A 57,671-nucleotide genomic window follows, 5' to 3' on the forward strand; every position below is an offset into this window, starting at 1 on the left:
GTAATAAATAAAGTGAAAACATTGTTTATTATTTAGAATTATTCTAATGTGGATAAGAAATATTTTAATAATAACTTTTTAATTCATCTGTAAAATAATATGCATGCATAGTAAAATATCGAAATAAATTCTTATTTTCGTCGGTACGAGTAAATGTAAAACACAAAAAACTATATAAAATGAAAATATTAGTTTGCATCAGCCACGTGCCTGATACTACTTCAAAAATCAACTTCACTAATGGAGATACTGAATTTGATACAAATGGAGTTCAATTTGTAATCAATCCTAATGACGAGTATGCTTTAACGCGTGCTATATGGTTTAAAGAAAAACAAGGAGCAACAGTAACTGTTGTAAATGTTGGAGGAGCTGATACAGAGCCAACTCTACGTAAAGCATTAGCAATCGGAGCGGATGAAGCTATTCGTGTAAATGCTAACCCAACTGATGGAATGTTTGTAGCAAAACAGTTAGCAGAAGTAGTGAAAAATGGAGGATACGATTTAGTATTGGCTGGTAAAGAATCATTAGATTATAATGGAGGAATGGTTCCTGGAATGCTTGCTGCATTTTTAGGTTATGATTTTATCAATTCTTGTGAAGGATTAGAAGTTGAAGGAACTTTTGTGAAAGCAATTCGTCAAATTGATGGTGGTAAAGAAACAATTTCTGGAAAATTACCAATGGTTATAGGAGGTCAAAAAGGATTAGTAGAGGAAAAAGATTTACGTATTCCAAATATGCGTGGAATTATGTCTGCTAGAGCAAAAGCGTTAACTGTGCTAGAACCAGTTGGAGCTGATGTTACAACTAAAGCTGTGAAATTTGAAAAACCTGCACCTAAATCTGCATGTAAAATGATTTCACCAGATAACTTAGATGAATTAGTTAATTTACTTCACAACGAAGCAAAAGTAATCTAAGCTATTAATTTAATTTTTAACCTTAAAAAAAGAAAAGTATGTCAGTTTTAATATATGCTGAGTCAGCAGAAGGAAAATTTAAAAAAGTAGCATTAGAATTAGCTTCTTATGCTAAAAAAGTAGCAGAATCTCTTGGAACAACTGTTACTGCTGTAACTATTAATATTGGAGATGTTAGTGAGTTAGGTTCTTATGGTGTAGATAAAGTACTTAAAGTAACGAATGATAAACTAAACGTATTTAATGCTAAAGCTTATGCAGATGTTGTAAAGCAAGCTGCAAAGAAAGAAGGAAGTAAAGTGGTAATTCTTTCATCTACTACAGATAGTTTATATATGGCTCCAATAGTAGCTGTAGGATTAGATGCTGGATTTGCTTCAAATGTTGTTGCATTGCCTGAAAGTACATCACCTTTCGTAGTGAGAAGAAATGCTTTCTCTAATAAAGCATTTAATAATACAGAGTTAACTTCTGATGTTAAAGTAATTGCAGTAGCTAAAAACTCATTTGGATTAGTAGAAACTTCAGGAACAGCAACTGTTGAAGATTTCGCACCAACATTAAACGATGCTGATTTCTCATTAAAAGTAGAGAACGTAGAAAAAGTTTCTGGTAAAGTAACTATTGCTGATGCTGATATCGTAGTATCAGGAGGTAGAGGAATGAAAGGACCTGAAAATTGGGGAATGTTAGAGGAATTAGCTGATGTATTAGGAGCAGCTCTAGCATGTTCAAAACCAGTTTCTGACTTAGGATGGAGATCTCATGAAGAACACGTAGGTCAAACTGGTAAACCAGTTTCATCTAACTTGTATATCGCTGTAGGTATTTCTGGAGCAATCCAACATATAGCTGGTGTAAACGCATCTAAAGTAAAAGTGGCTATTAATACTGATCCAGAAGCTCCATTTTTTAAAGTTGCTGACTATGGTATCGTAGGAGATGCATTTACTGTATTGCCTCAATTAGTTGCTAAATTAAAAGAATTTAAAGCTAAAAACGCTTAATAATAACAAGCATTTTTTAAAAGCTTATTGATAAACAAAGCAATTAAGACAAAGAATTTATATCTTTGTTTTAGTTGCTTTTTTGTTTATAAACGGAAATTATGAGTTTGATAAAACTAATGGTTAAAGGGATATCGTATAGCCATACACAAAATGGTGCGTATGCCCTAATTTTAGATGAAGTTGATGGTGAGCGAAAACTACCTATTGTAATAGGTGCCTTTGAGGCCCAATCTATTGCTATTGCTATAGAAGAAGAAATACGTCCACCACGTCCACTTACACACGATTTGTTTAAATCATTTGCAGATCGTTATGATATTAAAATAAAACAGGTAATTATTCATAAATTAGTAGATGGAGTCTTTTTCTCTAGTCTAGTGTGCGAAAGAATGGGAGTAGAAGAAATTTTAGACGCTAGAACATCTGATGCTATTGCGTTAGCTATTCGATTCGATGCTCCAATATTTGTATATAAAGATATAATGAATATAGCAGGTATTACTCTAAATTCTAGTATGTTAGAGGATTTAGAGGAGGATGTTGAAGAAGATGAGAGTGACGATAACGAGGATATTATGTCTCAAGTAGAGCAGTTGTTAGGTGATGATTATGAAAGTCCTGGAGAAGATTACTTAGATTATGATATCGAAGAATTAAATACAATGCTTGATGATGCTATTGCCAAAGAAGATTATGAGAAGGCAGCTAAGTTGAGAGATGAATTAAATAAAAGACAATAAGGTTATCAATACCCCAAACAACACAACATGAAACAATATTTAGACCTAGTTAGAGAAGTATTAGATAATGGTATACAAAAAGGAGATCGTACAGGTACAGGAACCAAAAGTATTTTTGGGTATCAAATGCGATTCGATTTAAGCAAGGGCTTCCCATTAGTAACAACTAAAAAAGTTCACTTAAAGTCAATTATTTATGAGCTTTTGTGGTTTTTAAAAGGTGATACAAATATTGCATATTTAAAAGAAAATGGCGTTCGTATTTGGGATGAGTGGGCAGATGAAAATGGAGACTTAGGACCGGTATATGGATATCAATGGAGAAATTGGAATGGAGAGGGAATAGATCAAATAAAAGAAGTAATCGATACATTAAAGAATAATCCTAATAGTAGACGAATAATGGTCTCTGCATGGAATCCAAGCGTGTTGCCTGATACTACTGTTTCGTTTGCTGAAAATGTAGCTAATGGTAAAGCTGCTTTACCACCCTGTCATTCTTTTTTCCAATTTTATGTTGCAGAAGGGAAATTGTCTTGTCAATTGTATCAAAGAAGTGCAGATGTGTTTCTAGGCGTTCCTTTTAATATTGCTTCTTATGCCTTATTTACAATGATGGTTGCTCAAGTTTGTGATTTAGAATTAGGGGATTTTATTCATACGTTTGGTGATGTTCACATATATAACAATCATATTGAACAAGTTAATTTACAATTAGAAAGAGAACCTCGTGCATTACCAAAAATGATTTTGAACAAAGAGGTGAAAGATATTTTTGATTTTGATTTTGAGGATTTTGTATTAGAGAATTATGATCCTCATCCACCTATTAAAGGGAAAGTGTCAGTATAAAATTGCTAAAAAATGAAATGCTATGGAAAAAGAAAAAAGTTACGAGCAGTATAATTACGCTAGACAGCGAGTACAACAAAAGAAGATGTTGTTTTTTCACTTTGTTGTGTTTGCTTTAGGAAGCTTACTAATGTTTTGTATAAACACGTTTGTTCAAGATCCAACTACTAGTTTAGTGTGGTGGCCTTATGCAATGGGGGTTTGGGCTATAATTATTTTCTTACATACCATTAATGTATTAATTGTAAACCGTTTTATGGGTAAACAATGGGAAGATAAAGAAATAGCTCGTTTAATAGAACTACAACAAAAACGAATAAAAGAGTTGAGAGCTAAGGTCGAAAAAGATTTTCCATTAGTAGATGTAAAACGTGATTTGGCACAGAACGACTTATCACTTGGTACAAAAGAAGATAAGCCTCTCATTCCTTAATTTAACTCAACTGTATGATAACTTTAATAGCAGCTGTGGCTGAAAATAATGCTTTAGGAAAAAATAATCAGTTGCTTTGGCACTTACCTGATGACTTTAAGCATTTTAAAACTCTAACTTCTCATCATACTATAATCATGGGAAGAAAGACTTTTGAATCATTTCCTAAGCCTTTGCCTAATCGTAAACACATTATAATTACTAGACAATCAGATTATACTGCTCCAGAGGGATGCGTTGTAGTTAATAGTTTGGAAGATGCATTAGCGTTGGCAGATAAGAATGAAGAGGTTTTTGTAATTGGTGGTGGTGAGATTTATACACAAGCATTGCCCTTTGCAGATAAATTAGAATTGACAAGAGTGCATAAATCATTCGATGCAGATGCTTTTTTTCCTGATTTTGATACCAACCAATGGAATGTAATTAGGGAAGAAAATCATCCAGTAGATGAAAAGCACAGTATACCTTTTACATATTTTACATATATAAGAATTTAAAAAAATAGGTTATGAGATTTTTCTTCTTAGCAATTTTCTTTCTTTCTGTTTTGAATACACATGCGCAAGATACTTTAAAACTGAAGTTTATCAATTCTGAAACGATACCCAAAGGACAAGTTTTTATTAGTAAAGACATGTATGATAGTTCTTTTATAGTAAATGAAAATACATTGCGAAAAGTGACTAAGTACAATAGTGCAAGTTATAGCAACAGTAGTTTAGGCGAATTAACTTCAGTCGATGTTACACTACCTATGTTCCCAATTCTTTTTTATAAAGAGAGTCAAATGATTGTCAATTTGAATAAAGACTTAGGTCAAATGGGAATTGTGAATTTTGCAGAGCGTTTTCCAAATATGTCTGCCTCGTATGTAGGGAATAGCGTAGGAAGAAAGATATGGCTATTTGATAGTAATACAGGAAGTGTATATCTATATAATAATACCTCTTATGAAAGACATACAGCCTATAAAATAGAAGCTGTAGATGAGGTTAAAGGAGTATATTCCACTTTAAATAACTTTTTTTGGATAGATAAAGACAATAAGTTAAATGCTATCGATGTAAATGGTAAAAAAGTACTCGAGTTTGAATTAGATACTCCATTTGATTCTTTGCAGATATTAGGAACAGATAAAATAATTTATTCCTTAGAAAATAAATTGTACTATATTGACTTAGTGCGAAATAAGAAGTTTGTGATCGATACAAAAGAAAAAAGCATTTTAGGCTTCTTTTATAGCACTCAAAAAATGAGTATTTTTACAGACGAAAAATTAAACAATTACTTTTTAAAATTACCGTAATGCATATAGCAATTGCTGGAAATATTGGCGCAGGAAAGACAACGTTAACTAACTTGTTAGCGAAACACTATGGGTGGGAACCTCATTATGAAGATGTTGTAGATAATCCTTATTTGGACGATTTTTATCATCAGATGGATCGTTGGTCTTTTAATCTGCAAGTTTACTTCTTAAATAGTCGTTTTCGTCAAGTACTACAAATTAGACAAAGTGGCAAAACAATTATTCAAGATCGTACTATATATGAGGATGCACACATTTTTGCTCCAAATTTACATGCGATGGGACTAATGTCAAATAGAGATTTTCAAAACTATTCTTCTTTATTTGAATTAATGCAAGAGTTAGTTGGTGCTCCAGACTTATTAATTTATTTAAGAAGTTCTGTACCTAATCTTGTAGGGCAAATTCATAAGAGAGGACGCGATTATGAGAATTCTATTTCAATAGAATATTTAAGTAGATTAAATGATCGCTATGAAGAATGGATTAAAGGTTATAATAAAGGGAAGTTATTGATTGTTGATGTTGATAATCTGAATTTTGTTGATAACCCAGAAGATTTAGGTGATATTATCAATCGTATTGATGCTGAAATTAATGGATTGTTTTAGTAGATAAAACATGGAATAAATATAAAAAGAAAAGGCTGTTCAAATTTTTGAACAGCCTTTTCTTTTTTTACTTAACATTTATAATGCAGCAATTGATCTATAAGGATAGATGTGTTGGTTATTGATAATTATTCAAATTGCCTTTTTTATTGATTTATTCATTTTTAAAAGAGGACAAAATGTGTGTTTGTTGTCAATTTCATAATATAAAAAGAGAAGAATATTCTGATATGACTCAAAATTAAATAGTGATTTATTGTTTTTATCTGTTTAAATAACGCTAATAGTTAAATTTTCTGTATTACGTCTTGTTGTTTAGTTTTATTATCTAGGTATGTATATTTGCACAGTAATAAAAAAATAAAAGTTTAAGTGCATGAAAGAAAAGCAAAGTGTATTAGATTTCTTAGTTATACAAATGCAAGCATTCTGTTGTATAAAATGTCATCAAATGGATATGATGATGGGAATGTTATGCTCTAAAATGACTTTTAAGCCGATATAGATTTTGTTTATTTTTTTTACAAGATAAGGAGGCTCGTCAAAGCCTCCTTTTTTTGTATCGTTTTTTATAGCAGCAAAAAACGATATTTATGTGTGTGTGCTGCTAAAAATAATAAAATTTTTAGTAAGAATGAAAAGTATTAATGTAAAATTACTGTTTAGTAGTTTGCTAGTATTGTTATGTAATATAGCAATAGCGCAAGAAAAAAGTCTCTCAGGAACTGTTATTGATACCGAAGGACTATATCTTCCTGGAGTATCAGTTATTATTAAAAATAGTAACCAGGGAGTCCAAACTGATTTAAATGGAACCTTTGTTTTGAAGGTAAAGCCTGGAGATATTTTATCTTTTGATTATTTAGGTTTTACACCACAACAAGTAAAAATAGGTGATCAAGAGAATTTAACTATCGTTTTAGAAGAAGTAGGTACTAATTTAGATGATATAGTTATAGTAGCTTATGGAACTCAAAAACAAAAAGCTGTCGTAGGTGCAATCGGACAAATTAAAAGTGATGTAATAGCAAAAATACCTGCCACTTCTGTCGTTTCTGCATTGCAAGGAAATGTAGCTGGAGTTAATATTATTAACTCAAGTTCTCAACCAGGTGAGAACCCTACAATTAGAGTGCGAGGCATTGGATCTATAAATGCAGATGCTAGCCCTTTAATTATATTGGATGGTGCTCCATTTTCTGGAAACCTTAATTCAATTAGCTCAGATCAAATAGAAACAATTAATGTTCTTAAAGATGCATCTTCTACAGCACTTTATGGATCACGTGGAGCTAATGGGGTAATCTTGATTAAGACAAAGTCAGGAAAGAGAAACTCTACTCCAGATATCAATATTAATATAAGTTCAGGTGTATCGTTTGATGCGGTAGATACTCATAAGGTATTGGGAACAAAGGAATATACAGAGTATCTATGGGAAGCAAGAAAGAATAACTATCATTATGTTCTGGGACAAGATGAAGCTGTCGCTAGAAAAAAAGCTTCTGATGGATTAGTTAGTTACTTAGGATATAATCCTTATGGAACTGAACAGCCTGTAGATTATGATGGTAATTATACAGTGAAAGATCCTTTATTATGGGAAACTGATTGGAAAAAAGAATTAAAGAGAAATCAAGCTTTTCGCAATGAGTATGGGTTTAATGTAGCAGGAGGTGGAGATAAGACTACTTATTTTTTATCTGCTAATTATTTGAACCAAGATGGTTTATTAAAAACTTCAAATTTTGAACGTACAGCGGTAAGATTAAATTTAGATAGTCAGATTACAGATTGGGCTCAAGTAGGTGCTAATATTGCTTATACTAATTCAAATCAAAATTTCCCTACGCAATCAGGAACTAATTTATATAGTCCAATAGGTTGGACTTATGCAATGCCAAGTGTTTTTCCTGTGTATAAAAGAGATAAAAATGGAGCTATAGTTTACGATCCGCAAGGTGGAGCAATCTACGATTATGGTAATGCTTCAAGTAAAGATGTTAATAGTGTTCGACCTATAATGAGTGGTGAAAATGCTGTGGGGATATTATATAATAATAGCTTAATAAATCGCCGTTCAAATTTGAATTGGAATGGATACGCGAAGCTTGATCTAGCTCCTGGATTATACTTTAGAACAAATTTATCTTATGAGCGTTTTGATTTTGATGTTAAATCATATAATAATGCAGTATATGGACAAGCAGCTAGTGTAAAAGGGCGTGTTTCTAAACAAAAAGATACTTCAGAGACACTTAACTTTATCAATACGTTACACTACGAAAAAAGTTTTGGTGAACATCATTTAACTGCTGATGCTATCTACGAAGCGTATAAATATAAGCAAGATCTTTTTAATGGTTCTTCTACTGGATATTTACCTGGAAATGAAGAAATAGGAAGTGGAACTTCTTTAGAAAGTTTGGGTGGTTATGTAGTAGAAGATCGTTTGACAAGTTACCTTGGAAGATTAAGTTACGATTATGCTAATAAATATTTTATTGAAGGATCTTACCGCAGAGATGCAAGTACGAGATTTGATAAGAAAACCAGAAAAGGTGACTTCTATTCTATAGGTGGTTCTTGGATTGTATCGTCTGAAGATTTCTTAGTAGATAGTAATGTATTAAACTTATTAAAATTAAGAGCTTCTTATGGAGAACTAGGAAACAATAATACAGGAACTAATTATTTTCCTTATTTAAGGTTATTTGAAACTGGATACAATCAGTTAGATAATCCTGGTGTAATATTAGGTTCTTTAACAGATCCTGGATTAACATGGGAAAAGACAGCATCTTTTAATGTTGGAGTGGATTTCAGTTTATTTAATAATCGCATTGAAGGGTCAGTAGATTATTACAAGAAAAGCTCAATTGATTTGTTATATGCTGTGCCACAAGCACCCTCAACAGGAAATTTAGAAAAATTGACTAATACTGGGAAACTTGAAAATACGGGATTAGAAGTAAGTTTAACTTCTCACAATATTCGTGCTAATGATTTTACTTGGGACACAAGTATTAATTTTTCATTCGATAAGAACAGAATTAAATCCCTTACACAAGATAGCTTTATTAAAGGAATGCATCAGTGGGAGGTAGGAAGATCTCTATATGATTTCTTTATTAAAGATTGGGCAGGAGTAGATCCTCAAGACGGTTATGGAATGTGGTATAAAGATATAGTCGATGCACAAGGAAATATAATTGGTAAAGAAACTACAAAGGACTACGATGAAGCAACACGTTATTACAGCCATTCTGCATTACCTAAAGTTGTAGGAGGTTTTAATACTTCATTAAGCTATAGAAACTTTGACTTCAGCGCTTTTTTCAACTTTAGTTTAGGAGGTTATGTTTATGATGGCGACTATGCAAGTTTAATAGATGGTATTTCTAAAGGATATCAAAGTTCTCCAGATTTAGCAAATCGTTGGCAAAAACCAGGAGATATTACTGATATTCCTATTTTAATTAATTCAACGAATAATTTTGGAGCTACTTCCTCTCGTTTCTTATATAAAAATGATTATCTAAGATTAAAAGCGATTACACTAGGATATAATCTTCCAATAGAACAGCTTGGAAAATTAAAGCTTAAGAAAGCAAGATTATATGTGCAGGCAGAAAATTTATTGACTTTTCAATCACATAAAGGAATTGATCCAGAGCAAAGCATTAACGGGCAAACTAACTATAGAATGCCAGTTTCAGCAAATGTCTCAGTAGGTTTAAATATCAATTTTTAAGTAAAGTAAGTTATGATTAAAAATATAATAAAATTATTTAGTGTAGTTGCTTTAGCAACTTTGACAGGTTGTTCGTCAGATTTCTTAGATGATCCACAACCAAAAGATAGTATTTCTCCTGAAGTAGTTTTTGGAAGTAAGGAAGGTGCAACATCATTTTTATCTGGAATATTGCGTATACAACGTTCATCATTAATTAATGATGAAGCCTCAGGAATACACAGTATTATTTTTGCAAGAAGTGTTAAAGGGGCAGATTTGATACAAAAACAAATATGGTTTGGTGATGATTATGACTATCAAGGAAACATTAGTACGGGAACACGATCTATCTTTTCTTGGCGATTGCCTTATTTAATTATTGATCAAGTTAATAATTTGATTCAAGGTGTAGAGGCAAGTGATAAATTATCTGATGCTGAAAAAGATGAAATTTTAGGGCAAGCATTTGCTTTAAGAGGGTATTATTATTATCAATTAGCTCTAGAGTTTGGGGATGCATATCAATCTAGTCAGAATTTAAAGTTTCCTCCTATTTATACAGAACCATCATCTACTCCTAATCCTTTTTCTACAAAAGAGGAGTTTTTTAAACGCATTGTTGATGATTTAGAAGAAGGGGCTAGTCGATTGACAGAAAGACGTATTAATAAATCGTATATCAATAAGCCTGTTGTACAAGCTTTTTTAGCTCAAGTTTATCAATATATGGGAGAATGGAAACTTGCTCAGAAAAACGCAGAAGAAGCTTATGGAGGTAATGTGACGAAGGTATTAAATGCAGAAGAGTACACTAATGGTTTTGATTCTATGCTAGCTTCTGAATGGTTATGGGCGTTACCTCAGACAGCAGATCAAACTGTTTACTATCGTTCACACCCTCACGCGATGATGGATCACGTAGCTATTGCGTATCATGGAACATTTATAAATGATGAATTTGTAAAATTATTTTCAAAGACAGATGTACGTAATTTGTTTAGTAATTTTTACGAAAAACCAGCAGGAGATTGGCAAGAATATGTAACAAGTAAATTCAAATTCACGTTTGAAGCAGATATTCCTATCATTCGCTATCCTGAATTAGTGTTGATTCAAGCAGAAGCAGAGTATAATTTAGGAAATGAAGGAAAAGCTAGAGAATTAGTAGATGCAATTCGCCAGAATAGAGACAAAGAAGCAAAAGCTACCAGAGCTTCAGGTACTGAATTATTGGAAGTTATTCTGGTAGAGCGTAGAAAAGAACTGTATGGAGAAACTGGTGTAGAATGGTATGATGCTAAACGCCTACAAAGAGGTATTGAAAGAAAGGGAAATCATAGAACAGTATTAACTATTGAGCCTAATGATAAACGTTTTCAATTAGTTCTTCCACAAGAAGAAATAGATGCCCGTAATTCGAAATAATGTCTGAGTTTTTTTATAAACTACAGTGTATTTAATAGATTGTTTTTTGTTAGTTAGCCAAGAAAGGCTCATCGAAACGATGAGCCTTTCTTATTATTTTTTGAGTGATAAATAAGTGTTTTTTTTATTGGGCAGTTATTTCTCTAAAAAGACTTTCCAAGTTTTTATTTTTAACTTGTAGTGAAAGTGTTTTTAATCCGTGCTCTTGCGCAAAGTCAAAAACAGTTGCTCTGTGATCACCATCTATAGGGAAAACTAATTCCCATTTCGTATCGTGTATGTGATTTGCTCTAATTAAGTTTTTAATTCTATTAATAAATTCAATCTCTATTTTATAATCAAATTCAACTGCTATTACTTGTTCATCTTGATTCTCTAAAATATTAGAGAGAACTTGGTCGGCAACTATTTTTCCTTTGTTTATAATTATAACACGTTCACAAATTGCTTCTACCTCTTGCATAATGTGTGTAGATAGGAAAACAGTTTTGTTTTTGCCTATATTTTTAATTAATTCACGTATTTCAACTAATTGATTTGGGTCAAGCCCAGTAGTTGGTTCATCTAATATTAATACTTCAGGATCGTGTAAAAGTGCAGTTGCTAACCCTACTCGCTGACGATATCCTTTAGATAGTTGACCAATTTTTTTATGCGCTTCCGGTGTTAAACCAGTAAGTTCGATAACTTCTTCAATTCTGCTTTTAGAAACTTTATAGATATCAGCATTAAAAGCTAGGTATTCACGAACATACATATCGAGATATAAAGGATTGTGTTCTGGAAGATAACCTATAGATTTTTGTACTTTTTTAGTATCTGTTTCTACATTAAAATCATTGACATATGCTTGCCCTTTGTCACTGTGTATATAAGTTGTCAAGATCTTCATTAAAGTAGACTTACCAGCTCCATTAGGACCTAAGAAACCTACCACTTGACCAGTAGGAATTGAAAAACTTACATCATCTAGCGCTTTTTGATCTCCATAAAACTTACTAATATTTTGTACTTGTAGTGACATCTTTTTCTTTTTTATTATAACAAAAATACTTAAATAACTTGAACCTATATACAAATATAAAATTGTTAGACTGATTGATTGCTATTTATAATAAGTTTTACAATATTGTACAATAGTTAGTCTTTCATAAAAAGATCAATCCTTTTTATGAAACGATGTTAATGCTCCTTATTTATTGTTTATTGCACTTATCTTCTAATAATTGTAAACAACAAGAGGTGAAGTTATCTTAACTTTTTAGTTTTCTAAAATTTCTTTAGACCTGTAACAATAAAAGCTATGAAATTTCATATTATCCAACTAGATAATGTAGGATTAAATCTATTGGGTAAAGAGCGAAAGTTATCTAACTAAGCATTTGTACTTTTAATAGCATGTCTTACTTTGTATCGTTTCTTATCAGAGTAATCGTCTCTATTATTTTGACTATTTCGTTTATTAGGATGAATATGGGCTATTATTTCTTTATTTCTAATTATTTTTCTAAGCTTCTGAGAAACAAAACCAGCATCAGTACTAATAAAATAATCCTGATAGAGGTATTTCAGCATTGGTTAATTGATTAATTAGGTATTCAAATTGGATTTCGGTATCAAATAGATTCTCTACCTATCAATAAATTATGAGGTTTTTAGTAAACGTTTAAGCTATCTGAGTAAAATAAAAACTACCTCACTTTTTTTTAACCCTAAAAAACGTATCTATTTATATTACAATTACTTATCGTTGAAATCAATCTATTGGGGTAAATTTTAAATGCTTGGTAAAGCCAGTGTTTATAAGCATTAGAGCGAAATCCTTCAACACTTCTTCAACACTTCCCCATGATTGCTCCATATAGAAGGCTGTTTATTGAAGGAATCTTGAAGAACTGTTGGCGCATTGTTGAAAAAATCATATCCTTTACAGTAATAAAGAAGTAATAAAGGCATATATGGAATACTTAATTCCACGAATCATTTTAGATCCTTCTATTCAAATAGACCTTTTGAAAAATTAAACGGCTGCAATGAATTGGATGAGGTATAATAAGATGAAGTCATCTTGACTTTTTAGTTTTTAGGAATTTCTAAAAACCTTCTTGATTTTACAAAGATCAAGACCATTCCAATTCTAAAATTGATTGGTTTATTGATTGCTATTTTGAATAAGTTTTATAAAATTATATAATAGTTAGCCTTTCATAAAAAGGAATACCCTTTACTTATTTGAATTAGCATATGATGGTTTTTAGTAATTGTAAAGAAAAAGAGGTTAAACAATGTTGTTAGTATACATTGTTTAACCTCTTTTTTATTTTAGAGAATAATCTAATCTTAATGGGAGAACCCAAATGTGACACTTAAAATAATAATACTTATTACAATTAGTGTAATAAATACATAAAGTAGATCACGCTCCATAAAAAAGGAGATAAGGGATAATACTAAACGCAGTGCAGGAGTAAGGAATAATAATAGTATCCCTAGAAAAATAATAGATTCTCCATTACCCTGTCCAACACCAGTAATTATATCATTAAATACTTCAAATAAGTTTGTTTCTTTGGCAGTAAAAGTCTCAAAGTGGACAGTATCTCCAGATTTGGTAAGCATTAATATTATACCACCAATTACTGCCACCGTCAATGCAATCAATACGCCATAGCGGAGTACATTTCCAATGATGGATTGCAAATCAGTATCGTTGAATTTTTTTGTAGTCATATGTATTAAATTTTACCAAGCACTCCGTTATAAATCATATTAATAGCAAGTGCTAGAATCAAGAATGCAAAGAAAACTTTTAGTTTTTTTGTATTTGCTTTTAGAAGGACTTTTGCCCCGACCATTGATCCTATTAAAACACCAATAATAACAGGCATACAAATACTTGGCTCAATATATCCTTTTTGAATATAGATTACGGAACTTGCAATAGCTGTAACTCCCATCATAAAATTACTAGTCGTCGTCGATACTTTGAAAGGAACTTTCATAATTGAATCCATCGCAATAACTTTAAATGCTCCAGATCCAATACCTAATAATCCTGACATCATGCCTGCAACCCCCATCATACTAAAACCGCCTATTACATTTGTCATTCCATATTTCACAGTTTCTCCAGAAGGAGTAGGATAGGTGCTAACTAATTTTAATTTTTGGGCTAAAGAACTTGCCTTATCAGGTGTAACAAGGTGATCTTCTTTTTTGCGTAGTGAATTAATGGAAGAGAAAATTAGAGTTGCTCCAAAAATAATGGCTAGAGCTGAGGTAGGTGCATTGGTAGAGATAAGCGCGCCTATAACAGCACCAGCTGTGGTTGCAATTTCTAAAAACATTCCTAAACGCATATTGGTAATTCCTTCTTTTACATACGCTGAAGCTGACCCTGAAGAAGTAGCAATTACAGCAACAAGAGCAGTACCAATTGCATAATGCATATCAACTCCTAAAAAAACGGATAGCAAAGGAATGATGATTATTCCCCCTCCAAGTCCTGATAATGATCCTATAAATCCGGCAGCAAAAGCACCTAAGAACATAATCAAGGTAAAGGTTAATAATGTCATTTTATTTCTGATTTTCGTTATTAAACGATAAAAGTAACGATTTATAAAAGAAATTTCTTTGAAAAATGTATTTTTCTAATACTTTATTTTAAATTGTATACCTTTTTTAAAATAAGTGTAGTAATTTTCCACTATTATACTAATAGTCGTTATTAAGTAATATAATTAAAATTTTAAACCAATGGAAAAATTGAACATCAACAAGGATTGGATGTCTTTATTTGAAGGCCAAAATCCAGCCATAATAGCTGGACCTTGTAGTGCAGAAACACCAGAACAAGTTATGAGAATCGCAAAGTCTTTGCCAAAAGAGGTAAAGGTCTATCGCGCTGGGATATGGAAACCTCGTACTCGTCCAGGTGGTTTTGAAGGAGTTGGAGCCATTGGATTAAAATGGTTACAAGAAGTAAAAGCAGAAACAGGAATGCTTTTAGCAACGGAGGTTGCAACAGCTGAGCACGTACAATTGTGCTTGGAACACGATATTGATATTTTATGGATTGGAGCTCGTACAGCTGTAAACCCTTTTGCCGTGCAGGAAATTGCAGATGTATTGCAAGGAACCGATAAAGTGGTTTTGTTAAAGAATCCAGTGAATCCGGATTTATCATTATGGATGGGAGGAGTAGAGCGATTGTTTAAAGCAGGTATTGAAAAATTAGGAGTTATACACCGTGGATTCAGTACTTATGAAAAAACTAAGTATAGAAATATTCCAGAATGGCAAATACCATTAGATTTAAGACTACATTTGCCAAATATTCCAATTATATGTGATCCATCTCATATAACTGGAAACAGAAAGAAAATATTACCAGTTTCGCAACAAGCTTTAGATCTTAACTTTGATGGGTTAATGATTGAGACACACTGTGATCCTGATAATGCATGGAGTGATGCAGCGCAACAAGTAACGCCAGAACAATTAGCTGAAATTATTTCAAATCTAAAAGTGAGAAATATTACTGATGAGACAGAAGATTTCTTACAAAAGATACAAGCTTACCGTATCCAAATAGATGATATGGATAGTAAACTGTTAGATTTGTTAAGAAAAAGAATGGCTATTTCTGATTCTATTGGTGCATTAAAGAGAGAGAAAAACGTTGCAGTATTTCAACAAGATAGATGGAGTAAAATTCTTGAGAAGATGCAAGAAGAAGGTAAACATATTGGTTTTACAGAAGAATTTATTACTGATATATATACTGCTATTCATCAAGAAAGTATTCATAGACAAGATCAAATTATTAATAAGAAATAAGTTTTACTACGAAGTAATTATATGAGAGGAATTGTTTACAAATCAACAGGAAGTTGGTATTCAGTTAAATCGGAGGATGGAATTTTCTATGATTGTAGAATCAAAGGGAAATTCAGAATCAAGGGTATTAAGAGTACTAATCCAATTGCTGTTGGTGATCATGTTCAATTTGAGTTAGAAACTACTAATGATAAAACTACAGGAGTTATTAATGAGATTGAGCCACGTACGAATTATATTGTGCGTAAGTCGGTAAACCTTTCTAAGCAAGTTCATATAATTGCTTCTAATATAGATATTGTTTTTTTGGTAGTAACTATTAATAATCCTGTTACTACTACAAGTTTCATTGACCGTTTTTTAGTAACTGCAGAAGCTTATGGTATTAAGACAATTATAGTCTTTAATAAGATAGACACTTTTGCAGAAGAGACTTTAGATGACCAGTTATATTTACAATATATCTATAGTGAAATAGGTTATGAATGTTTAAGAGTTTCTGCTACTGAAGGAAAAGGGATAGATGCTATTAAAGAGAGAATGAAAGGAAAAGTTTCAATGTTTTCTGGACATTCAGGAGTGGGGAAATCTACACTTATTAATGCTATCGAACCTGGACTTAATCTCAAAACGGCAAATATATCTGAACAACATCAGCAAGGTCAACACACTACTACATTTGCAGAAATGTACGACTTGTCTTTTGATGCACATATTATAGATACTCCTGGTATTCGTGGTTTTGGTATTGTAGATATGGAGCCACAAGAAGTAGGAGATTATTTCCCTGAGTTTTTTGCCTTAAAAGACCAGTGTAAATTCAATAACTGTCTCCATAGAGAAGAACCTCACTGTGCTGTTAAAGAAGCTTTAGATAACGACCAGCTAGCTTGGTCAAGGTATAAGAGCTACATTCAGATACTGGATGGTGAAGATGAAAACTATCGAACAGATGTATATAAAGATGGACAAAACCAAGACGAATAGTCTTGGTTTTTTGTTTTAATAGTTAAGAAGTAATTCTTTATCGATTCATCGCTGATTTTTACTATTTTTATGGATATATTAATTATAATATTTACTTTAATTTATGTCTAAATATCCCCTTATTCTCTATATTTTATTATTTACTCAAATTTCTTTTGCACAAGAATTTATCGAAAAGGTAACCGCTGAAGAGTTAAAAAGTGATAGAAGTGCATATGGAAAGTTTTCATCGTCTGATGCGATTATTTTAAATGAAGAAGAAAAAGTGTATTTTGATTTTGACAATATAAATGGTAATTACCAGGTTGTTGAAATAGTAAGTCGTAAGATAAAAATATTAAGTAATTCTGGTGTATTAGCAGCTTCCTTTCGTGTGCCTTATTTTAGAAAAGGTGTTTTTGGTGAAGATGTTAAGATTGAACATGCTATGATTTACTATTTAAAAGACAATAAAATTGTCAAAGAAAAAGTAAAGTCCAATCGTATTATCTCGACAAATCATGATGATTATGCTGAGAAAGGAGTGGATTTTATAGATGCACCTGTCGGAAGCATTGTCGAATACGTTTATAAAAAAGTTACTTCTTATATTGATATTTTACCTGAATGGCAGATAGAAGGAAGTCTTCCTAAGTTGAAAACGACTTATGTGGTTACAATTCCTGAATTCTATGAATACAAAATGATTAAAAATGGAATTATAAACGTAAAGGAAAGTACTAAAGAAACGAATACGAAATTTTATTATGGAAGTGCTTTTAGTGGAAGTCAAAATGTCAATTCTATTCAAAAAAGATTTGAAGCAACGAATGTTGCCCCATTATATGAAGAGCCAATTATAGATAACTTTAATAATAGTATCAGTAAGATCCGTTTTGATTTAGCAGTACTTAAATACCCATTCAGTAATCCTCAAAAAGTCTTACAAGATGAAAAAGAATTTGTACAAGATTTAATAACTAATAAAACTTTTTGGAAGCAGATTACGAATAATAATTTTTATCAAAAACTTTTACCTAAAGAAGAGTTTAATACGTTATCGGAAATAGAACGTATAGAAAAGGTTTTGAAATTTGTACAAAATACTGTAAAATGGGATGGTAATTATTCAATGTATTATGATAAAGGAAGTAAATCTACGTTTAACAGAAAGCTAGGTAATTCCGCAGATATCAATCTACTTTTAATCAATGTTTTAAAATATGCTGATTTAAATGCTCAACCTGTATTTATAAGTACTCGTAGCAACGGTTTAAAGAATACGTGGCAGGCAATGTTTTTTAATCATATTATAGCAGGTGTCAAAGTGGGTGATTCCACCTATTTATTAGATGCTACAAGCCCTTTTTCACAAGTTGGAGTTTTACCGTTTGAAGATTTAAATGGAGTAGGATGGATGATTAGTGATAAAGGTATAGTTATGGAACTTGATTTAGTTCCAACGTTTGCGTCTAATCAAAGTGAATCTTATCAAGTTTCACTTTTCCCTAAGGGGCAATTAAAAGGTTATGTATTATCAGCGTTTGACAAGCATGCTGCAATTCCTTGGCGAGAGAAGTATAAAGAAATTGGTGAGTGGAGATTGGCAAGAGAGATTGAATCTAACATACAAGGAGTGGTTCTATCAGATTTTAGTGTAGTTAATGGTAATGATAATACAAATAGTTTACGACTTCGATATGCATTAAAACAAGACAACGCTTATTACACTTTTAATAACAGTATCATCTTTAATCCTTTTGTTTTTTTAATTCTCGTTTTAGTCCTTTTGTGGCAGGTGAACGTACAAGTGATATTAATTTTGGTTATCCATTGATAGATAACTATGCTATTTCTATTAATATTCCGCAAGGCTATAAAATATCAAGTATTCCTATGTCTTGGAATTTAGTAGATAAAGATTTAGGACTACAAGCACAATTAAAAATTACACAGAAAGATACTAGCATAGAGTGTAAGCTACAAACTGCTAGAGTAAAATCAATTATAGAGGCTAAGGATTACAAGAAAGTAAAAGATTTTTATGATAAGTTAGAAAAGTATTTAGAGGAATCTATTATCTTTAGTATAGACAGTAAATAGTTTAATTACTATCTCTTAAAATGTATTGTGCTAAAAAAAGCACCAAGTCTTTTTAATGCTTGGTGCTTTTTTTATTTTATTAGTTGGCTTCTGGAATAAGTGAAAATACGCCATAGTCCGAAATATCAAATACGCTGTTACATACTTCTTTTACATCTTTTGGAGTAATGCTTTGCAAGATGTCATCGTAGGAATTAAAATCTTCTATTGAGCCAAAGTTTAAGTAAATCTCTCTTATTTTTTCAGCCCATAAAGAAGTAGCACCTTCTGTTAAATGCATTGCTTTATTGTTTAGAATAGTGCGTTTCATACGGTTTAGTAATTGCTCATCAATTTCATTAGTTTGCATTTCTACTATAACTTCTTTAGCCATATCTTCTAAAATGGGAATATCTTTTTCTGATGCAGAAAAACTAAGAGATATAGCAGTTTGCGGAATTGGATAAATATCAACTTGAATATCAGTGTAAGGTGAGTAAACTAGACCTTCTTTTTCTCTTGAAATGTTTAAAAACTTGTCATTAAAAATTTCTCTAGCCATTTGGGCTATAATTGATTCTTTGAGTGTTGGTTGTATTTTTCCTTTAAAAATAATATTTGTTTCCGGTCTTTCTAAACCATCGGATACGATGTTTTCTCTAGTAATTTTTTTGTTTTCGCTTTCATTTGATGCTATGTCTTTTTTATTTATATCAAATGAAGTTTTCTTTATTGAAGGTGTTTTTGAAAAATACTGAATCGCCAATTCTTGTATTATTTCTTTATCAAAGTTTCCGCTTAGAACTATATAGTTCTTATCACTCTTAGAAACTATGTAGTCGTAAAGCGAAAAAATCTTATCTAAATTTACTGTATTCCAATCTTCGACAGTGTTTAATTCTTTTGTATCTCTGCTTTTAGGGTTTTTATATTGTGCTATTTTATGGTCAAGTTTTATAGATGGAATATTCAAAAAAGTAGATTCTCTTTTTTCCTTAGTTAGACTAGCTATTGATTCTTTTATATAGTCATCAAAATCCTCTTGAGGCTTTTCATAGTTGTATAATTTTCGATATGACCACTCAAATAAATCTTCAGCATTATTGATTCGACTTACGGTATTAATAATACTTGCATTATCAGTTATACTTACTAATGTTGATATTTCTTTATCTAAGCTTAGGTCAAAATAATCATCATTTGTGAGTCCTTTAATCCAAGAACCATCAATAAAATAAGTTGCGTCTTGAAAATAATTATAGTCTTGATCAGTGAGAAGTTTGAAACCATTTCGCGATGAAAGAGAGAGAATGATATTGTCTTCATCACTTAGAGTTGGCTTTATAGCAATATGTAGCCCATTATCTAAAGTTAATTCTGTAACATCAATATTTTGATAATACTTTGTTGCTAGAAGAGAAGCTGGTTTATTGTCTATATCTGAAATAGGTAATTCAGACCATTTAAAACTTTTTAATAACTGATTTTCATTGGTAGCTGACTCAGAAACTTCTTTTTTAATAAATGTTATCGTCTTTTTTAAACCGCTCTTCCAAGCCTTAAGGAGAGTACTTTCTTCTATTTTTCCAAAGTCAGAAGGTATATTAGTAAGTAAGTATAAATTTGAAGTATCTTTTAACCAACTATTATAATGTAATTGTTGTAAATCTTCAGGAGTTATTATTTCTATTAGTTTTTTTGATAAATCATTTTTTATTTCAATGCTTAGGTAGTTGCTAAAAGCAGCAGCTTGATCTACGTAAGAATCTGCAATATATGTAGCATCCTCATCAATACCTGTATATAATTTATTAATATAGTTTTCTTTTAATTCTATAAGTTCTTCTGTCTTAATACCATTGCGGTTTATAGTGCTGACGATACTCGCAATTTGCTTTACTTTATTCAGTAATTCTTTTTTTGTTTGAGCTTCTAATTCAAAAGTGTTTTCAAGTCGATTTGATAAGTACCAAATTGTATGGTAACGAGTTTTTATATCAGTTTGACTTATTTTGTTGAGAAGGTAGTTTTTATAAAGTGATTCAATAATATTCATTTTTAGATCGTCTTCTGTTTGCATTAAAGAAGATTTTGTAAATCGTATTATTTCTAGTTTTGCTGGCTTATTATTCTCATTATAATCTTTTAATAAATAAGAATTAAAAGCAGGATTATAACTTGCTATATTTTGTAATCTTTTTCCATATAGAGTAGGTACAGCATCTCTAAAAAGATGTTTAATAATAGCCTGTACTTTTATAGGGTCTACATTTCCAGTTACTATCAAAGTGGCTAGATTAGGAGCGTACCATTTTTTATAAAATGCTTTTAACCTTTGATTATCTAACGCTAAAATATCATTTTCAGTAGCTATAGGTAAATGGCTTTGATGTTTTGTTCCTTCTAATTTTTTTTGATTTATTGGAGTTTCTTTTCCAAAGTCTTTAATTTCTTGAATAACAATTTTTCTTTCTTTTTCGATAGCATCATCGTCTAGTGAGGCTTTAGATAAGAAATTAGCTAAAATTGATAAAGCCAAGTTTGTTTCTTCAGGATTCTGCAATGAAAGTTGGTATACAGTACGTTCATAGGTGGTATAAGCATTAATGTCACGTCCATAACGATAACCAAGTGTCTGAAGCGTGTCAACAGCTTTCCATTGAGGAAAATCAGTAGAGCCATTGAATATCATGTGTTCAAGGAAATGTGCATATCCTTTTTCTTCATTAGTTTCTTGTAATGATCCAGTATTCAGTACTAATCTATATTCTGTTTTTGTTTGTTTGGTAGAGTGAATAATGTAATGAAAACCATTTTCTAAACTATCAATGATTGTATGAGTAGCTATGGGAAGAGGCTTATTTAGGTCTTGTGCAGTACATAGGGAAGTTATAAAACTCACTAAAAAAAAAGTAAAGTAGTAAAATGCATTCTTCATTTTTGTGTATTTAAGAGGGAATATGGAGATTTAGTTTGTCAAAGTTAAAGGAATTTCATTGGTTTTTTAGTACACTATATGAGTATAACTAATAATTATTTAGAAGCATCAACATATTTTACTACAATATTTTGACCATTGCTTCCCAATGCGTAGAATTTGTCAAGTTGACCTTCGTATTTTTTGTTTACCCAAAGTTCTTGTATTTCTGCGTAATTGTACATATCTGCTAGTCTTACTTTACCGTAGTCATTATCTAAGTTATCTAAACGACTAAAATCAAGTACGTTTGTATTATTTTCTTTAACTAATAAGACATTGCATCCTCTCATATTATCAATTGCATACAATTGCGAACAGAATCTTAGATCTAATGTTATTTTTCCATAATGTGATTTTACTGGCAATATTAAGAATGTCTCTAATTTTGTTTGAGAAGAAAAATCTATGTCTGTTATTCCAGAAATATTATTAGCTTGGAACGATGTCAAAGTGTTTTTAGGTAGAGTTAATTTTCCTTTTATATCTAAGTAATCGATACTTAAGCTTTGTAATTCAGGAGTACTACCTAAGTTAATATCTTGTAAAGATGTTTCTTCAGAATTAAGTGTTAATTTGTGTAATTTAGGTGCATTAATAATAACATTAGAAAATTTATGATCTTGCATATTTAAATTTTCTAAACGAGATGCTGTTAAGTTTAATTCACCTTGCATGTTTAATACATTTGCATAAACTTCTTTTGCTTGTGTTTTAGAAATTATATCTAAAAGGTTGTCTTTAATAGCATAACAACGATTCACGTTTAATATCTCTAGTAATCCACCATTTAAATCAACAGATACTAAATCATCATTGTTACTTAAATCAAGAGAAGCTAATTCTTTAATTCCTTTGATAGATACCGTTTTAATACTTTTGTTTTGATATTTAGCTAATGATAAGCTTTCTAAGTTTTCTGGAACTTCAATAGCTACGTTATCACCAAATTCATGATAACCAAGTTCAAGTATTTTTAGAGAAGAAAAATATTTAAGTGCTCCAAGATCCTCTGTTTTTAAAGCTTGTGTAGTTCCATTATAACCAGTCTCATCATAGTTCATCCAAAGATATTTTATCTCAGCTAAGTCTGATTTTTTAAAGATACTTCCACTAATAGGTTTTGGAGCATTTTCTTTTAATACTTCTTCAATAGCTTTTGCAAAAGCAGCAGTAAATTCTATTTCAGTTTTTTCAGTAACAGTAACAGTAAAATTAATAGAAGATTTATAGTTTTCTAAGATAGCATTCACAGTTGCAGTACCTTCTTTTAATGCAATAATTGTATTGTTTTCTCCTATAGCGATAATATCTTTTCCTTGAGTAATATTAAGTTTAGCACCAATTACTAACGCTCCTTTATTATCTGTTATTTTAAGGGGTAGTGAGTTCCCTTCTAATAATTCTGCTTTTGCTTCAGTTATAGCATTTCCTTCTTGATCGACAATTTGTAATTCTAATTGTTCTGAGTCAGTATTATCATCGCTAGAACAAGATGCTAAAATAACTGTAGATGTAATTAGTACTGATGCTATTTTACCAGTGTGATTTGTTAGTGTTTTCATTAAAATGTAGTGTTAAAAATATTTAGATTAATTAAAAATTAGTTGTTTTGAGCAAAAAAATATAGGATTGACTTATATATTTTAACTAGTCAATCCTATATTTTTAAAAGTTATAGATTGTTTACTTTAGTTTATATTGTATTCTGAATTGCATATACCCCGTAGCATAATCATGATCCATAATGAAATTAAAAGATATTTCATCTTCAGTTATTTTTGCAGTAGTTTCCATCCATGTATCATTATTGTAAGGGTCATCTTCACCTTCTTCTTTTAGTATCATACCTGCATTTATTAGTTGTTTTGGATCTATAGTACCTCCTTGTTCATAAGCTTCAATAGCCTCAGGGTTTCCTTCATCTATTAATTTTTTTAATCTATCCCAAGCAGAATATTCATATTCAAATGGAACAATTTTAATAGGGTCCCCATATATGGTATTTCCAGATCCTATATAAGTAATTTCTTTTGTTTTTATGTCTATTACAATATTATCTAGTCGCATAGAGAAGGTTTCATTTGAAGTGGCTGATAGGTTAATTAACTCCATTGTTTTTTGTGGCATTGGTTGTTGAGTCCAAGTTTCCTCATCAGCTACTGTTATATGTCTGAAAATATGGTAGCAGAAATCTTCTATCCCCATAGGATTAGATAGCATTGTCAAAACAGCTTTTTCTGGTGTAGATTTTTCTTCATTTAAAGTAATGATTGTTTTTCCTTTTACTGGAATTACTCTTGGTTGGAAAAGTGGAGTGAAATATTCACTTCCTGGATATTTTATTTCTCCTATCACATCTACTTCTCCCATTAATGGATATAAATCAAGTCCTTGCTTTTGATATGCATTTAGTAATTGAATTTGTTTATCTGTTAATTCCACTTCAGATATCACAGGAGATATCATTATTTGCTCTGCTTTTTCTAATTTTAATGTACTGTTGTTTTTAATTAAATTTAGTTTCAGAATCGCATTTTCTTTTAAAACTCTATTCGTTTTACTTGCTATAAGTAGTGTAGCCTTTTTTTGTCCTGGTTCTAAAACTATTTTTGGATTTTCTATTTCTGCAATAGTTTGATTATTAATTACATTATCAGATAAACCAAACTCAAGTTCTAATGTCTCTTTTAAAGCAGTCACTAATAGCACTTCAACTTCAATAGTATCTGTACCATTGTCTTTCATACTTAAAGTATTTACAGCTTTTAATACAATTTTGTTTTCACCGTCAAACTGTGCATCTGAATTATCATCGCTAGAACATGAAGTAAAGTTTACTACTCCTATTAAAGTAGCGATTAAGATTAATTTTTGTAAAAAAGTGTTTCTCATATCTTATCTGTTTTTATTTGTTAACAAATGTTGGCCATCCTTCATTCTGAATAGCATTGTTGTTATATCTTAATTCTGAATCGGGGATAGGCCAAGTCCAACGAAAATCATTGTTTTGAATAGTTAGTAGAACTTTATTAGAATCTGGAAAATATCTTTTAATAGGTAGGTTCCATCTTTTTAAATCAAAGTAATTTATCTTTTCTCCAACAAATTCTTTTTGTTTTTCTTTTTGAACTATTGATTTTAATATACTTTGAGATAGTCCATCCGCTACGGAAGTATTGTTTATAGATGTAAGGAACTGATTAAGATAATCTGTTGCTTCGTTAAGTTTTCCTTGTTCTATTAAACTTTCTATAAGTATGAAATAGGTTTCCGTATTTCGGGAAAGGACTATGTTCTTTTCTGTATGATCTGTATGCTGAGTTTTATATTTACCTAAGTAAGGACGTAATACAGTAGGTGAGGAGATACCACCTTCTAGCGAACGCATCTTATACATATATTGAGATACATTGTATCGTATATCTTCTTTTTCAAAAATATTATTATGATTGATAAATAAGTAGTCCCCAGTGTCCTTTTCTACGTAGAGGTAACGATTTGGATTACTAAGATTATTATAAATCCAGTAGGTAGCCGTCGTTGTCTCACTTAATGAGATATTCCAGATTGCAGTATAGTCTTTCTCAGTGTTTGGCAAAGTAGGGAATAATGAGATAAGCTCTCTTGCCGTTTGTTCTGCTTTGCTATATTCTTTTGTGTATAAGTATATTTGCGCTTTTATATTTATAGCAGCAGGCGAAGTAATAAAATAATTATATTGTTTATTATATTTTTTCATCAAATCAATTCCTTGATCTAATAAAGTCTTTATAATAGTTATTGTTTCCTCCTGTGTTAATCTTTTATTATTCTCTAAAGTGATATTGTCTTTAGTAATAATACCTAATGCTGATGGATTATAGCGTTCGCTATAAAGTTGTAGTAAATCAAAGTAAATATAAGCTTTTAAGCAAAGAGCATTCCCTTTAATATAGTTCCATTTCTCATCTTTATTTTTGATATATTGTTCCGTATTAAGTATAGAATTAATATGAACAAGTGATTCATAATAGCTTTTCCATAATTGACCTGTAGCCATTTTTATTTGTTCGTCATTCCACCCATAGGTTAATTTGTAATCTGGTTTATTATTAATTAAGTAAGAGGGCTGTAGATCTTCAGTAAGTAAAGTAAATGGTTCGCCTCCCACAGGAAGACTTGAATAAGCCTGTGCTAAAACACCTAGTGCTTTTCTATCGGTATTAATGATATCATCCCCAGATATTTCTTCTTGATTATTTTGTTCTAAGCTACAAGAAGTAAATAATGTTAGTGCAATAATAAAAATAAAAATGTTTCTCATAATTAGAATGTAGCGTTTAATGAAAAAGTCAAGATAGGTTGAATTACATCATTAAGAGATCCTCTGTTTTCTTGTACACTATAAGTATATATATTGTCAGCTTGTACATTGACTTGTAATGATTTGAAATATTTATTTATAAAAGTACTTTGTGTAATGTTATAGCTTAATTGTATATAATTTATCTTAATGTAATCCGTCTTATATATAGTTTTGGTAGTTGCCTCTAGCATATAGTTGTGAATATTAGTAGACTGTATTTGTATAGGATAAATTTTATTTTCGTCACCTACTTCAAACCACATATTATCTAACTGTCCTTTGATAGCATTCATATTAGAGTGATCTCCATCTCTAACAAAAGAATCGGAATATTTAGCTTTTCCTCCAAATTGGTAGTTTACATTCACAGTTAATGACCAATTTTTATATGAAAAATAGTTATTGAAGAATCCGTTATAAGGAGCTATTGTCGTTCCTAATTTTCTAAAATAACTTGGTTTACGATTTGTTCTGACATCTATTACATTACCATCGTTGTCAATAAATTCAGGATAACCTGTTAGCGGATGAATACCATTACTTTTCATACCATATAAAGAACCTAGTGGTTTTCCTACTTCATATTCTGGTATAACTGATTCTTCTGAAGTATATATCTTATCAGTACCATATAATTTTTTTACTTTATTTGCATTGTATGAAATAGAAGCAGATGTATTCCATCTGAAGTCTTTTATTGTCAAAACATCACCGGATAAGGTAAATTCCATTCCTTTATTCTCTAATTCACCAATGTTTTTTGTGTACATTCCAAAACCATTACTTGTAGCAATAGGTAAGGCAAGTATGGCTTCTTTCGTTAAATCATTATATATATTAAATAGTAAATTAAATCGATTAATAAAACCAAAGTCTACTCCAAAGTTTTGACTATACGTTTGTTGTGGTTTTAGATTGTTATTTGGTAAAGCCGCTAATTGATAAACTCTATAATCTCCATAAAAAGTATTAGAGTTTAGATAAGTTGTTGTTACATCTCTTGCTGCGATTCCGGCTAAACTTGCCGTGTATCCAATTGATCCTTTAAATTTTAAAGAGGTGAGAATGTTTTGATTTTTGAAAAATTCATATTCGCTTGGTGACCATCCTATACCAGCAGACCACGCATCATTCCATCTTTTGTCACTCGGTAAAAGAGAAGAACCATCACGCTTGAAACTAGCATAAGCATCATAAGTGTTTTTATAAGTATAGCCTGCTGCGGCTCCAAAACCTAATTGAGTATTAGTTGTTTTATTACCTGATGCAGTTGGTTTATAACTATTAGTTAATGCAGTATTAATTCCAGAAAGACTACTTAAATCATCTGCGATACCATGTCCAGCTCCAAAAATTGATTTGAAATTACTCAAGTAATAATCCATGTTTATACCAAAAAATACGTTGTGTTCACCGAATTGTTTTTGATAATTAGCGCGTATATTAGCCGAATAGTCAAAAGATTTGTTGTCGCCTTCAGAAATGTATCCTTTCTCATTTTCAGCTTTATTTCTTTGGCTATATGCATCACTATATATTCGCTGATAAACTTCCTCAATGCTGTAATCTGCACCAATAACTCCAGAAAGATTTAATTCAGGTAAAATATCCCAAAACATGACTAAAGAACTGCTGAATCGTTTGTTTGTCGTTTTGCGCTTATATTGATTGATTAAATCATTATATGATCGGTCAGGATAACTTATTAAATTTTTAGTGTCTTTTGTCTCATAAGGATTTAGTGTGAAAGCTAATGACGTTGGATCATTTTCCATACCATTTTCTGTATTTGAAGTAGAAACTCCAAAACTATTATTTAAGGATAAATTAAAGTTATGCGTAATGATATAATCTAGATTAGCTCTCGCAGTGATATGATTGATGTCATTTCCAGGGATTCTTCCTCCTTGCTTACTATAATTAACAGAATAGAAGTAGGCATTTTTTTCAGTTCCACCTCTTACACTTAGGTTGTGAGATTGGAAATAATTTGGTTTGACAAGTTCTTTAAACCAATCTGTATTGTATTGTCTTAATGAATCTAGTTTATAGGCTCCTTCTTGTAATTTTTGATCTAGTAAAGGTGTATTACCAAATAATTTTCTAATGTTAGTCTCTGAGTAATCATATCCAGGACGTCCACTACGTCCAATTTTTTCTTCGAATGCTAACTTTTCATTAGTATCCATCATTCTTACACCTCTTTCACCTCTTAGTGTAATTCCTTGTTTCATTGAGTAATTAAAAACAGGCTTACCATCAAAACCTCTTTTTGAAGTTAGTTCTATTACCCCATTTGCAGCTTTTATTCCATATAAGGCTGTGGCAGGAGCATCTTTAAGAACCTTGATAGAGGTAAAATCATTTGGATTTAATGTTAAAAAAGTTTCAGTAGAAATGATAATCCCGTCCATTACAAATAAGGGTTCATTAGCACTACCTTTATAATCGAAAGATGAATTTCCTCTTAATCTAATTTCTGGTTTGGTACCAAGTTCACCACTATAGTTCACTGTTAGCCCAGGAACTTGTCCTTGAAGTAGCTTTGCCATATCAAGTTCAGAACGTTCAGATAATTTATTCATATCAATTGTGACAACTGAACCTGTCAAATTTCTGACATCAATATCATTAATATTTGTTGATCGGCGGATAAATACTTCGTCGAGTTGAGTATCTGTAGGTATTAGGTAAAGTGTTTGATATCCTTTTTTTAATTTGACTTCTAAATTTTCGTAACCAAGCTGACTTACAATTACGGTTTGGTGATATAAATCTGGAATTTCAAACTCTCCTTTTTCATTTGTGAGATAAACATCTCCTGATGCTAAAACAGTAATAATGGCTGAATCAATTCCTTTCTTTGTATCTAGATTTAATACTTTACCTGTGAAGACAGGTGTTTGTGCATAAGTTGTTAATATAAAAAACAAACTTAAAAAAGTAAGAACTCGTTTAGATGTTAAAGACATAGTAGTTGTTAATTAAGACTTAATCTAAATTGATGTGCAAAATTAAGTACTTTTTCAACTAATCAAAGAAAAAAGGATTATTTATTTAGACTAGTTATGTTTTATTAGTTGTAGCTTTTTAATTATTTATAGATGAGTTGTTTATATTAATGTGGTTTACGCAGTTAAGAATTTATTGTAATTCTTTGACAGAATTTTTACTTGTTATTTCTGGTACTCAGAGATAATGAATCTACTATCTCTTGATGAAGTTCAATTAGTATGATTAATTAAATGTTTCTTTTTTGCAATTTTTTTAGAGATCATCTCCTATTCTTTTTGAAAAAGATCTACATTTTTTATTATTCTTACTTTACTATTAAATGTGGGGTTCTTACCTGCTTATTTAATTAGGATAGTAAGTAAAGTGTGATAAGTAATCTATGAACTCTGAAAAGAATTAGCAAAGATTAGCATGCCTCTTCAATGCAGTAAGTAATTGAACTCACTACAGAAAAAAGAATAAATTAATGTTAGCCCATCAACTTGTAATTAGAGTGTATTGTTGCTTAGATTCATTCTGTTTTTATTTCGTTTATAAAGACCGCTGTTCCTTATTACTTATCTCTAACTATTTTTATAAACTACTGTAAATCAAAACTAATATCAGCATTAATAAAATAATCCTGATAGGGGTATTTCAGCATTTGTTAATTGATTAGGTATGTATTAAAACTTGATTTCTATATCAAATAGTTCCTTTATTTATCAAAGGAATATATAGTTTTCTGTAAGCGTTTTAATTATCTGAGTAGAACAAAAAAGCACCTCACTTTTTTTTAACTCTAAAATACATATCTACCTAAAATACAGTGCTTTATTTTAAAAACAATCTAATAGCTTAAATTTTGAATGCTTGGCAAAGCTAGTATTCATAAGCATTAGAACGAATTCCTTTAACACTTCTTCAACACTTCCCCATGATTGCTCCATATAGAAGGCTATTTGTTGAAGGAATCTTGAAGAAGTGTTGAAGCACTGTTGAAAAAATTATATCCTCTATAGTAATAAAGGTAGCTAAGGAATCAAATATTCCACGAATTATTTTAGGCACTGCTATACCAAAAGAGTTTTAAATGGTTAATTTTTAAAAAGTTTAAAAATGAGACAGATGCAATGAATTGGATGAGCAATAATAAGATGAAGTCATCTTGACTTTTTAGTTTATATAATAAAGCATTTACTACCTCATGCTTGGCTTTTGAATTGAATCCTTTTTTTAGGAAGTGGCAAGTGTGGAACTACATCTAATTCTGTACTATCTAAGTAGAGTACTTAATTCACAGTGTTGAAGGTTTTGTTTAGGGACACATATTTTTATACCGCCTTTATTTTACAAGAGTTAAGACGACCTCAATAATTATAACAGTAATAAAAGCATGTAATAGGAATCTTTGTTAGTTTAGAAATTAAATTAATCATTTAAAAATGATAGAATAATTGTGTGTATTCCTATCGAATTAGTATTTTGCATGGTCAAAAATAAATAGGTAGAATAATACTAAGAAAATATTTTAGTTTGAGAACAGTAATACAAAGAGTAAAAGAGGCTTCTGTTACGGTAGAAGGTGAAATAATTGGAGAAATAAAAAATGGACTTCTTGTTTTGGTTGGGATTGAAGAAGTTGATTCGAAACAGGATATAGAATGGCTTTCTGGTAAAATTGTTAATTTGAGAATTTTTGAAGATGAGCAAGGAGTCATGAATAAATGTGTGAAAGAAATAGATGGAGAGATTTTGATAGTTAGTCAATTTACTTTACATGCTTCCACAAAAAAAGGAAATAGACCATCGTATATAAGAGCAGCAAAACCTGATTTTGCGATTCCGATGTATGAAAAATTTATAAGTCAAGTAGAAAGTGATTTAGGAAAAAAAGTGGAAACGGGTTCTTTTGGAGCAGATATGAAAGTAGCTTTATTGAATGATGGACCAGTTACAATTATAATTGATAGTCAAAATAAAGAGTAATGAATAATTTAGTAAAGTATAGTTTTTTTACTGTAATATATATTGCATTAACATGGTTTGTTTCGGATGAGGTAAGCTGTGCATTATCTGGTGATCAGATGTGTTTATTAAACTTCGTGGTAAAATATATTATCTTTATGGTATTAATGATCATTTACGATAAATGGTTAAAGAATAAAATTTTTAAGAAAAAATAAAATGAATATACAAGACGCACAGAAAGCTGTAGATAACTGGATTAATGAACATGGAGTTCGTTATTTTAATGAGTTAACAAATATGGCACAACTAACAGAAGAAGTAGGTGAGGTGGCTCGAATTATCGCTAGGAGATATGGTGAGCAATCTGAAAAAGAAAGTGATAAAAATAAGGACTTAGGGGAAGAATTAGCTGATGTTGTGTTCGTTGTGCTATGCTTGGCAAATCAAACAGGAGTTAATTTACAAGAAGCTTTTGATAAAAAAATGGATGTAAAGACGAAAAGAGATCACGATCGTCATCATAATAATGAAAAATTAAAGTAAGAATTAGTGAAGGTATTTCTATCTCAATCTCAATTGCTAGACAATAAAGAATTAGTAATTTCTGGTAGTAAGTCAGAAAGCAATCGTTTATTAATCTTACAGGAATTATTCCCTGAATTGTCAATATCAAATCTCTCCGATGCTGACGATGTACGTGCTATGCAGCAGGCTTTAAGTTCGGACAAAGACGTTATAGATATTCATCATGCTGGTACAACTATGCGCTTTTTGACTGCCTATTATGCACTTTGTTCTGAGCGAGAATTGATATTAACTGGAAGTAGTCGTATGCAAGAACGACCAATAGGAGTCTTAGTAGAAGCATTGAGACAATTAGACGCTAGAATTACTTACGTTAATAAAGAAGGGTATCCTCCATTAAAAATAAAAGGATATCATTCACAAGGGGGGAATATTGAGCTCCCTGCAAATATTAGTAGTCAATATATTACTGCATTATTACTTATAGGTACAAAATTGCCAATGGGTATAGAATTAAATTTGATAGGTAATATTACTTCTCGACCTTATATCGAAATGACTTTAGCTCTCCTTGAAAAGTTAGGTGCTTACACTTCTTTTGTAGAAAATAGAATTATAGTAAGACCTTTAATTAATGTCAAGCAAAATCTTTTTGTTGTAGAGTCTGACTGGTCGTCTGCTTCTTATTTTTATTCTTTAATTGCGCTTTCGCCGATAGGAAAAGTATTGAAATTGAAAAGCTATCAAAAAGATAGTCTTCAAGGAGATATGAAAATTGTTGAATTATATCAAAAGCTTGGTGTTGAAACAAGGTTTAAAGAAGGTTCGGTGATAGAATTAGAAAAAGTAGAAAAGACTGTAGATTCTTTTAATGCTAATTTAGTCGAGACACCAGATTTAGCACAGACAATTGCGGTGACTTGTTTTGGACTTGGGATTAAATGTGAATTAACAGGACTGCATACATTAAAAATAAAGGAAACAGATCGTCTAGTGGCTCTTAAGGAAGAATTAGAAAAGTTAGGAGCTGTTATTGATATTACTGATTCTAGTTTAAAAATTGAAAAGTCAACCAGTATAAATAGTGGAGTAAGCATAGATACCTATCAAGATCACCGTATGGCTTTAGCATTTGCACCTTTAGCCTTATGTACTGATCTTTCTATTAATGATGCTGAAGTTGTGACTAAGTCATTTATTAAATTTTGGTCTAATTTGCAAGAAATTGGAATCCAAATTTGTGAGCAATAACGATTAAAAACAAAAATAATTGTGAAATACTTGACAACCGCTATGTTGAGGTTGTATATTTGCAAATTCTTTTATAGAAAGAGTCTTTGTATAATTAATTAATAAATTGCGTATTCAATGAAGTTATCAAACTTTAATTTTGATTTGCCAGCAGAGCTATTGGCAGAATTTCCAGCAGAGAATAGAGATGAAGCTCGTTTAATGGTCGTAGATCGAAAAACTGGTAATATAGAACATAAATTATTTAAAGACTTAATCGATTACTTTGACGAAGGGGATGTAATGGTATTGAATAATACTAAAGTTTTTCCTGCACGTTTATACGGAAACAAAGAGAAAACTGGAGCTAGAATCGAAGTTTTCTTATTAAGAGAGTTGAACGCTGAGCAACGTTTATGGGATGTTTTAGTAGATCCAGCTCGTAAAATACGTATTGGTAATAAACTTTACTTTGGAGATGATGATTCTCTTGTAGCAGAAGTAATAGATAATACTACTTCTAGAGGTCGTACATTACGTTTTTTATATGATGGGTCGTATGAAGAGTTTAGAATTAAATTACAGGAATTAGGAGAGACACCAATTCCAAAATATATTAATAGAGATGTAGTGCCTGAGGATGCTGAGCGCTACCAAACTATTTATGCTTCTGAAGAAGGAGCTGTAGCAGCACCTACTGCAGGGTTACACTTTTCTAAACATTTAATGAAACGTTTAGAAATTAAGGGAATTAAGTTTGCTGAAGTAACTTTACATATTGGGTTAGGAACATTTAATCCTGTAGAAGTAGAGGATTTATCTAAGCATAAAATGGATTCTGAAGAAATGTTTGTTACGCAAGAGGCTTGTGATATTGTTAATCAAGCTAAAGAGAATAAAAAGAAAGTTTGTGCGATTGGTACTACGTGTATGAGAGCATTAGAGAGTTCTGTTTCTTCAAATCATACTTTAAACCCTTTTATTGGATGGACTAATAAGTTTATCTTTCCTCCATATGATTTTAGTATTGCTAACTGTATGGTAACGAATTTCCATATGCCTAAGTCGACATTGTTAATGATGATTTCTGCTTTTTGTGGTCATGATTTAATGATGAAAGCTTATGACGAAGCAGTTAAAGAAAAATATAAATTTTATTCTTATGGGGATGCAATGTTGATCCTATAATAATAGAAAATATTTAATTTTAAAAAGAGAACTCATTTATCCTAGGATAAATGAGTTCTCTTTTTTTGCTTGCAAACGGTTAATTAGGAAACTAAAGAAGTGCTTTAAAATACTTATATTTACTGTAAAGATATTTAAGAAATGAAATTTAAAAATACTTTAGCTTTTGCTAGGCAATTAGATGAAAATGATTCAATAGGGCATTATAAGCAAGCGTTTAATTTTCCTATTGTTAAAGGTAAAAAAGTGATTTATTTTACTGGAAATTCATTAGGGTTACAACCAAAAAGAGCAGTAGATTATGTAAATGAAGTAATGAAAGATTGGGCTGAATTAGCAGTTGAAGGTCATTTTTATGCCGAGAAACCTTGGTGGGATTATCATGAAAGATTTTGTGAACCACTAAGTGAAGTTGTTGGTGCATTGCCAGAAGAAGTAACGGTAATGAATACACTTACGGTTAATTTACATTTTTTAATGATTTCGTTTTATCGTCCAACTGAGCAACGATTTAAAATATTATGCGAAGAAAAAGCCTTCCCTAGTGATCAATATTTAATACAAACTCAAGTCAAATTGCATGGATTGAATCCAGAAGACGCAATAGTGCAAATAAAGAAGCGACCTGGAGAACACAATTTTAGAACTGAAGATATTTTGGATGCGATTTCTGAAATAGGCGATGAGTTAGCTTTAGTTTTGATAGGAGGAGTTAATTATTATACAGGACAAGTTTTTGATATTAAAACAATATCTGCAAAAGCGAAAGAAGTAGGGGCAACTATTGGTTGGGATTTGGCTCATGCAGCTGGAAATATTAAATTAGAGTTACATAATTGGGATGTTGATTTTGCTGCATGGTGTAGTTATAAGTATATGAATGCTGGACCAGGAAGTGCTTCTGGTGCTTTTGTACATAAAAAGCACCATGATAATAAAGAAATTATTCGACTTGGTGGATGGTGGGGACATAATAAAGAACGTCGCTTCTTAATGGAAGAAGATTACGATCCTATTTTATCTGCAAATGGGTGGCAGGTGAGTAATCCTTCTATTTTAAGTTTGGCACCTTATTTGGCCTCTGTTGAAATGTTTAGGGAAGTAGGAATGGATGCTATTATTGCAAAGAGAAACAAAATTACTTCTTATTTAGAATATGTTTTGGAGGAAATAGCTAAGGAAGAAAATGCTAGCTATGAAGTGATTACTCCAAGTTCTCAAGAGGAAAGAGGAAGCCAATTATCTGTATTATTACATGGAAAAGGTAGAAGTTTATTTACTTATTTAATACAGGAAGGCGTAATTATTGATTGGAGAGAGCCAAATGTTGTGCGTTTAGCTCCTGTACCATTATATACCTCTTATGAAGATGTTTATAACTTTGGACAAATTTTACGTAAAGCAAGTGACATATTATAATCCTTTTTAGTATTGTAATTCATATATTTTTATGTTAGTCTATTGCTAATGCATGAAACTCGATTAAATTTGCAAAAAAATAAAATAAGCGATGTCAAATAAACAACATATCATTGACAATTTTGATCCATCTCAGCCAGGTTTGGCAGATGCGACAATTTATGGATTACCATTTTCATCTGAAGATAGTGAAATAATCATTGTTCCTGTTCCTTGGGAAGTAACAGTAAGTTATGGAGCAGGTGCTTCTGAAGGGCCTGAGGCTATTTTGGAAGCATCTTATCAAGTTGATTTATTACATCAACAATATCCAGACTTATGGAAGTTAGGTATCTATTTTGACGAAGCTCCAAAACATTGGGAGGAGAATAGTGCTATTTACAAAGCTTTAGCTCAGCCAATTATTGAGAAGTTAGAAGAGGGTGAAGATATTGCTAATTTTCCTGAACTTCAATCTGATTTAGACAAAATAAATGAAGTTTGTGATTTACTTCACAAAGAAGTAGAAGAGAGAGTTTTATATTGGATGAATAAAGGTAAAAAAGTTGTTTTACTTGGAGGAGACCACAGTACACCACTTGGTTATTATAAAGCATTAGCAAAGAAATATGATTCTTTTGGTATTTTGCATTTTGATGCGCATATGGATTTAAGAGAGGCTTATGAAGGCTTTACTTATTCACATGCTTCTATTATGTTTAATACTTTAAAAATAAAAGAAGTAAAAAAAATAGTTCAGGTAGGAATAAGAGATTTTTGCGAACAAGAAGTAGCTACAGTTAAATCATCTGATGGAAGAGTTTATGTTCATACAGATGCAGATCTAAAGGCTGATGAGTTTGAAGGAATGTCTTGGAAAGAAAAATGTAATCGTATTATTGCTTCTTTACCAGAAAAAGTGGCTATAAGTTTTGATATTGATGCTTTGTTGTCGTGGTATTGTCCTAATACTGGTACACCAGTGCCTGGAGGGCTAACTTATGAGCAAGCATCTTATTTAATTTCTCAGTTAGCAAATAGTGAAAAACAAATAATAGGAATGGATTTAGTGGAAGTAGCTCCAGGTGAAGATGATTGGGATGGAAATGTAGGTGCTAGATTATTGTTCCATATGTGTGGAGCTTTCGCAAAATCGCAAGGGTTATCTGTTGGTGAAAAAATAGAATTTAGCAAATAGTAAATATTTGAAATAGATTAAAGAGTCCTTATGAATATAATAAGGGCTCTTATTTTTTAAATAGATAATAATTAAATAAATTATATATCGCTATTAAACAAGCTATAACTGCAAAGAGGTGTATTGTCTTTTTTTCTATGTTTAATATGAAAAAAGAAATATACCAGATTACTAGAAGTAGTATGACGAGTATCCAAAGTAAGTTTTTCATTTATGGTTGTGTTAGTGGTGTAGTATAAAATTATTGAAAATATATATCTTAAGGTGTATAGTTTTCAAACATAAGTAATGATATGTCTTTTATAAACGAACAAAAAATTATTATGAATGAAAATATTGCAATAATTGGAAGTGGACTTGTTGGTGTAGTACTTGCAATAACTTTAAAACGTTTGGGTTTAAATGTTACAGTATATGATAAGAGTAAAGATATACGTGAGGTAGATTTTAAGGGAAGATCTATAAACTTAGCATTATCTAATCGTGGCTGGAAAATTTTGAAAAAAATAGGAATAGAAGAAGATATAAAAAAGATGGCTATTCCTATGTATCAGCGTGCAATTCATCTCAATGAAAATAATATTACTTTTCAACCTTATGGTATTAACGGAGAAGCAATATGGGCTATTTCTAGAGGGGATTTAAATAAGAAACTAATTTCTATTGCAGAAGGCTTAGGAGTCAATTTTCAATTTGATACGCCAATATGGGATGTTGATCTAGATAATGGAATACTTTTTACAGCAGATAAGGAAAGTGATCAATGGAGTAAGATTAAACATGATATGATTTTTGGAGCTGATGGTGCTTATTCTCGTATTAGATCTAGAATGCAGCGTCAAAGTCGATATGAGTATCAACAATCTTATTTGAAATTAGGTTACAAAGAGTTTGTTATACGAGCTGATGATAGTGGTAAACATCGTATAGATGCAAATTCTTTTCATATATGGCCTAGAAAAGATTTTATGTTTATAGCATTAGCAAATGTAGATGGTTCATTTACATGTACATTATTCATGCCTTTTGAAGGAGATGTTTCATTTGAAAACATTACGTCAGATAAAGACATTATTACATTTTTTGAAAAATACTTTATAGAGGTTACTCATCTTATCCCTGATTATGTAACTATTTATAAAGAGAACCCGGTTAATTCTTTGGTTACTATGAAGTGTTTTCCATGGGTGTATAAAGATAAAGTTGCATTAATTGGAGATGCTGCCCATGCTGTAGTTCCTTTTTATGGGCAAGGATTAAATGCTGGTTTAGAAGATGTTTTTGTTTTAAGTGAAATTATTGATAAAAATAAAGGTACTGATTGGGGTACTTTGCTTCAAGAATATCAAAAAGAGAGAAAGCCAAATGGTGATGCGATAGCTGAACTTTCTTATAGAAATTTTAAAGAAATGAGTGAATCTACTGCTGATGAAGAATTCTTAATAAGAAAGAAAATAGAAAGTAGTTTTGCGATAAAATATCCTGATTTGTGGTTGCCTTTATATGATCGCGTTACTTTTAGTAATGATAGCTATCTTTCTGCGCTAAAACTGGGAGATTTTCAAAATGGTATTATGGATGAAGTTATGAAAATAGAAGGAATCTATGAAAAGTGGAGCAGTGAAGAGGTTGAAAATAAAATAAAGAATTTAATAAAGGAGGCGCAACAGCCTTATATTAAAGAAAAATAATTATAAGAAAAGCTCAAGATATTCATTGAATATTTTGAGCTTTTAGTTTTTACGAAAAAAACATTATTTATGTTATTTCTTTCGTTTGTTGTTACTTGATAGAATTTTATTTAGAATACCAAATGCTCCTCTTATAAAGGTAGCACTAGTTACCACTTTAATAATTCCTTTTGTTACATTGCTATCTTCTTTTGGTGGAGTTGAAGTTTTACTTTTTGTGCTTTGATTTGTTTCGCTTACATTGTTTAATTGCTCTAATTTTGCAGTAAGAATTTCGTAAGCACTTTCTCGGTCAAAATAATTGTTGTATTTCTTCGCTAAAGTAGAAGCTTCTATAATTTCATCTATTTCGGGTTTTGATAAAATATCCATTCTACTTGCTGGTGCTCGCATTGCACAGACAACTAAGGGAGTAGGTATTCCCTTTTCATTTAATGCTGTAACTAAGGCATCACCAGTTCCTAATTGTGTAATGATTTCATTTGTTTTGTAAAATTCAGTACTTGGAAAATTTTCAGAGGCTGTTTTTATTGCTTTTCTGTCTTTTTCTGTAAATGCTCTTAAAGCATGTTGAATTTTTAAACCTAATTGCGCTAATACACCGTTTGGAATGTCTGTAGGATTTTGAGTAATAAAATAAATTCCAATTCCTTTAGATCTAATTAATTTTACGATAGTTTCTATTTGATTTAGTAGCGCTTTGCTTGCTTCATTAAAAATTAGATGGGCTTCGTCTATAAAAATAACTAATTCTGGCTGACCACTATCTCCTTGTTCAGGCATTTGTGAATATACTTGCGCAAGGAGGTTCAACATAAAGGTTGAGAAAAGCTTAGGTTTATCTTGTATGTCATCTAGCCTTAGAATATTTACATAACCATAACCTCTGTCGTCTACACGCATTAAATCTGAAATATCAAAAGAAGGCTCTCCAAAGAATAATTCACCTCCTTGCTGTTCTATTTCTATTAGTTTTCTAATGATAGCACCTGTAGATGCTGCTGATATCCTCCCGTATTCAGCTTCAATTTCAGCTTTTCCTTCATTGGTAAGGTATTGTAATGTTTTTTTAAAGTCTTTTAAGTCAAGAAGTGGGAGCTTTTTATCATCGCAATATTTAAAAATTAGAGAAACAATTCCACTTTGAGTATCGTTTAAATCTAGGATACGACTAAATAGTATTGGTCCAAATTCTGTAAGAGTTGCTCTTAGTCTTACACCATTCTGATGAGAAATAGATAGTAATTCAACTGGGAAATTATCAATATTGAAAGGCAAATTCATTTGTTGGTGACGATCTGATATGAAATCATTCAAAGTCCCCTTTTGGGCTATTCCACTAAAGTCCCCTTTTATATCCATCATTAAAACTGGAATTCCTTTTGCGGATAACTGTTCTGAAAGAACTTGAATAGTCTTGGTCTTCCCTGTACCTGTAGCTCCAGCAATAAGACCATGTCTATTAATTGTTTTTAATGGGATGTTTATGAAAGAGTTGGCTTGAATTTTGTTATCGTATTTAGCTGAGCCAATTGTGATGTAATCACCTTTGCACATATACCCATTTTTGAAGGTATTAGTGAAGTTTTCATAGTTCATGATAGCAAGTTTAAATTTTAATAAAATTATAAATTCAAACAAATATACTAGAAACAAAAATTATATTTTGTATAAAGTTGAAATGTTAAAATTGCGGGTAATGTAAAAAAGATAATAGTTTAATTGATTAAGAGTTGTTATCTTTACCTTAGCTTAACATTTCCTTTTAATACGGGGTTGTTAAATTTATTTAAAGTTAAATGAAGTGGAGAAAGTTTTAAAAATATTGTTTTTAATTTTTTTATTTCGTCTAAAAACATAAATTTGCGACTCTCATATGTTCTAAAAGAGAAAAAGTAATAAGTAATAATTGAAAAAAAAAAGAATTAAATTTTTAAAAAGATGACAAACGTATCAAACGAATCAGTTGAGAAACAAGGATCTAGTTCAGGAGCAAGTAGAGTGATTGCATCACTAGCTGTAGTATTTTGTTTAGTTTTTGGATTTCTAATTTGGAAATTCGTAATGGGTAATCCAGCAAACTTCCAAAATGGAGATCCAGAGGGACACCCACTACCAGGAAATTTCTTAGGGATGGTTTATAAAGGGGGACCTGTAGTTGCTGCGTTAATAGGTTTATTAACAATGACTGTAGTTTTCTCAATCGAAAGATTTTTCGTAATTTCTAAAGCATCAGGAAAAGGAAATATCGGAAAATTCGTTCAAGAGATTCAAGGAAGCATTAATGCTGGAAGAATTGGAGAAGCAATGGAAGCATGTGACGCTCAACAAGGATCAGTAGCTAACGTAGTGAAAGCTGGATTGATCAAATATGAAGAAATGAAAAAAGAAGGGTATAATAGTGAAGAGGCTACTGAAGCAATTCAAAAAGAAATTGAAGAAGCAACTACACTTGAAATGCCAATGTTAGAAAGAAACATGATTGTATTAGCTACATTAGTTTCTATCGGTACGTTAGTAGGGTTATTAGGTACAGTAACAGGGATGATTAAAGCGTTCTCAGCTTTAGCAACTTCAGGTACTCCAGACTCTGCAGCATTAGCAACAGGTATTTCTGAGGCGTTAGTATGTACTGCTACAGGTATTGGTACTTCTACTTTAGCGATTGTAATGTACAATGCATTTACAACTAAAATTGATAGATTAACTTACTCTATTGATGAATCAGGTTTTGCTATCACTCAATCTTACAGAAGATTTAGAGGGTTATCAAAATAATTATTAGAAGAGTAATTAATATTAATATTAAACTTTCGTTGTGAAAGGCGTTGGTTTGATTAAAAAAAATATTTATCAATGGCTAAAGGTAAAATGAAGAAGAAAAGTATGAGAGTGGATATGACCGCTATGTGTGACGTGTCATTCTTACTTTTAACTTTCTTCGTATTAACTTCAACAGCGAAACTTCCCGAGCCATTACCAGTAGATACACCAAATTCAACAGTACAAACTAAATTACCAGAAAGTAACTTAGCTACTATAACAATAGGTGACGAAAAGGTTTTCTTCGGGGTTTTAGGTAAAGAAGATCGTAAAGCTACTCTTGAAGAAATGGGTAAGCTTTATAATATAGAATTTAATGATCAAGAGAAAGAAGCTTTTATGTTTATGGAGGGAATAGGTACTCCAATGAATGAAATAAAAAGCTTTTTAAATCTTCCAATGGCAGTTCGTAACCAAACAAGTGCTAACCAAAAAGGGATTCCTACGGATTCTCTTAACAATCAATTACAGGATTGGGTAAAAAGTGCTCGTGTTGTTGCGAAAGAGAAAAACAATTTAGTTTTAAATGTTGCTATTAAAGGAGATGCTGACGAACATTACCCACAAGTAAAAAAGGTTATTGACATTCTTCAGGAACAAAGAGTAAATAAGTTTTTCTTGGTTACTGGGCTTAGAAATGAAGATTTTTAATCATTAAAAAAAAACTGTAAATGGCTGAATTAAATACAGGTGGTGACGGCGGTAAAGGAAAAAAAGTAAGAAGTAAAAAGCAAAACTCTGGTGTTGACTTAACAGCGATGGTAGACTTAGCTTTCTTGTTGATTACTTTCTTTATGTTGACAACATCTATGAATAAACCCCAGTCTATGAATTTGGCAATGCCTGATAAAAAAGACAAGGCAGATACAGAAGATACAGATTTAAAAGTAGATGAGAATCGTACTTTAACTGTACTGCTAGGAGGGGACAATAAAATAAAATGGTTTAGAGGTATGCCTCAAGAATCATTAGAAGGACCTAGTGATGCAACATACGGTAAGTCAGGTATTCGTCAAGTTCTTTTAGATCAAGAGAAAAAAGCTTTAGCTTATTCTCAAGATTTAGAGAAAGGTTTAATAGTTATTATTAAAGCGAGCGAAAACTCTACTTATAGAAACTTAATTGATATCTTAGATGAAATGGCAATTACAGGAATTAAATCTTATGCTATTGTAGATATCAGTGATGTTGATTTAGAAATATTAGGAGAAAGTAAATAACGTCCTAGAAAGAAAATATTAGAAATATGTCAAAATTAAATATCTTTAAAAAAGATTGGATTGATATTGTCTTCGAAGGGCGTAATAAAACTTACGGAGCATATCAGTTGAGATCTGAGAATCCAAAAGTAACATCTTGGGCATTATTGGCAGGGATGGTTATGTTTGGACTTGGATTAGCATCTCCAATGTTAATCGATATGGCAAGTGGTACTTTTGGTGTGAAAAAAGTGCAATCATATGACGAAGTTCTAGAAGTGAAGGATATTAATCTTCCTCCGCCGATAGAAGAGCTTCCACCACCACCGCCACCAATCGAGGAGGAGTTGCCACCACCACCACCACCAGAAACTAAATCAGTAAATGATACTAAAAAATTTACTGAACCTAAAATCGCTAAGAAAGAAGAAGTAGTCGAAGAGATTGCTAAACAAGATGATTTTAAGGATGATGTGGATCCTGGAGCTAAAGATGCTAAAGGAGATAAAGATAAAGGTGAGATTAAAACTGGTGAAGCAGTAGGTGATGCTGACAAAGGTGCAGAAAAACCAGATGATGATAATAAAGTTTTTGTTGCTGTACAAAAGCAAGCTAGTTACCCAGGTGGTATGCCTGCTTTCCAAAAACAATTCATCAGTAGATTTAGAACACCGGATATTGATTCATCTACAAAAAGAATACAAGTAATTGTTCAGTTCATTGTTGAGAAAGATGGTTCTTTAACTGATATTAAAGTTTTAAGAGACCCAGGATATGGAGCTGGTAAAGAAGCAGTACGTGTATTGAATGGTATGGCTAAGTGGACTCCTGCAGTTCAAAACGGTCGTAATGTTCGTTCACAGTTTACATTACCAATTACTATTCAAGTTCAATAATATGAATAATAATAAGTTTAAACAGAAATCGCTATTACAGCGATTTCTGTTCATTTTTGGACTATTCTTTTTTTTAGTTTATTTGGTACTAGGTATTACTTTCATTGTTTGGAAAGAAATGCCTGTAAGTATTGAGTATTCTAATAGAATGATGTTTGGCGTCCTGCTAATAGTGTACGCATTATTTCGGTTTTACCGATTGTGGAATAAAGAAGATTAATTAAGGTTGTCATTTACTATGACAACCTTTTTTTATGGTATCATTTGATTTGAATTTCTATTTTGTATTAGTAGGATTTCAATGTTAAATGATATTGATTTATCCTTGTTTCTTGTAAATATGTTTATCTTTATGGGAAGTTATTTAAAATAAGTTTAAACTATAGTATATTAGGATGAATAGAAACATTCGATTTGGCTTGCGTATTATTGGTATTTGCGCTTTTGTATTATTTGTTTTTTCACAATGTAAAAGTGAGAATAGTGGTAAGGATGAAGAAGTAAAAGAAGTAGGGGAAACTGCTGTTTCTGGAAAGTTAGATTTATTAGTTGAAGAATCTGTGTTTCCGATTGTGGATGATGTGAATACGCTATTTGAATATGAATACCAAGATGTAAAGGTAAATTTAATTGAAAAATCTGAAGTTGAAATTCTTAATTTAATATTTAATGACTCTTTAAGAGTTGCTATTCTTCCACGTGATTTAACTGATGAGGAATTAAAGCGCTTTGAGGGAAGAGTAGTTCCTAAGCGTACACACTTTGCTAGTGATGCTATTGTTTTTGTCACAAATAAAGCGTTTAAAGATAGCGTTGTTGATTATGACAAAATGCTGGAAAATCTTAGCAAGTATCAAAAAATAGATGGCAAGGATGGTATTAAAAATAAAAATAGTGAACAACCTATTTTAGTTTTTGATAATTATAAATCTTCAGTGACTACTGCTTTTCGCAAAGCTACAGGTGTAGATGCTTTCCCTAAAGACTATGCTTATTTTCTACCATCTACAGTTGACGTAGTAAATTATGTCGCAAAGAACCCCAATGCAATAGGAGTTATTGGTCTTAATTGGTTAGTGCAGCCTGATGATAGTCTTAAATCTGTTTTAGATAATATAAAAGTATTAGCTGTACGTAATCCCAAAGATGGTAAATATTATAAACCATCTCAAAATAATATTGCAGAAGGAACTTATCCTCTTACTCGTCAATTATATGTTTTAGATTTTCAAGGAAAAGCGGGTTTAGGCATGGGATTTTCTTCTTACATAGCTGGGTATAAAGGTCAACGTATCGTTTTAAAATCTGGATTAGTTCCATTTAAAACGCCTACACGAGAAATCTTAGTTCGTAAAGAATTATAATAAAATGAAATCAATAAAAACACTATATCATGTCAATTAATAGAAAAGTTATTCTTTTAGGAGCATTAGCAATAATGAGTAGTACAGGAATAGTTTCTGCACAGGATCTTAATGATGCAAAAAAAGCAATACAAGAAGAACAGTTTGATAAGGCTAAGGAAATATTAAAAACTTTAGTGGAGAGTAAACCTAATGAAGGGAAGAATTATTACTATTTAGGGAATATTTATCTGAAGGAAAATCAAATCGATTCTGCGAAGTATTTTTTTGAACAAGGAATTGCAAGTCGTAGTAAAGCGTCTTTAAATTATATAGGATTAGGGCAAATTGATTTGGAGAATGGTAATATTAGTGCTGCTAAAGCTAATTTTACGAAGGCAGAAAAAGATATTCGTAAAAAAGATTATGACGAACAATTACTAATTGCCATTGCTTATTTAGATGCTAGTACTCCAAATGCTTTAGAAGCTGAAAGTATTGCTAAAGATATTATTGAAAAAGATTATCAAATTGCGGAAGCTTATTTAGTCTTAGGTAAAGCTTATCTACTTCAAGATAAAGTTAATGAAGCGTTTTCTGCATTTAGTGATGCAGTTGCGTTTGATAATTCTTTATTAGAAGCAAAGATGCAAGTAGCTATAATCACAAAACGAGCAAGAGCTTTCGATCAAGCAATTGCATCGTTTGAAGAGATTTTAAAAGATAATCCTAATTATGCTCCTGCTTATAGGGAGATAGCCGACTCTTATTATTTATGGTCAACAAGAAATGCAAGTAAGGCAGAAGAATTAATTGGTAAGTCAAAAGAGAATTATAAAAAATATATTGCAGCTACTGATAATGCTATTGAAGCTAGAATGAAGTACGCTGATTTCTTATTATCTACAGCTAATTATCAGGAGTTAGAGAAAGTAGCAAATGAGTTAAAAGATGTGAAGGGAGTTAGTCCTAGAATTTATCGTTATTTAGGATACGCAGCTTTTGAAAATAAACATTATAAAGAAAGTATTCAAGCATTAGAAAAATATATATCAGAAGGTAAAGCAAAAGTGATTGGACGTGATTATTTATATTTAGGTTTAGCTAATATTAATGGTAGTTCTGAGGTCGATGCTAATGCATATAAAAAAGGGTTAGAATATTTACAAAAAGCTGTACAGGTAGAGCCTGCTATTGCTGGTGCTTTTAATGCTTATGGAGTTGAGTTATTTAGAAATGAAAAATATCAAGAGGCTATCGATATCTTATCTATTTCTGCAAAAGTTAACGAGCAACCAAACAGTAGCTATGATAACTATTACGTAGCATATTGCTATTATTTATTAGGAATTGATTCTGAAAAAAATCAAGAGAATTATCTGAATGAAGCTGATAAATATTTTAATGCTACAATAAAAGGAAATCCAAATATTGCAGAAGCTTATTTCTTTAAAGCTAGAACTAACAGATATATTGATACTGAAGAAGGAACTGAACAAGTATTTAACGCTTACACTGGATTTATAAATGAAGTAGAAAAAGAAGCAGAAGTTTCTTCTACAAATAAAGATAGATTGGTAGAAGCATATAATTCTGTTGCTACATACTATGCAAACAAAGAGGATTACAATAAAGCAAAAGAGTTTTTTGAGAAAACTCTAGCATTAGAACCATCTAATGAATTTGCACAAAATACTTTAAAAGCAATAAGTAAGTAAACAATGATACTTGTATAAATTAAAGCTTATTTACAGTAATGTAAATAAGCTTTTTTTATTGAATTCTTAAATAGGAAACTCTTAATATGGTTATCTTTGCAGCTTTAATAGAATTATTATATGATGGATGAACAAAAAAATGTTGCTTTAAAAAAAGGATATAAATTGCCTTTGATGGAAGAGTTTTATACTATTCAAGGAGAAGGTTTTTATTCAGGGAATGCAGCATATTTTATTCGCTTAGGCGGATGTGATGTAGGGTGCCATTGGTGTGATGTAAAAGAAAGTTGGGATGCAGAATTACATCCATTGACAAAAGTCGAAGATATTGTAGCTAGAGCTTCTGCTGAGGCAAAATTAGCTGTTATTACGGGTGGTGAGCCTTTGATGTATAATTTAGATTATCTTACTTCAGAATTAAAAAAGGCTGGAATGCAAACAAATATGGAAACTTCTGGTGCCTATGAATTATCAGGTGATTTTGATTGGATTTGTCTTTCTCCTAAAAAAGCTAAATTGCCAACACAAAGTGTTTATAATGCTGCCAATGAATTAAAAGTCATTATCTATAATAAACACGATTTTATTTTTGCAGAAGAACAGGCAGCTAAAGTAAATAAAAATGCTTTACTGTTGTTACAGACAGAATGGGGGAAACGTCAAGAGATGATGCCATTAATTATTGAATATGTTAAGAGAAATCCACAATGGAAAATTTCATTACAAACACATAAATTTTTGGATATCCCTTAATAAATTTTAATTTTACAATTAATATATTTAAAATATAAATTTTATGAAAAAGATTGTTTTGACTTTCGTATTTGTTTTAGTAGCTCAACTTGGTTTTGCTCAGGATGCTTTTAAAATAGATACAAAAAAATACATGGATATGAGTGGTCAAATGGCAATATTTGAATCACTTACAAGTGAGTGGGAAAATAATGTGGCAGATGATAAGAAAGCTGACTTTAGAAAAGAATTAACTGCTAGCTTGAGCTTATTAAAAGATAAGATGGCTGAAATGTACATGACTGAGTTTACTCATAATGATATTAAAGAGTTAATTAAGTTTTATGAATCTCCTATTGGTAAAAAATTATCATCTAAAAATGAAATTTTGATGGAAAAAGGAGAGCAAGTTGGGCAAGAGTGGGCTGTAGGTCTACAAGGAATTATGATGAAATATATGCAATAGTATATAGTTAATAATAAGAAAAGGTCATTCAATTTGAATGACCTTTTTTTATATATAAAGTTTTGCCAAATAATCGAAGTTATCGTCTTCCTCTATTAAGTTACATTCAAAACCATTGGCGTGAGCTGCATTTTGAAGCGTGTTGTAATCAAGATATAACCAATCAAATGGTTCTTCTTCCTCGCCTTTATAGGTTATGGTAAATACTAATTCTCCATAATAATCTTTGTTTTCCATAGGTATCCATTTACCGCCATCTTCGTCTTCATCAAACATATAAATTAAATCAGAGCTATCTATTAATATTTGTCCACCTGGATTTAAAAGTGATTTTAAATGAGTTAAGTATTTAGTAGTATTAATCAGCCTTCCAAAAATTCCTGTGCCATTCATTAATAATAGAATTGTATCAAATTTCTCGTCATGCAATTGTAAAACATCTATATTCTTTGTGTTTTTTATGCCCTGTAGATTACATGCTTGTATTGCATTTGTAGAGATATCTATTGATGTAACATCAAAACCTTTTTGCTGTAAGTAAAGGCTATGCGTTCCAGCACCACAACCGACATCTAGTATTTTACCTTTACAAAGATTTAATGCCTTTTTTTCAAGCTTAGGCATTTCTTTATACGAGCGGAAAAGATATTTAACGTCCATTTCTTCTGCCTCAGAGATATCTGTTTCAGTAATTAAGTGTTCAGGACTATTATTTGTTTGGAAATCTAAAATTGCTCTACCAAAAAGATCTTTCATTATTTATATTATTTTTTTAAAAATACATAGGTGTTATAATTAAATTTGCACCTTAAAAATATATTGATGGATAAAATACTTAAACAATTACCCAAGCTTGCCAAAGATAAGCATAACGAGAATAAAAAGTATTTTGATAAGCTAAAAAAGAAAGCACCTAAAGATTTGGATTATAAAATGCAGGAGATACATGATTCTGTTTTTAAAAAAACAAATTGTTTGGGCTGTGCGAATTGTTGTAAGACTACTGGTCCACTATTTACAAATGCTGATATAGAAAGAATAGCAAAGCATTTAAAAATGAAACCTCAACAATTTATAGATAAATACCTATATATTGATGAGGATCGAGATTATGTTTTACAAAGTCTTCCTTGTACTTTTTTAGATGCAGAAAATTACTGTTTAATATACGATGTGAGACCTAAAGCATGTCGTGAATACCCTCATACTGATCGTAAAAAGTTTAATCAAATCACTAATCTTACATTAAAAAATATTGAAATATGCCCTGCTGCTTTTGAAGTAGTGGAAGAAATGAAAAAAAGAATTTTATTGAAATAGAGATATATAGTTAGATGAAGAAATGTTCTTCCTCCAAAGTTTGCATTTCTTCTTCTGTAATTTCTTCTACTCTTTGAGTCAAATAATCAACTAATTCTAAAACTGCTAGTTTTATCTTTTCAAAAAGCGCTACAGCATTATCTAAATATCCTTTTATAATATTAAAAAAATCTAATATTCTATCTACAAATCTGATTATACGATCTCCTAAGTTCATAACTCTACTTATTAGTGTTTTTATTGTTTGTTAGCTTACTCTCAAATATAATAATTTATTAAGCAGGTGAGAGATTATTTAAGAATAAAATAAGTATTTTTATTTCTATCCTAACCAAGCTTTAAGCTCTTGAATTTGAGTTTTACTTACTAGAATAGGTGTTTCTTCTTCAGGTTCAGGCATTAATATAATTTCAATTTTCTGACTTGTATGTTTTATTAGTTCTTTAATTGCAAGATGGCTTATAATGTATTTTCTATTTATTTTAAAGAAAATCTGAGGGTCTAGTTTTACAATTAAGTCTTTTAATGTATCATCATAAATATAACTATTGCCGTCTTTAGTTTTGATGAATAGGTGCTTACCTTCTGCAAAGAAGTAAGCTACTTGAGAAGCCTCAATAGATTTTAGTTTGTACCCATTGTGTACAAGAAAACGTTGTTTAATAGTATTTTCTTCCTCACGTTGCTCTACTATAACTAGGCTGTCAAGAGTGTTTTGTATTTCAAACTGCTTATAGATGTTTTGAAACTTTTGTAAAGCTTGTTCTAATTCTTCGCTATCAAAAGGTTTTAGAATGTAGTCAATAGTAAATTGTTTAAAGACTTGGATAGCGTAGGAATCATATGCTGTAATAAAAATGATTGGTGCTTTTATTTCTATTTGTTCAAAAATCTCTAAACTTTTTCCATCACCTAAGTGAATATCCATAAAGATTAAATCGACACTATTACTGAATAGATACCTTATTGCTTCTTTTACAGAGGAAAGCACAGTAACTTCTTTGATCAATAGTATGTCTTGTTGCTGTAGAAGACTTTTAAGGTAGTTAGAAGCTAACATCTCATCTTCAACAATTGCTACTTTCATTTAATCTTATTTTGCTACAAAAGTAATAAAAATAGCCTATTTTTTGACCAATGTATTTTTGACCTAGACACTTATTCTTATAAAATGCAATAATTCTAATTAGACATGGAGTATTTATTTAAAAAATACTATGCCTTTATTAATCATTATATGCATTGGAGTAATTTATTCTTAAGTTAAAAATAATTGAAAATGTTAACCTTCAAGTGAATTTCTGTTTGCGCGAACGTTCCTAATTCTACTTATAGTACTATTTTTTGTCTTTTATAATATTTGATGTCGTCTTGACTTTGGTAGAATAAAGAAGGGGTGTAGAAATTTGTGCTGTTAAACAAACAAAAACTACAACCCTTTGTATTGTGTACTCCATATCGATAGTATAAAATTAGATATAGTTCCATACTAGCCACTTCCAGAAAGGGGATTTAGATAATAAGCCAATTCATGAGGTAGTTAATGCTATATTATGTAAACTAAAAAGTCTATATGACTTCATCTTTCTATTGCTCATTCAATTCATTATAGTTATTTCATTTTAAAAAATCTTTTTGAATAGAAGTGCTTGAAAGTGATTCATGGAATATCTAATACAACGTATGCCTTTATTACTCCTTTATCACTATAGAGGAAATGATTTTTTCAACAGTGCGTCAACAGTTCTTCAAGATTCCTTCAACAAATAGCCCTCTATATGGAGCAATCATGGGGAAGTGTTGAAGAAGTGTTGAAGGATTTCGCTCTAATGCTTATGAATACTGGCTTTAACAAGCACTCCAATTTTAACTCAATTGATTGTGTTTTGTATTAAGCTATTGTAATTTAGGTAGATATGTTTTTTTAGGATAAAAAAAAGTGAGGTACTTTTTTTGCTCAAGGAATTTTAGTGTTTACAGATGTACTTATAGCTTATTGATAATGTAAAGGATATATTAGATATAGAAATCTATTTTACTAATCAATTAATTAGTGGTAAAATACCTGTAGCAGGATTATTTTATTAATACTGATGTTGCTTTTGATTCACAGAAGCTTATAAAAATAGTTTAGACATAAACATATTTCGGAAAATTAGAAAGTTGAGATGAGTTCTATGAATAACATTGATCTGGATATATCGGAATAAACATAATTAAAGAAAATAGTGAATAAAAAAAAACTACTCTTTTAAAGAGTAGTTTTTAAGTAAGCGAGTTTGGCTATAAATTTGGGTTGTTTCGTTTAGCTTCTAATGGGAAAGGTAGGGTATATCTTGGGTCATTTTGTTTTAAGATATATTCTTTATCTCCCAATTGGTGAACAATTTGTTTTTGATCTAATCGACGCAAGTCATTCCATCGGTGACCTTCAAAAGCAAATTCTTTATATCGCTCTTCTAATATAAAAGCTAAGAATTGCTCTTGATTCAAACCAGTAAGCTTCTGTATAATATTACTAGCAGCTTCTGGTTTGTATCGACTAACTATCAATTGTTCTAAAGTATTTTTTGCTTCGCTTAATTGGTTTAATTGAACTAAAGCTTCTGCTTTATTCATATACAATTCAGCAGTTCTAAAACTTACTTTTGTATTTCCATCTCCTGTTTTAATTACTCTGTAGTTTTCACCATCTAGTTGAAATGACATTGAAAATCTTAAGTCGTTCTCTTTATCAAATGCATTAATTAATTCACTTGATACATAGGTGATATTTCTTTCTTGAGTACTAAAAGCATCATCAAGTGCCATCATATTTTCTACACCAGAATAATCTGTATATGCTATTTTAGAATCTTTGTTTAGATCTTGTAACGCACTTCTATAAGTCATCGCTTTTTCTGCACTCTCAATAGCAGCCTGGTAATTTTTTTGATAAAGATTAACTCTAGACTCTAATGCATAAACTGCAGGAATGGTAAAGTGATATTTTTCTTTGATATCAAAATTACTAACCTTCAAATATTCCTTTGCAAGATTTAAGTCAGCGTGTATTTGATTGTATACTGCTTCTATTGTTGACTTAGGTCCCTTGTTTTCTATATCTAATTCATTTTGTAACACTATACCTAATTCTGTTTTAGCAGTATTAGTATCGTATGATTTAGCATATAAGTTTACTAACTCAAAATATGAATAGGCTCGTAAAGCATAAGCTTCCCCAATTAATTGATCTTTTTCATTTCCTGCTTCCATTGTTTTACCACCTTCCAGGATAGTGCTGTTAGCATAGAAAATAGAAGTATAAAATGCAGTATAAGGGAATACTTTAGTTTGAGAGCTTGGTGCAAAGTCATTATAAATATAAATGTCTTTGATTCCTAAGAAAGCCTCATTATCAGTTTCCACAAATTTAACTTCATCAGTTCGTAATGTCGTTAAAGATTTATGCTTAGGATATTGCACGTATCCACTTCTTAAGAACTTTTTGTAATCTTCTACAGTTTTAGGAATAATTTTTCCTTCGGGTTCTATATCTAAATATTTGTCGCAACTAACTGTTGATAAACTCAACATTGTAACGCAACCTAATAATAAAAGTATTCTTTTCATAATGTTACAAATTAGAAAGTTAAGTTTAATCCTAGTGAAACCGATTTTGAAATTGGTTGAGCATAGATATTTCCATAAGACTCTGGGTCAAAATAACCTTTGTAGCTAGTACCAAATACAAATAGGTTTTTAGCTTCTACTGTAATTCTTGCATTATCTAATTTTATTTTGCTCAATAGTGATTTTGGGAACGAATAACCTAAACGAATACTACTAATTCTCATATAGCTTACATCTTTAGCCCAAATGTCTAAATAGTTATATCCATATCCGTTATCCCCAGAACCATACCATTTAGTTAACATCCAATTATCATTTCCAGCATAAGGATCAGCTCCAGTTATACCTGGTAATGTTCCATTAGTATTATTTGGAGACCAAACGTTTAGTATTTCTCTACTATAATTCATTCCTGGGTCAATATCAGCAGATCTATATGATGGTCTTCTCATCACAGTTTGCTTTAAATTGAAAGCTGCTGATATAGTTAAATCAAAATTTTGAATTTTAAAGGTGTTAATAATACCTCCAGTAAATTTCGGATCAGCATCTCCTAAGTAAGAAAACAGTTTTCTACGTTCAGCTACTGATAATTTTGACTCAACTAAATAACCAGGCAATTCATTTGCCCAAGGATCAATTAGGTCAAAGAATTCTACTCCTGTAACTTTTTCTCCATTTTTCCAGAAAAGGATATTCCCATTGTCATCAAGTCCAGCTGTTTTAAAACCAAATACTGAATTTACTGGTTTACCTTCTCTAGATGGTAAGAATTCGTTGTCTTGTACTTGAATACGATCTACATTACTTTTATTTTTAGCAAAGTTGATTGTAGTAGTCCAGCTAAAGTCTTCTGTATTAATATTTCTTGTTGTCAAAGAGATTTCAAAACCTTTGTTTGTTACTTGAGCCCAGTTCATATTAGTGAATTGGAAACCTGTTTCTAAAGGCAAAGCTCTTAATCCAATTAAATCTGTACTCTTACGATTATAAGCATCAAATTCTAAGGCTATACGATTGTTTAATACTCCTAAATCAAAACCTAAGTTAGTGTTTGTTGTTTTTTCCCATCTTAAAGTACCATTAGGAGGAGAAGTAATAACAATAGTAGATTCTGTATTTCCAGGTAATATAGAAGTAGTACCATATTCTCCAATTAAAAATGGTGACGTTGTTCTATCTATATTTCCTTGTAAACCATAAGAAGCACGTAAACGTAGATTATTAATAAAATCAATATTCTCCATAAAGCTTTCTCCTGATACTAGCCAAGAACCTGATACTGCCCATAATGGTAAATATTTATATTTAGGATCTACACCAAATAAATTTGATCCGTCATAACGCACACTTCCAAAAATTGTATACTTACGATCATAAGTATAAGCAGCTGTTCCAAAGAAAGAAGCATAAGCATTTTCAGCTTTTGTCTTTCTATAAGTTTCATAAAGTTTCTGTCCAGACTCTGAACTACCAGCTGGGAAATTTATTTGTTTAGAAGTTAAAGTGTTTGGATCATAACCAAAACCTTTAGATTTTATTTGAGTACGATTTTCTCTTCTTAATTCCATACCTGCCATAAGATCTACTTCGTGTTTATCATTAAAGATAGCATTGTAAGTAGCTTGTGTTTTCCAGTTGTATTGGAAATAGTCATCACTAAGATTCTCAATAATTCCACCATCAGGCAAGAAATATCTGAATTTATCAGGACCAGTTACTGTGCTATCATAATATCTAGTATTCTCTCTAAATTTTCTAGTAGCATACGTTTCTTTCCCTAAGTATTTTTCAGTCTCATTTTTGTCAAATTGAAGCCCTAATTGAGAGGTAAATTTCAAATCATCTAATATTTGATATTCTATGTCAAATACTGCTTTTAATGATTTATTTGTCAATTCATAACTTGTATTTTCTCTTTCTTCTAAAAAGTTGAAAGGAACATATCTGTTATCAGTACCTTGTATATCTCTGTCGTAAAAATAACTGCCATCCTCATTATAAATAATGTTATATGGATTTACATTTCTAGAATAGTTTGCAGGATTGGTATCTGAATTTGAATCCGTTGTAAAACTTTTCTTTTTAGATTGTGTACCAAATAAGGCAGCACCTACTTTTAATTTATCGTTGATATAGTAATTGTTTTTTAAGGTAATATTGTAACGTTCGAATCCAGTTCCATAAGTTGTCCCTTGTTCGTCATAATACCCTAATGAGAAATAATAATCTGAGTTGTCATTACCACCAGACAAGCTTAAACCATATTGTTGGTTTACTGTAGCGCGATAAAGTTCTTTACCCCAATTAGTATTATTATTTCTTAATTTGTTTATGTTATCTTGAGTTGCTTGCGAAAGTGAGCTAAATCCACTATCTCTGTAAGAATTTAATTCACCTGAAGCATTTAAGATACGCATTATTTCACCTTTGTTCTGATACCCTGTCTGAAAATCATCTCTAGAAGCAAGCATTAACTCAAAGTCTACTTTCTCAGAAGAATTCATTAAGTTAAGTTTTGAGAACTTAGGTCTTTCATTAATAAAGGTATTAGCAGTGAAATTAACTTTCATACTACCTTTTTTACCTTTTTTAGTTGTGATTACAATTACTCCATTTGCTGCTCTTGCACCATAAATAGCAGTTGCAGAAGCGTCTTTTAGAATTGTAATATCTTGAATATCATCTGGGTTTAGTCCAGCGATAGAAAAGTTTTGTAACTGATCAATATTCTCTCTATCGTTAAAATTAGGTACGTCATTACCTTCTAAAGGCATCCCATCAATAACCCATAGTGGATCCTGTGGACCATTTAAAGATGCTGTCCCACGTATTCTTATTTTAGCAGGACCTCCAGGTGCACCTGTTGGTGTGGTTACTGCTACACCAGCAATTTGACCAGCTAACATTTGATCAACACTAGCTACACCTACTTGATTAATATCTGCCATGCTAACTTGGTTAACAGAAGAAGTTAATTTTCTTTTCTCGATAGTTTGGTAACCAGTGATGACTACTTCATTTAAGATGTTGTCATCTGTACCTAGGGTTACAACATAGTAATCTTTTGTCCCTAGAGTAACTAATTTTGATTCGTAGCCAATAAAACTAATACGTAAGGCTTTTGTATTAGCAGGTACATCAAGTGTGAAATTCCCATCAAAGTCTGTCATTGTACCAATACTAGTACTTTCAATGATACCTTGCTGAGCTGTCTCATTAGATAATGTTTGTGTTTCAACGATTACAGAAGCACCAGGTAAGCCTAGTTTATCTGTAGCATCTTGAACAAGCCCGGTGATTGTTCTTTTCCCTTGGGCAAAACCAAAAGAAAAAGTTAGTAGGGCGAAGAGGAGAAATAATTTCTTCATTGTTTCAATTAATTGTGGGGTTAGGGTATCTCTATAGACTTAGCGCCTCGTCAATTCTATTGATTATATCAACATAATGAGCTTTAGTCGCCGCATCACCTGTATTTTTCTTTTTAGTAAGTAAAGTTTTTATATTCATTAACTCTCCTTTTTTATATGACGTCACTTCAGAAACTCTTTTCATTACTGTAAAGCTGATGTTTCTTAAATTATTATCTTCTTCAATGTGGTTACACAAAGTAGGAAGTTGTAAATTATGAGTTGTCATTAAGAGACTTTTCTTACTTGTTTTTTCAAATAATTTATTCACATCGATAATTAATGCATCTACATAATTCTTTTGCGTCATTCTTTGCAAAATAGATAGAGATTTGCCTTTTCTTGTTGCAGCAAAAATCTCACCATTGAGCATAGTAAACAAATCATTTATTGTAAATTTTTTAACATTATTTGTTTCTACTGCAATTACTTCATCTTCAAGAAGACGTAATAAGCGTTCATCCATTAATGTATAATACAAAGTAGTGTATTGTAATTCTCTAGCTAATGAATATGGTGAGTATTCATATGGACCTACAGGAGAGTCTTTTAAGCCGTAAGTTTTATCTATAACTTCATTAAAAAATAACCATGTTGGAATATTTAATGCATTGTCAATTAAATATTCAACCGCTCTTTTTTGAGTTTCATATGGGACAGATTCATAGGCTTTTTTGTTGTTTCCGTAAACCGTATGATTTAAATAAATCCCTCCAATATTAGATAGAACATGTTGGTTATACATTTGCCATTGACCAACAGCTCCCATGTATAATTTACCAGCTTCATAATAATTCTCTCCTTCGTCGTATGTCCAAGGAATAATATTATCTACAACTATTTTTAAATTTTTAAGACCATACTCGCTTGCTTTCATTGCATCGTCACCTAAATCTTCTGATTGTGATCTTGGGTCAACAATATTTAAGAAACTTTGTTGCTCTCCATAGAAATACATAGGATCATCTTGATGATCTTCAATCATTTTTCGCAATGCTTTCTTCTCAGTTTCTTGGTCAGGATACCAGCGGTAACCCCATTCAATAGCGTATTTATCATAAATACCTATTTTAGGTGTAATTGCTGTTACTCCATCTTCTGGTTGAGCAACATAGTTATAACGTGCATAATCCATGATAGATGGTGCAGTTCCTCCCATTTTATCAGTAAAGTCTTTTGAACGTAGTGAATCAACTGGGAATGCAAATGAAGCTCCCATATTGTGTTTTAATCCAAAAGTATGTCCTACTTCATGTGATGATACAAAACGAATAGCTTCACCCATGTGCTCATCAGTAAACTTATTTGCTCTAGCTTTTGGATCAATAGGACCTGTTTGAATTCTCATCCAGCTGTGTACAGAAGTCATTACATTATGCCACCAGATGATATCTGATTCTAATATTTCACCACTTCTTGGATCCATAACTGATGGTCCCATAGCATTTGATTTTGGCGATGCAGCATAAGTAATTACTGAATATCTAACATCATCAATATCAAAATCTTTATCGTCTTCCGTAGGTTCTTTTGCAATAATAGCATTTTTAAAACCTGCTTGTTCAAATGCAACTTGCCAATCGTGAACACCTGCAATTATTTTTTTTCTCCATTGTGGGGGAGTAGCAGGGTCGATATAATAGACAATAGGTTTCTTTGGTTCTACTAATTCTCCGCGAAGATACTTATCGATATCT

48 protein-coding genes (1 of these 48 running past the window's edge) are annotated in these 57,671 nt (G+C 31.1%); 31 read left to right on the forward strand and 17 right to left on the reverse strand.

All coding sequences use genetic code 11. The features are described 5' to 3' along the window. Positions 1-179 precede the first annotated feature (179 nt). The 10 genes from RH98_RS01195 to RH98_RS01240 all read left to right on the forward strand — a co-directional run bounded on the left by RH98_RS01195 (position 180) and on the right by RH98_RS01240 (position 11,045). Positions 180-926 (forward strand): electron transfer flavoprotein subunit beta/FixA family protein, encoded by a 747-nt coding sequence (locus tag RH98_RS01195; RefSeq protein ID WP_010249603.1) that lies wholly within the window; start codon positions 180-182, stop codon positions 924-926. 38 nt (positions 927-964) lie between these two features. Next, positions 965-1,933 carry an electron transfer flavoprotein subunit alpha/FixB family protein gene (locus tag RH98_RS01200; RefSeq protein ID WP_010249605.1) on the forward strand — a complete coding sequence of 323 codons (969 nt, stop codon included), beginning with the start codon at positions 965-967 and terminating at the stop codon, positions 1,931-1,933. A gap of 101 nt (positions 1,934-2,034) precedes the next feature. Beyond that, on the forward strand, positions 2,035-2,676 hold the full coding sequence (locus tag RH98_RS01205; protein WP_026038661.1) for a bifunctional nuclease family protein: 642 nt from the start codon (positions 2,035-2,037) through the stop codon (positions 2,674-2,676). 27 nt (positions 2,677-2,703) lie between these two features. Further along, positions 2,704-3,528: a thymidylate synthase gene (locus RH98_RS01210; RefSeq protein WP_010249608.1), complete on the forward strand. Its 825-nt coding sequence runs from the start codon at positions 2,704-2,706 to the stop codon at positions 3,526-3,528. A gap of 22 nt (positions 3,529-3,550) precedes the next feature. Continuing rightward, positions 3,551-3,961 carry a 2TM domain-containing protein gene (locus tag RH98_RS01215; protein ID WP_010249609.1) on the forward strand — a complete coding sequence of 137 codons (411 nt, stop codon included), beginning with the start codon at positions 3,551-3,553 and terminating at the stop codon, positions 3,959-3,961. 14 nt (positions 3,962-3,975) lie between these two features. Further along, entirely contained in the window at positions 3,976-4,461 is a 486-nt protein-coding gene (locus tag RH98_RS01220) for a dihydrofolate reductase (RefSeq protein ID WP_010249610.1), read from the forward strand. Positions 4,462-4,472: 11 nt separating this feature from the next. Next, on the forward strand, positions 4,473-5,270 hold the full coding sequence (locus RH98_RS01225; RefSeq protein WP_010249611.1) for a hypothetical protein: 798 nt from the start codon (positions 4,473-4,475) through the stop codon (positions 5,268-5,270). Next, positions 5,270-5,884: a deoxynucleoside kinase gene (locus RH98_RS01230; RefSeq protein ID WP_010249612.1), complete on the forward strand. Its 615-nt coding sequence runs from the start codon at positions 5,270-5,272 to the stop codon at positions 5,882-5,884. Before RH98_RS01225 ends, RH98_RS01230 begins: the two co-directional genes overlap by 1 nt. A gap of 634 nt (positions 5,885-6,518) precedes the next feature. Next, positions 6,519-9,638, forward strand: a complete 3,120-nt coding sequence (locus RH98_RS01235) for a SusC/RagA family TonB-linked outer membrane protein (RefSeq protein WP_010249614.1) — start codon at positions 6,519-6,521, stop codon at positions 9,636-9,638. A 12-nt stretch (positions 9,639-9,650) separates the two neighbouring features. Next, positions 9,651-11,045, forward strand: coding sequence for a RagB/SusD family nutrient uptake outer membrane protein (locus tag RH98_RS01240; RefSeq protein WP_010249616.1), 1,395 nt, complete (start codon positions 9,651-9,653; stop codon positions 11,043-11,045). Positions 11,046-11,169: 124 nt separating this feature from the next. Here the strand turns inward: RH98_RS01240 and gldA are convergent, their stop codons facing one another. The 4 genes from gldA to RH98_RS01260 all read right to left on the reverse strand — a co-directional run bounded on the left by gldA (position 11,170) and on the right by RH98_RS01260 (position 14,623). Beyond that, positions 11,170-12,069 carry a gliding motility-associated ABC transporter ATP-binding subunit GldA gene (gldA, locus tag RH98_RS01245; protein ID WP_010249617.1) on the reverse strand — a complete coding sequence of 300 codons (900 nt, stop codon included), beginning with the start codon at positions 12,067-12,069 and terminating at the stop codon, positions 11,170-11,172. Positions 12,070-12,419: 350 nt separating this feature from the next. Further along, positions 12,420-12,620: a hypothetical protein gene (locus tag RH98_RS15170; protein WP_010249618.1), complete on the reverse strand. Its 201-nt coding sequence runs from the start codon at positions 12,618-12,620 to the stop codon at positions 12,420-12,422. A gap of 765 nt (positions 12,621-13,385) precedes the next feature. Next, complete coding sequence (locus RH98_RS01255; protein ID WP_010249619.1) at positions 13,386-13,775, reverse strand: DUF1634 domain-containing protein; 390 nt, start codon at positions 13,773-13,775, stop codon at positions 13,386-13,388. Between the two features lie 5 nt (positions 13,776-13,780). After that, a complete protein-coding gene (locus RH98_RS01260) occupies positions 13,781-14,623 on the reverse strand; it encodes a sulfite exporter TauE/SafE family protein (protein ID WP_010249620.1) in 843 nt (280 codons plus the stop codon). Positions 14,624-14,804: 181 nt separating this feature from the next. Here RH98_RS01260 and RH98_RS01265 point away from each other — a divergent pair, with 181 nt between their 5' ends. The 4 genes from RH98_RS01265 (at position 14,805) to RH98_RS01280 (ending at position 18,956) form a co-directional block, all read left to right on the forward strand. Next, positions 14,805-15,887, forward strand: coding sequence for a chorismate mutase (locus tag RH98_RS01265; protein WP_026038662.1), 1,083 nt, complete (start codon positions 14,805-14,807; stop codon positions 15,885-15,887). A 21-nt stretch (positions 15,888-15,908) separates the two neighbouring features. Then, complete coding sequence (gene rsgA / locus RH98_RS01270; protein WP_010249622.1) at positions 15,909-16,874, forward strand: ribosome small subunit-dependent GTPase A; 966 nt, start codon at positions 15,909-15,911, stop codon at positions 16,872-16,874. 103 nt (positions 16,875-16,977) lie between these two features. After that, positions 16,978-18,690 (forward strand): hypothetical protein, encoded by a 1,713-nt coding sequence (locus RH98_RS01275; protein WP_010249623.1) that lies wholly within the window; start codon positions 16,978-16,980, stop codon positions 18,688-18,690. Then, positions 18,645-18,956 (forward strand): DUF3858 domain-containing protein, encoded by a 312-nt coding sequence (locus RH98_RS01280; protein WP_010249624.1) that lies wholly within the window; start codon positions 18,645-18,647, stop codon positions 18,954-18,956. Before RH98_RS01275 ends, RH98_RS01280 begins: the two co-directional genes overlap by 46 nt. Positions 18,957-19,035: 79 nt before the next feature. Here RH98_RS01280 and RH98_RS01285 read toward each other — a convergent pair whose 3' ends face one another. From RH98_RS01285 to RH98_RS01305, 5 genes are all read right to left on the reverse strand, one after another. Continuing rightward, positions 19,036-21,873 carry a M16 family metallopeptidase gene (locus tag RH98_RS01285; RefSeq protein ID WP_010249625.1) on the reverse strand — a complete coding sequence of 946 codons (2,838 nt, stop codon included), beginning with the start codon at positions 21,871-21,873 and terminating at the stop codon, positions 19,036-19,038. 95 nt (positions 21,874-21,968) lie between these two features. Then, a complete protein-coding gene (locus RH98_RS01290; protein WP_010249628.1) occupies positions 21,969-23,477 on the reverse strand; it encodes a hypothetical protein in 1,509 nt (502 codons plus the stop codon). 121 nt (positions 23,478-23,598) lie between these two features. Next, positions 23,599-24,807, reverse strand: coding sequence for a DUF4929/DUF8472 family protein (locus RH98_RS01295; RefSeq protein ID WP_010249630.1), 1,209 nt, complete (start codon positions 24,805-24,807; stop codon positions 23,599-23,601). Between the two features lie 13 nt (positions 24,808-24,820). Then, the gene (locus RH98_RS01300) at positions 24,821-26,218 is read right to left on the reverse strand and encodes a RagB/SusD family nutrient uptake outer membrane protein (RefSeq protein ID WP_010249635.1); all 1,398 of its coding nucleotides are present in this window, start codon (positions 26,216-26,218) and stop codon (positions 24,821-24,823) included. Positions 26,219-26,220: 2 nt separating this feature from the next. After that, a complete protein-coding gene (locus RH98_RS01305) occupies positions 26,221-29,232 on the reverse strand; it encodes a SusC/RagA family TonB-linked outer membrane protein (protein ID WP_010249636.1) in 3,012 nt (1,003 codons plus the stop codon). A 1,558-nt stretch (positions 29,233-30,790) separates the two neighbouring features. Between RH98_RS01305 and dtd the strand changes: the two genes are divergently transcribed. The 7 genes from dtd (at position 30,791) to RH98_RS01340 (ending at position 36,764) form a co-directional block, all read left to right on the forward strand. Next, positions 30,791-31,243, forward strand: a complete 453-nt coding sequence (dtd, locus tag RH98_RS01310) for a D-aminoacyl-tRNA deacylase (RefSeq protein WP_010249637.1) — start codon at positions 30,791-30,793, stop codon at positions 31,241-31,243. Further along, positions 31,243-31,440, forward strand: coding sequence for a hypothetical protein (locus tag RH98_RS01315; protein WP_010249638.1), 198 nt, complete (start codon positions 31,243-31,245; stop codon positions 31,438-31,440). Before dtd ends, RH98_RS01315 begins: the two co-directional genes overlap by 1 nt. A 1-nt stretch (position 31,441) precedes the next feature. After that, on the forward strand, positions 31,442-31,768 hold the full coding sequence (locus RH98_RS01320; RefSeq protein WP_010249639.1) for a nucleotide pyrophosphohydrolase: 327 nt from the start codon (positions 31,442-31,444) through the stop codon (positions 31,766-31,768). Between the two features lie 6 nt (positions 31,769-31,774). Next, positions 31,775-33,001, forward strand: coding sequence for a 3-phosphoshikimate 1-carboxyvinyltransferase (locus tag RH98_RS01325; RefSeq protein WP_010249647.1), 1,227 nt, complete (start codon positions 31,775-31,777; stop codon positions 32,999-33,001). Positions 33,002-33,118: 117 nt separating this feature from the next. Next, positions 33,119-34,168, forward strand: a complete 1,050-nt coding sequence (queA, locus tag RH98_RS01330; RefSeq protein ID WP_010249649.1) for a tRNA preQ1(34) S-adenosylmethionine ribosyltransferase-isomerase QueA — start codon at positions 33,119-33,121, stop codon at positions 34,166-34,168. Positions 34,169-34,309: 141 nt separating this feature from the next. Then, positions 34,310-35,587 (forward strand): kynureninase, encoded by a 1,278-nt coding sequence (gene kynU, locus RH98_RS01335; protein WP_010249651.1) that lies wholly within the window; start codon positions 34,310-34,312, stop codon positions 35,585-35,587. 91 nt (positions 35,588-35,678) lie between these two features. Then, positions 35,679-36,764 (forward strand): agmatinase family protein, encoded by a 1,086-nt coding sequence (locus RH98_RS01340; RefSeq protein ID WP_010249653.1) that lies wholly within the window; start codon positions 35,679-35,681, stop codon positions 36,762-36,764. A 49-nt stretch (positions 36,765-36,813) separates the two neighbouring features. Here RH98_RS01340 and RH98_RS16185 read toward each other — a convergent pair whose 3' ends face one another. Continuing rightward, on the reverse strand, positions 36,814-36,975 hold the full coding sequence (locus RH98_RS16185) for a DUF5670 family protein (protein ID WP_369383816.1): 162 nt from the start codon (positions 36,973-36,975) through the stop codon (positions 36,814-36,816). Between the two features lie 112 nt (positions 36,976-37,087). On the opposite strand from RH98_RS16185, the gene RH98_RS01345 reads away from it, so the two are divergent. Further along, positions 37,088-38,455 carry an FAD-dependent oxidoreductase gene (locus tag RH98_RS01345; RefSeq protein ID WP_010249655.1) on the forward strand — a complete coding sequence of 456 codons (1,368 nt, stop codon included), beginning with the start codon at positions 37,088-37,090 and terminating at the stop codon, positions 38,453-38,455. 72 nt (positions 38,456-38,527) lie between these two features. On the opposite strand, the gene RH98_RS01350 is transcribed toward RH98_RS01345, so the two are convergent. Next, positions 38,528-40,054: a helicase HerA-like domain-containing protein gene (locus RH98_RS01350; protein ID WP_026038664.1), complete on the reverse strand. Its 1,527-nt coding sequence runs from the start codon at positions 40,052-40,054 to the stop codon at positions 38,528-38,530. A 342-nt stretch (positions 40,055-40,396) separates the two neighbouring features. Between RH98_RS01350 and RH98_RS01355 the strand changes: the two genes are divergently transcribed. The 8 genes from RH98_RS01355 to RH98_RS01395 all read left to right on the forward strand — a co-directional run bounded on the left by RH98_RS01355 (position 40,397) and on the right by RH98_RS01395 (position 47,632). Further along, the gene (locus RH98_RS01355) at positions 40,397-41,233 is read left to right on the forward strand and encodes a MotA/TolQ/ExbB proton channel family protein (protein WP_010249658.1); all 837 of its coding nucleotides are present in this window, start codon (positions 40,397-40,399) and stop codon (positions 41,231-41,233) included. Between the two features lie 78 nt (positions 41,234-41,311). Then, positions 41,312-41,929, forward strand: coding sequence for an ExbD/TolR family protein (locus RH98_RS01360; protein WP_010249660.1), 618 nt, complete (start codon positions 41,312-41,314; stop codon positions 41,927-41,929). A 20-nt stretch (positions 41,930-41,949) separates the two neighbouring features. After that, a complete protein-coding gene (locus RH98_RS01365; RefSeq protein WP_010249663.1) occupies positions 41,950-42,498 on the forward strand; it encodes an ExbD/TolR family protein in 549 nt (182 codons plus the stop codon). A gap of 26 nt (positions 42,499-42,524) precedes the next feature. Continuing rightward, entirely contained in the window at positions 42,525-43,373 is an 849-nt protein-coding gene (locus RH98_RS01370) for an energy transducer TonB (RefSeq protein WP_010249665.1), read from the forward strand. Positions 43,374-43,768: 395 nt separating this feature from the next. After that, entirely contained in the window at positions 43,769-44,737 is a 969-nt protein-coding gene (locus RH98_RS01380; protein WP_010249667.1) for a PstS family phosphate ABC transporter substrate-binding protein, read from the forward strand. A gap of 29 nt (positions 44,738-44,766) precedes the next feature. Beyond that, entirely contained in the window at positions 44,767-46,434 is a 1,668-nt protein-coding gene (locus RH98_RS01385; protein ID WP_010249669.1) for a tetratricopeptide repeat protein, read from the forward strand. Between the two features lie 120 nt (positions 46,435-46,554). Continuing rightward, positions 46,555-47,187 (forward strand): 7-carboxy-7-deazaguanine synthase QueE, encoded by a 633-nt coding sequence (locus RH98_RS01390; RefSeq protein ID WP_010249671.1) that lies wholly within the window; start codon positions 46,555-46,557, stop codon positions 47,185-47,187. Positions 47,188-47,230: 43 nt separating this feature from the next. Then, positions 47,231-47,632 (forward strand): DUF2059 domain-containing protein, encoded by a 402-nt coding sequence (locus RH98_RS01395; RefSeq protein ID WP_010249677.1) that lies wholly within the window; start codon positions 47,231-47,233, stop codon positions 47,630-47,632. Positions 47,633-47,680: 48 nt separating this feature from the next. On the opposite strand, the gene RH98_RS01400 is transcribed toward RH98_RS01395, so the two are convergent. Beyond that, a complete protein-coding gene (locus RH98_RS01400; protein ID WP_010249679.1) occupies positions 47,681-48,388 on the reverse strand; it encodes a class I SAM-dependent methyltransferase in 708 nt (235 codons plus the stop codon). Positions 48,389-48,454: 66 nt separating this feature from the next. Between RH98_RS01400 and RH98_RS01405 the strand changes: the two genes are divergently transcribed. Continuing rightward, entirely contained in the window at positions 48,455-48,952 is a 498-nt protein-coding gene (locus tag RH98_RS01405) for a YkgJ family cysteine cluster protein (RefSeq protein WP_010249681.1), read from the forward strand. A 10-nt stretch (positions 48,953-48,962) separates the two neighbouring features. Here RH98_RS01405 and RH98_RS01410 read toward each other — a convergent pair whose 3' ends face one another. The 5 genes from RH98_RS01410 to RH98_RS01430 form a co-directional block, all read right to left on the reverse strand. Further along, the gene (locus RH98_RS01410) at positions 48,963-49,169 is read right to left on the reverse strand and encodes a hypothetical protein (protein ID WP_010249683.1); all 207 of its coding nucleotides are present in this window, start codon (positions 49,167-49,169) and stop codon (positions 48,963-48,965) included. A 105-nt stretch (positions 49,170-49,274) separates the two neighbouring features. Further along, on the reverse strand, positions 49,275-50,039 hold the full coding sequence (locus RH98_RS01415; protein WP_010249685.1) for a LytR/AlgR family response regulator transcription factor: 765 nt from the start codon (positions 50,037-50,039) through the stop codon (positions 49,275-49,277). A 1,196-nt stretch (positions 50,040-51,235) separates the two neighbouring features. Next, positions 51,236-52,564, reverse strand: coding sequence for a RagB/SusD family nutrient uptake outer membrane protein (locus RH98_RS01420; protein WP_010249687.1), 1,329 nt, complete (start codon positions 52,562-52,564; stop codon positions 51,236-51,238). An 11-nt stretch (positions 52,565-52,575) separates the two neighbouring features. Then, entirely contained in the window at positions 52,576-55,935 is a 3,360-nt protein-coding gene (locus RH98_RS01425) for a SusC/RagA family TonB-linked outer membrane protein (protein ID WP_010249689.1), read from the reverse strand. Between the two features lie 31 nt (positions 55,936-55,966). Continuing rightward, positions 55,967-57,671, reverse strand: the 3' portion of a protein-coding gene (locus RH98_RS01430) for a zinc-dependent metalloprotease (RefSeq protein WP_010249691.1). The gene runs 890 nt beyond the window's last position; only the last 1,705 of its 2,595 coding nucleotides appear in the window; its start codon lies off the right edge, out of view — the gene reads right to left on this strand; its stop codon occupies positions 55,967-55,969.

This window comes from Myroides injenensis M09-0166, assembly GCF_000246945.1.
In the GTDB taxonomy this organism is placed as follows: Bacteria; Bacteroidota; Bacteroidia; order Flavobacteriales; family Flavobacteriaceae; genus Flavobacterium; species Flavobacterium injenense.

Excerpts from the sequence above, each read along its gene's own strand:
- RH98_RS01195 (WP_010249603.1), top strand. The coding sequence starts at position 180 with ATGAAAATATTAGTTTGCATCAGCCACGTGCCTGATACTACTTCAAAA.
- RH98_RS01200 (WP_010249605.1), top strand. The coding sequence starts at position 965 with ATGTCAGTTTTAATATATGCTGAGTCAGCAGAAGGAAAATTTAAAAAA.
- RH98_RS01205 (WP_026038661.1), top strand. The coding sequence starts at position 2,035 with ATGAGTTTGATAAAACTAATGGTTAAAGGGATATCGTATAGCCATACA.
- RH98_RS01210 (WP_010249608.1), top strand. The coding sequence starts at position 2,704 with ATGAAACAATATTTAGACCTAGTTAGAGAAGTATTAGATAATGGTATA.
- RH98_RS01215 (WP_010249609.1), top strand. The coding sequence starts at position 3,551 with ATGGAAAAAGAAAAAAGTTACGAGCAGTATAATTACGCTAGACAGCGA.
- RH98_RS01220 (WP_010249610.1), top strand. The coding sequence starts at position 3,976 with ATGATAACTTTAATAGCAGCTGTGGCTGAAAATAATGCTTTAGGAAAA.
- RH98_RS01225 (WP_010249611.1), top strand. The coding sequence starts at position 4,473 with ATGAGATTTTTCTTCTTAGCAATTTTCTTTCTTTCTGTTTTGAATACA.
- RH98_RS01230 (WP_010249612.1), top strand. The coding sequence starts at position 5,270 with ATGCATATAGCAATTGCTGGAAATATTGGCGCAGGAAAGACAACGTTA.
- RH98_RS01235 (WP_010249614.1), top strand. The coding sequence starts at position 6,519 with ATGAAAAGTATTAATGTAAAATTACTGTTTAGTAGTTTGCTAGTATTG.
- RH98_RS01240 (WP_010249616.1), top strand. The coding sequence starts at position 9,651 with ATGATTAAAAATATAATAAAATTATTTAGTGTAGTTGCTTTAGCAACT.
- gldA (WP_010249617.1), bottom strand. The coding sequence starts at position 12,069 with ATGTCACTACAAGTACAAAATATTAGTAAGTTTTATGGAGATCAAAAA.
- RH98_RS15170 (WP_010249618.1), bottom strand. The coding sequence starts at position 12,620 with ATGCTGAAATACCTCTATCAGGATTATTTTATTAGTACTGATGCTGGT.
- RH98_RS01255 (WP_010249619.1), bottom strand. The coding sequence starts at position 13,775 with ATGACTACAAAAAAATTCAACGATACTGATTTGCAATCCATCATTGGA.
- RH98_RS01260 (WP_010249620.1), bottom strand. The coding sequence starts at position 14,623 with ATGACATTATTAACCTTTACCTTGATTATGTTCTTAGGTGCTTTTGCT.
- RH98_RS01265 (WP_026038662.1), top strand. The coding sequence starts at position 14,805 with ATGGAAAAATTGAACATCAACAAGGATTGGATGTCTTTATTTGAAGGC.
- rsgA (WP_010249622.1), top strand. The coding sequence starts at position 15,909 with ATGAGAGGAATTGTTTACAAATCAACAGGAAGTTGGTATTCAGTTAAA.
- RH98_RS01275 (WP_010249623.1), top strand. The coding sequence starts at position 16,978 with ATGTCTAAATATCCCCTTATTCTCTATATTTTATTATTTACTCAAATT.
- RH98_RS01285 (WP_010249625.1), bottom strand. The coding sequence starts at position 21,873 with ATGAAGAATGCATTTTACTACTTTACTTTTTTTTTAGTGAGTTTTATA.
- RH98_RS01290 (WP_010249628.1), bottom strand. The coding sequence starts at position 23,477 with ATGAAAACACTAACAAATCACACTGGTAAAATAGCATCAGTACTAATT.
- RH98_RS01295 (WP_010249630.1), bottom strand. The coding sequence starts at position 24,807 with ATGAGAAACACTTTTTTACAAAAATTAATCTTAATCGCTACTTTAATA.
- RH98_RS01300 (WP_010249635.1), bottom strand. The coding sequence starts at position 26,218 with ATGAGAAACATTTTTATTTTTATTATTGCACTAACATTATTTACTTCT.
- RH98_RS01305 (WP_010249636.1), bottom strand. The coding sequence starts at position 29,232 with ATGTCTTTAACATCTAAACGAGTTCTTACTTTTTTAAGTTTGTTTTTT.
- RH98_RS01315 (WP_010249638.1), top strand. The coding sequence starts at position 31,243 with ATGAATAATTTAGTAAAGTATAGTTTTTTTACTGTAATATATATTGCA.
- RH98_RS01320 (WP_010249639.1), top strand. The coding sequence starts at position 31,442 with ATGAATATACAAGACGCACAGAAAGCTGTAGATAACTGGATTAATGAA.
- queA (WP_010249649.1), top strand. The coding sequence starts at position 33,119 with ATGAAGTTATCAAACTTTAATTTTGATTTGCCAGCAGAGCTATTGGCA.
- kynU (WP_010249651.1), top strand. The coding sequence starts at position 34,310 with ATGAAATTTAAAAATACTTTAGCTTTTGCTAGGCAATTAGATGAAAAT.
- RH98_RS01340 (WP_010249653.1), top strand. The coding sequence starts at position 35,679 with ATGTCAAATAAACAACATATCATTGACAATTTTGATCCATCTCAGCCA.
- RH98_RS16185 (WP_369383816.1), bottom strand. The coding sequence starts at position 36,975 with ATGAAAAACTTACTTTGGATACTCGTCATACTACTTCTAGTAATCTGG.
- RH98_RS01345 (WP_010249655.1), top strand. The coding sequence starts at position 37,088 with ATGAATGAAAATATTGCAATAATTGGAAGTGGACTTGTTGGTGTAGTA.
- RH98_RS01350 (WP_026038664.1), bottom strand. The coding sequence starts at position 40,054 with ATGAACTATGAAAACTTCACTAATACCTTCAAAAATGGGTATATGTGC.
- RH98_RS01355 (WP_010249658.1), top strand. The coding sequence starts at position 40,397 with ATGACAAACGTATCAAACGAATCAGTTGAGAAACAAGGATCTAGTTCA.
- RH98_RS01360 (WP_010249660.1), top strand. The coding sequence starts at position 41,312 with ATGGCTAAAGGTAAAATGAAGAAGAAAAGTATGAGAGTGGATATGACC.
- RH98_RS01365 (WP_010249663.1), top strand. The coding sequence starts at position 41,950 with ATGGCTGAATTAAATACAGGTGGTGACGGCGGTAAAGGAAAAAAAGTA.
- RH98_RS01370 (WP_010249665.1), top strand. The coding sequence starts at position 42,525 with ATGTCAAAATTAAATATCTTTAAAAAAGATTGGATTGATATTGTCTTC.
- RH98_RS01380 (WP_010249667.1), top strand. The coding sequence starts at position 43,769 with ATGAATAGAAACATTCGATTTGGCTTGCGTATTATTGGTATTTGCGCT.
- RH98_RS01385 (WP_010249669.1), top strand. The coding sequence starts at position 44,767 with ATGTCAATTAATAGAAAAGTTATTCTTTTAGGAGCATTAGCAATAATG.
- RH98_RS01390 (WP_010249671.1), top strand. The coding sequence starts at position 46,555 with ATGATGGATGAACAAAAAAATGTTGCTTTAAAAAAAGGATATAAATTG.
- RH98_RS01395 (WP_010249677.1), top strand. The coding sequence starts at position 47,231 with ATGAAAAAGATTGTTTTGACTTTCGTATTTGTTTTAGTAGCTCAACTT.
- RH98_RS01400 (WP_010249679.1), bottom strand. The coding sequence starts at position 48,388 with ATGAAAGATCTTTTTGGTAGAGCAATTTTAGATTTCCAAACAAATAAT.
- RH98_RS01405 (WP_010249681.1), top strand. The coding sequence starts at position 48,455 with ATGGATAAAATACTTAAACAATTACCCAAGCTTGCCAAAGATAAGCAT.
- RH98_RS01410 (WP_010249683.1), bottom strand. The coding sequence starts at position 49,169 with ATGAACTTAGGAGATCGTATAATCAGATTTGTAGATAGAATATTAGAT.
- RH98_RS01415 (WP_010249685.1), bottom strand. The coding sequence starts at position 50,039 with ATGAAAGTAGCAATTGTTGAAGATGAGATGTTAGCTTCTAACTACCTT.
- RH98_RS01420 (WP_010249687.1), bottom strand. The coding sequence starts at position 52,564 with ATGAAAAGAATACTTTTATTATTAGGTTGCGTTACAATGTTGAGTTTA.
- RH98_RS01425 (WP_010249689.1), bottom strand. The coding sequence starts at position 55,935 with ATGAAGAAATTATTTCTCCTCTTCGCCCTACTAACTTTTTCTTTTGGT.